A 55,640-nucleotide genomic window follows, 5' to 3' on the forward strand; every position below is an offset into this window, starting at 1 on the left:
TCGAAGGTGTCGTCCCTGTCGGTGAGGAAGGCCTGGCCGACGATTTCGACGGCCTGCCCGGCCAGGCCGTGGCGGTCGACGAAGTCCTCGCCGGCCAGCACCGCGGTGGCGGAGCCGTCCGAGGTCGGCGAAGACTGCAGCCTGGTCAGCGGTGCGACGACCGTCGGCGCTGCCAGGACCTCGTCGAGGGTGAACTCGCTCCGGAACTGCGCGTAGGGGTTGTGCACCGAGTGCCGGTGGTTCTTCACCGCGATCCTCGCGAACTGCTCGGCGGTGGTGCCGTGGCGTTCCATGTGCTCCTGGCCGGCCGCTGCGAACATCCACGGCGCCGTCGGAGTCCCCCGGCCGCGGAGCCCGGCCATGGCCTTGGTGTGCCGGCCGAGCGGGGACTCCCGGTCGCTCCAGCCCTCCCGGAGCGAACCGGGCGACATCTTCTCGAACCCGGTGGCCAGCACGCAGTCGGCGAGTCCCCCCGTGACGGCGCGCGCGGCCAGCCACAGGGCCGACGAGCCGGTGGCGCAGTTGTTGTTCACGTTGACGACCGGCACACCGGTCATCCCCAGTTCGTACACCGCGCGCTGGCCGCTGGTGGAGTCGCCGTAGACGTAGGCGGCGTACACCTCCTGCACGTCGGCGTAGGTGATCCCGGCGTCCTCGACCGCCGCCGCACCGGATTCGGCGACCATGGCCGGATAGTCCCAGCCCTCGCGCCGGCCCGGCTTCTCGAACTTCGTCATCCCGACACCGATGACGAACACCTTGCGTGGCATGTGCAGCTCCTGTTCCCGGGCGTCGGTCAGTCGGCGAACTCGGCGCGGCCACTGCTCAGGACCTGGACGCCCCGGTCGTCGACCGTGTCGAAGGAGAACGCGTTCGGTCCGGCGTGCCGCACGGTGGTGGTGATCTCCTGACCGGGCCGCGCGGGAGCGCTGAAGCGCACCGCGAGGCGACGCAGCCGGCTCGGCTCGCCGGTGGTGCGAGTGATCAGGGCGTGGGAGGCGAAGGCCATGGTGCACAGGCCGTGCACGATGATCCCCGGCAGGCCGGCGCCGCGGGCGAAGTCGTCGTCCAGGTGGACGGGCATGCGGTCTCCGGAGGCGTCCGCGTAGCGGTGGGTCTGGTCCCGGTCGATCTTCTGCACCACGTCGGCGAGGGGTTCCCCGCCGGTCCCGGCCGCGGGAACCTCCGGCGTGGTGCGCCCGGCGTCCCCCTCGTGCCGCACCCCGCGGAAGAAGCCGGTGAAGTACTGCTCGTTGACCGGTTCGCCGGCGGCGTCCTCCGTCTCGACCAGGGTGGTGACCACGACGCCGGAGCTGCGGCCGTGAACGCCGACGACCTGGGCGCGTGTGCTCAGGACGTCGCCGGGCACGATCGGCCGGGAGATGTACAGGTCGTGCCGGCCGTGCAGGATCCGGCCGGCGGCGTCTTCCGGGGCGGCCGCCAGGGTCTGCCCGGCCATGACGTCAAATCCGGGGACGACTGCGAACACCGGGGGCGCCTGGGTGCCGTCGAGGTGGGGGGCGAGGGGATCGTTGGTGGCCTCGGCGTAGGCGATCGTCCGCTCAGCCGCAACGGTGAACCTGGCCGGCTCGCTCCAGATGCCGATCCGCTGTGTGGTGAACATGCCCGGAACGCTACGGAGCTCGGGCGGGCGTGTGGAGAACCGTGGCTAGCGCATGTGATGACCCCGGCGCGCACTCGCCGCGGTTCACGTGCCGGGGCGGGGCATGGCCCTCACCGGCGGGATCGGCCCGCCTCGGCGCCCTTATGGTGTGACCGTGAGCAATGCGATGCGGTCGGGCAATGTGGCGCTGCGTCTGGCACGCGTGGCCGAACGGCAGGGCCTGGACGTGTCCTCCCTGCTGCGGCGCGCGGGCATCGCCGCCGACTCCGCGGGGCGGCCCGTCGCCGAGGTCACCGGAGAGCAGTTGTCCGAGCTGACCCACGAGATGTGGATCCTCACCGAGGACGAGCTCATGAACCTGGGCCCGCCTCTCCCCCGGGGCTCGTTCCAGCTGGTGATGCGCTCGCTGATCCATGTACCCGATCTGCGGTCGGCACTGCAGCGGCTGGTGGAGGCGAGCACCGTTCTGACGGGCATGCCGAACGTCAGTGTCATGGTCGGCGACGACCGCGTGGACCTCGGGATCGACGTCGGTGAACTCGACGATCCCGACCATCTCGGCGCCGAACTGACGGCCGCCGCGATCCACCGGACACTGGGCTGGCTCGTGGGACGGCGCCTGCCGCTGCTCGCGCTGGACCTGCCGTGGCCGCCCTCCGAGTACGCCGCGGACTACGAGATCGTCTTCGGCCGGCACCCGGACTTCGACGCACCGCGCCTGGTCATGGCCTTCGACAGCCGGCTGCTGACCGCTCCGCTGGTCCGCGACGAGCAGGATCTGACCGACTACTTGAGCGACCAGCCCAACGTCTGGTTCTCCACCCGCGACTTCGGCTCCACCACCGCCGACCAGGTGCGCATGATCCTCCAGCGAGGACTGAGCGGGCACTGGCCCACGCCCGACGACATCGCCGCCCAGCTGCGCGTCAGCACTCAGCACCTGCGGAGGCTGCTGCGGGACGAGCACACCTCGATCGGGCAGACGAAGGAGGAACTGCTGCGGGACGCCGCGATCGCCAGCCTCAGCCGGGGCGAGGAATCGGTGGAGGACCTGGCCCGACGGCTGGGCTTCTCCGAGGCCAGCGCGTTCCGCCGTGCGTTTCGCCGCTGGACCGGAAGACCGCCTGGCTCCTACCGCACACCGGAGGGGCCACGGGGCTCCGCGACAGGGGCCTGAACCCACGGCGTACCCCGTGGAACGTCCCCGCGGACCGGCCGTTGGCGGGAGTCCGCCCGGATCGAACGCCTCGTGGGCGGTTCCCTTCCCGCAGGGTCAGCCGTCCGGAAGGGACGCGTTGCGGTACAACTCCTCGATGTCTCCCGCGTACTTCTCCGTGATGCGGCGACGGCGCAGTTTGCTGGTGGGAGTGAGTTCCTCGCTGCTCGGGGCCCACACCGTCGGCAGGATGCGGAGGTACTTGATCTGCTCCACGCGTGACAGGGCCGCGTTCGCCCGTTCGACGCACGCGTCCACTTCGGCGCGGATCTCCGGGGAGCCCGCCAGCCGGGCGATGTCACCGTCGCCGGGCAGGCCGCGGGACTGCACGAAGGTCCGCGCCGCCGCGGGGTCCAGGGTGGCCAGGGCGGTCACATAGGGGCGTCGATCGCCTATCGCGACCACGGAGGAGAGGAGCGGGCATGCCGCCAGTACCGCGTTCTCGATGCCGGCCGGCGACATGTTCTTCCCGTACGCATTGATGATCAGGTCCTTCTTGCGGTCCAGGATGGTGACGTACCCGTCGGCGTCGACGTTGCCGACGTCACCCGTGCGCAGCCATCCCTCTCCGTCGAGGGCTTCCGCGGTCTGCGCTTGGTCGCCCCGGTACCCGCGCATCAGCGTCGGGCCGCGCAGCAGGAGTTCGCCGTCCTCGGCCACCCGCACCTCGACGTCGTGCATCGGCCTGCCGACCGTCCCGGGCCTGACCTCGCCCGGCCGGTTGACCGACCCGCCGGCGGCCGACTCCGACATGGCCCACCCCTCGCACAGCTGGACGCCCAGGGCCAGGAACAGGCGGACGGTGTCCGGGTTGATCGGCGCCGAGCCGGTGATGGCCGCCACTGCCCGGTCCAGGCCGATGCGGGCGCGCAGCCGGCGCAGCACGACGCGCTCGGCCACGGCATGCCGGAAGGCCAGGGCGGCAGGGACGGGGCGGCCGTCTCTGTGCCGTTCGGTGACCGCACGGCCGGTGGACACCGCCCAGGCCGCCAGTCGGCTGCGCAGACCGGACCCGTCTGACAAGGTGCCGTTGACGGCTCCCTGCAGCCGGTACCAGAACGCCGGGACGCCCAGGAACACCGTCGGCCGCAGGGCCGGCAGCACGTGTGCCATCGTCTTCGGGTCGGCGACCGTGGTGACCGACGCGCCGGTCGCCATCGCCAGGTAGTGGCCGAAGTACCGGTTGGCGACGTGCGCGTCCGGCAGGTAGGACACCAGCCGGCCGGCGCGGGAGCCGGCGGCGATGTGCTCCAGCGCCAGGCCGGCGCGCAGGCTGGCCAGGAGAGCCCGGTGCTCCAGCTCGACGCCCTTGGGCGCGCCGGTGGTGCCGGAGGTGTAGATGAGCGTGGCCAGGTCCCCGGGGCCGACCGCCCGCCATGCGGCTTCGAAGTCGAACGAGCCGGTCCCGTCCGCCTCCACGTCGTCCAGGGACAGCGTGCCCTCCACGCAGTCGTCGACGCACACCATGTGGTCCAGTGCCCCGCCCGCGGCCCTGATCACCGGCACATACTGCTTCTCCGTCACCACGATCCGGTTGCCCGCGTTGGCGAACAGGCGGCCGACCTGTCCGGCCGCGCTGGTGTTGTAGACCGAGAACGGCGTGGCGCCGAGGTGCAGGACCGCGGTGTCCACCAGGTGGAACTCGGGCCGGTTGGTCAGCATCAGCGCCACGGCGTCGCCCTGGCGTACACCCAGCCGCGCCAGACCGGCGGCGATGCGTTCGACGCGTTCGGAGTACCGGCCCCAGGTCAGCACGGGCCCGCCGTCCGAGCGTCTCAGCGCCACGCGGTCCCGGTGGCGCCGTACGGTCTGCTGGAACAGCTCCGGCAGGGACCGTGCCGTGCGAAGCGCGTCCTGGGAGTGCATCGGTCCGGCCTCCTCGTCCTCCCGGCCGTCCTGACCCGCAGCCCGGGGCGCCCGGGACCGCCTGGATGCTGGTCATCATCGAGGCGGTCGGACACCGTGTGCAGGACCGGCCCGCGCCTGTTGCGGGACCCCGCCGCGCAACCCGTACGAGCGGTGCACAAGCCGTGCTCCGCCCTGCCACGGCCCGTGCCGTGGCAGGGCAGCCTCTCCGGCGGGAACACCCTCCCCCGGCACGACACCGCACAGCCGCACCCGCAGCGGGCGCCGTCACGTGCCCGGCGCCCGCTGCCGGCCCGGCCTACGACGAGGACGTGGCCAGGTCGCCGAGGAGGGCCCACGTACGTCGCCGGTCCGCCTCTCCCGCGATCTCCGTGCCGGAGAAGACCACCTCGGTGGCCCCGGCGTCCCGGTAGCGCCGGACCTCGGCCGCGACCGTCTTCTCGTCGCCGATCACGGCCACGTCGGACGCCCTCGTGCCCCCGGAGAGCTCGACGACCCGTGCGTAGGACGGGATCTGCTCGTAGAACGCCAGTTGCCCGGTGGCCTTCTCCCGTACCGCGTCGACGTCGTCCGTGACCACGCCGTGCACCAGGGCCACGACTCTGGGCGCGGGCCGGCCGGCGGCCTGTGCCGCGGCGGTGAGGGCCGGGACGATGTGCGTCTCCAGTGCCCGGGGGCCCGCGAGGTAGGGCAGGATTCCGTCCGCCAGTTCACCGCTGGCCCGCAGCGCCTTCGGACCCATGGCCGCGACCAGCAGCGGAACGCCTGACTCCGCGCCCGGCACCCGGGCGGGAACCGGTGTGGCGGCGGTGAGGAGTTCGCCCCGGAAGTCGGCGCTGCCGTCCCGCGTCAGCTGCCGCAGCGCGGTGAGGAACTCGCGCAGGCGGGCCACGGGGCGCTCGAAGGGCAGGCCGAAGCCGCCCTCGGTGAGGAGGCGGGTCCCCAGCGCCAGTCCGAGGTGGTAGCGGCCGTGCGTGGCGGCCTGGGCGGTCTGGGCCTGGCTGGAGACGATCAGGGGGTGCCGGCCGAACACGGGGATCGCGGAGGTGCCCACGTGGATCCCGGGGACCTCGCGCCCCACGATCGCCGCGAGCTGGGGGGAGTCCGCGCCGAAGGTCTGCCCGAACCAGGCGGAGCGCAGGCCGGCGGCCGCGGCTTCCCCGGCCAGTGCCACGGAGGCGTCGACCTGGTTCGGTGCGTCGGAAGCGTTGAGTGTCACTCCAACAGTCATGCCGGTGGAAACCGCCCGTGCCCGGCGGCACATTCCGGTTCCTGTGTGACAAGTACTTGTCAGCCGTACGACGGCCGTGTGTACGGGACCTGCGGCCCGCGCGCCCGAGCCGGGTCCGGGCGGCCGTGCCGGCCCGGGGGGAACTTTTTACTCGTGGCCGATTCTTTGCGCCATCGCCCCAGCACAACGCGGCACACACCTTTCGCTCGTGCAAAGTCAGGCCGAAAACACAGGGGCGGACCGGCTCGTGGTATTACGGCCGTGTTGACCCGGCCCTCCTCGCGGAGCACCCTCGTCAAATAGATGGCATTTACATCTTGTTCGCCGGGGGGCGCTCCACGACCGCGGAGGTCCGCAGGTGAGAGCGATTGCCCTGGCGAACCGGGACGAGAGGCAACGCGATGTGCGGCATCACCGGCTGGATCTCCTTCGACCGCGACCTCGGCAAGGAGGCCGCCGCATTGGATGCAATGACCGGGACGATGGCCTGCCGCGGACCGGACGACTCCGGCACCTGGGCGCAGGGCCCGGCCGCCCTCGGGCACCGAAGGCTCGCCGTCATCGACCTGCCCGGCGGCCGGCAGCCGATGACCGCCGGGACTCCGCACGGGACAGTGGCCCTCGTGTACTCCGGCGAGGCCTACAACTTCACCGAGCTGCGGGCTGAACTGAGCGGCCGGGGACACCGGTTCACGACCGACTCCGACACCGAGGTGGTCCTGCACGGCTACCTGGAATGGGGCGACCGCGTCGCGGAGCGGCTCAACGGAATGTACGCGTTCGCCGTCTGGGACGGCCGCAGCGACCGGCTGGTGATGGTCCGGGACCGCATGGGCATCAAGCCGTTCTACTACTCCGTGACGCCCGACGGCGTCCTGTTCGGATCCGAGCCGAAGGCGATCCTCGCCAACCCGCTGGCCCGGGCCCGCGTCACGCTGGACGGGCTGCGTGAGCTGTTCACCATGGTCAAGACGCCGGGGCACGCCGTCTGGGACGGCATGGCCGAGGTCGAGCCGGGCACGGTGGTCACCGTCGACCGCTCGGGCACGCACCGCCGTGTGTACTGGGAGCTGGAGACCCGTCCCCACACCGACGACCGCGACACCACCGTCGCCACCGTCCGCTCGCTCCTCGACGACATCGTCCGCCGCCAGCTGATCGCGGACGTCCCCCGCTGCACCCTGCTCTCGGGCGGTCTCGACTCGTCCGCGATGACCGCGCTGGCCGCCCGGCAGCTCGGCGCCCACGGCGAGAAGGTGCGCAGTTTCGCGGTCGACTTCGTGGGACAGGCGGACAGCTTCGTCGCCGACGAACTCCGCGGCACCCCCGACACCCCGTTCGTGCACGACGTGGCCCGGTCCGCCGCGACCGAGCACCAGGACATCGTGCTCGACTCGCAGGCGCTCGCCGATCCCGGCGTACGGGCGAAGGTGATCCGGGCGCGGGACCTGCCGGCCGGGTTCGGGGACATGGACGCCTCCCTGTACCTGCTCTTCAAGGCGATCCGCGAGCAGTCGACCGTGGCGCTGTCCGGGGAGTCGGCCGACGAGGTCTTCGGCGGGTACCTCCAGTTCTTCGACGAGGAGGCCCGGCGGGGCGGCACCTTCCCGTGGCTGGTCCAGTTCAGCCGTCACTTCGGCCAGGACAGCGAGGTCCTGCGCCCCGAACTCGTCCAGTCGCTGGACCTGCCGGAATACGTGGCCGACGGCTACCGCACCGCCGTCGGCGCCATCGACCGCCTCGACACGGAGAGCGACTTCGAGTACCGGATGCGGCGCATGTCCCACCTGCACCTCTCCCGCTTCGTCCGGGTGCTGCTCGACCGCAAGGACCGGGCGAGCATGGCCGTCGGCCTCGAGGTCAGGGTCCCGTTCTGCGACCACCGGCTCGTCGAGTACGTGTACAACACCCCGTGGGCCCTGAAGTCCTTCGACGGCCGGGAGAAGAGCCTGCTGCGGGAGGCGACCGCGGACGTCCTTCCGAAGTCGGTGTACGACCGGGTCAAGAGCCCCTACCCGTCCACCCAGGACCCGAAGTACGCCGCGGCGCTCCAGGACCAGGCCAAGGACCTGCTCACCCGCCGCGACCACCCGGTCTTCGACCTCGTCGGCCACGACCGGCTCCACCGCCTCGCCCACCGCGACGCTCCGGTGAACAGCCAGGCCGAGCGACGCGGCCTGGAGCGCGCCCTCGACCTGGCGCAGTGGCTGGACATGTACAAGCCGGAGATCAGGCTCGCCTGAGGCGGGGGGGGGGGGGGGGGGGGGGGGGGGGGCCCCGCCCCCCGCCCCCCGGGGGCCGGGCCCCGGCGGCGGGCCCCCCCGGGCGGCCCCCCGGCGCGGGCGGGGGGCGGGCGGCCCGCGCCCCCCCCCCCCCCCCCACGGCCCTTCCTTCCGGTGCCCGGCCCCGCTCGCGCCGCGCGAGCGGCCCTCAGGCGTCCTTCAGACGGGCGAGCGCCGTGATGATGCGGTCGGCGATGTCCGGCGGCCAGCGGAAGGAGGGGCTGACGCCCCGCTGGTGGGCCAGTCCGTGCAGGCCCACCCACAGCGCCGTCGCGTCGGCGGGCACGTCGTCGCTCTCGGCGGCGCCCGCGGCGACGCACTCCCCCAGGGCCCCGGACAGCAGGTCCAGGGTCTCGGAACCGAGTGCGGCCATGTCCTCCTCGGTCAGGGAGCTGCCCTCCAGGGCCGGAACCCACACGCCTGCGAACATCGTGCGGTAGCGCTCCGGGTGGCTGCGGGCGAAGTCGAGATAGGCGTCGCACACGGCCCGCAGCCTCCGCCGCGGATCGTCGCCCGCCTGCTCGAGCGCGGAGCGCAGGAGGCCTTCCAGGGCGGCGAACTCCCGCTGCACGACGGCCAGCATGATGGCCGGCTGGTCGGGAAAGTGCGGGTAGATGGAGGGGGCGGCGATCCCGACCCGGCGGGCGACCGAACGCAGGGTCACCGCGTGCTCGTCACCGGCCTCGTCGAGCAGCTCGGCCGCCGCCGTGACGATGTCCTCGCGCAGCCGGCCCCCCTCGCCCCGCTTGTTGCGCCTGCGGGCCGGTCTCGGTGCGGGAGGCGACTGCGCCGCCGACTCGGAGTTCTTCATGCCGTTACCTTACACCGCGAAGTTTAGCCTCCGCGCGGAGCAGGCCGGGGCAGGAGCAGGGAGGAGCAGGGCAGAAGAGGGGGCTGGGTACACCGCTCTTCGGGGGCGCAGCCCTCCTGAACAGACCCGTCCGCGCCCGCAGACTCGAGTCCGTCAGCACCGGAGCGGCGGAGGAGTCTCGAAGATGGCAGAGCACACTCGACGGAGCGTTCTTCTCGGTGCCGCGGGCCTCGCCGCGGCGACCGGGCTCGCCGGGACGGCCGGCGCTCAGGCGAGGGCGGCGTCCGGGCCCGCGCCCGGGGCCGCGGGGCGCTTCCCGTTCCTGGAGGGCGCGTTCGAGCCCGTCACCGAGGAGCTGACGGCCTTCGACCTCCCCGTCACCGGACGCGTCCCGCGCGAGCTGAACGGGCGCTACCTGCGCACCGGTCCCAACGTCCTGGGGCTCGAGGACCCGCGGGCCCACCACTGGATGCTCGGCGAGGGCATGGTCCACGGCGTGCGGCTGCGGGAGGGAAAGGCCGAGTGGTACCGCAACCGCTGGGTGCGCTCCTCGCAGGTGGCACGGAAACTGGGCGAGCCGTACCCCGGCCCGGTCCCGCCGGACGACTTCCCCTGCAACACCCACGTCATCGGCCACCGGGGCCGGGTCCTCGCGCTCCAGGAGAGCGGGCCGCTGCCGTACGAACTCGACGAGGAACTGGGCACCGTGGGCACGTACGACTTCCGGGGCACCCTGGCGGGCGCCTTCACCGCGCACACCAAGTTCGACGCGGCCGCCGGGGAACTGCACGCGATCGCCTACTACCCGGCCTGGGACCACGTGCGGCACCTCGTGGTGGATCCGGCCGGCCGCGTCTCGCGCACGACGCGGATCCCCGTCGCCGACGCACCGATGATCCACGACTTCGCCCTCACCGAGCACCACGTGGTCGTCCTCGACATGCCGGTCACCTTCGACATGGCCGCCGCCGAGGGCGGGGCGCCGGTGCCGTACGTCTGGAACACCGCGCATCCGGCGCGTGTGGGCGTGCTCCCGCGCTCCGGCGGTGCCGTGCGGTGGTTCGAGGTGGACCCGGTGTACTACTCGCACACCCTCAACGCCTACGAGGAGGGGGAGCGGATCGTCGTCGACATGACGAACTTCCCCGCGCCCTTCCTCGTCGCGGGCAACGGCTCCGGCGGGCCCGCCGGGCTGGACACCGCGACCCTCGACCGGTGGACGATCGACCTGCGGCACGGGAAGGTGCGGACCAGGACGCTCGACGACCGCCCCCAGGAATTCCCCCGCGTCAACGAGTCGTTGGTCTCCCGCAGGCACCGGTACGGGTACACCGCGGCGGCGGCCGAGATGTCCGAGGCGTATCTGACCGCGGACGGCAACCCGCCCGACCGGGCCTTCAGCAACGCGCTCATCAAGCACGACCTCCTGCGCCACCGCACCGAGGTCCACCGCCTGCCCCGCGGCGCCGCCGCGAGCGAGGCGGTGTACGTGCCGCGGGTCCCGGACGGCCCGGGGGCGGCGGAGGACGACGGGTACACGGTCGCCTACGTGCACAATCCGGACCGCGGGGCCTCCGACCTGGTGATCCTCTCCGCTCAGGACTTCACCGGGGAGCCCGTGGCCCGGATCCATCTGCCCGGGCGCGTACCCCTCGGGTTCCACGGCAGCTGGATCCCGGACGCCTGACCCGGCCCGGGTTCCGTTCCGGTTCCGGCGTCGAACGCCTGGACGGCGTCCACACTCATGTCGGACCCGTGCAGCTTTGCGGCCGGGGTCATGGAACCCGGACGAGCCGCCACAACTCGCCGTGGGCCACCGGTCGACTCCGTGATAACACGAGGTGATCAACTCGAAAGGGCCTACGACTCATGGGTATCTTCAGCCGCCGCCAGACCACCGCCGTCGAGCCCTCGGCGGCCGCCGGCCCGGACCGGTCCGCCGCCGGGCCCGCCGCGCAGGGATCCGCGCCGGACCCGGCCCTTCGTGCGCTGACCGGGCAGTGGTCCATCGACCGTCCGCACAGCCGGATCGGGTTCTCGGTGCGGCATGCCATGGTCACCACCGTCCGCGGGGCCTTCACCGACTACGACAGCGCCCTCTACTTCGACGGGGCCCGCCCGTCCGAGTCCCGGGCGGAGCTGGTCATCCGCGTGGCCAGCGTCGACACCGGCGTGGAGCAGCGCGACGGGCACCTCGTCGGCAGGGACTTCTTCGACGCGCGCCGCTACCCGGAGATGACCTTCCGCTCCACGTCGACCATCCATGAGGGCGGCGAGACCTTCCGTATGACGGGTGACCTCACCATCCGCGACACGACCCGGCCCGTCGAGCTCCAGCTGGACTACCTCGGCTCGGTCGTGGACCCGTTCGGCTACGAGCGGGCCGGGTTCGACGGCACCACCACCATCGACCGCAGGGACTGGGGCCTGGTCTACAACCAGCGGCTGGAGGCGGGCGGCAGCATGGTGAGCGAGAAGGTCCGGCTGCAGTTCGACATCTCCGCGATCCGCAGCACCTGAACCGCCGTCGGCGGGTGCGGCGCCGGTCGCCGTGCCCCACCCCGGCCGCCGCCGGCCCCGGGCGGTCCGTCGAGCACGGTGGCGGCCCGCTCCGGCGGTTGCGGCCGGCCGTCGAAGGCGCGGCCGGCTCCCGGCGCGGCGCGGGTCAGCCCGTCGTCCCCGCGGTCAGGTGGTCGCCGGGGATGCCGGACTTCTCCGGCCGGTAGTAGTCCCGGATGCCGTCCGCCCAGGTGGCCACCGGGATGCGGTCGCTCCCGTCCGGCCCGAAGGCGTCGAACAGCGTCTCGATGTTGCGGCGCTCGAAACCGATGGCGATCATCAGGGCGAGGAACTCGGGACGGGCGACGAGGCCGTCCCCGTCGGGGTCCCCCATCGCGGCCAGCGCCTCGGCGAACTCGTCGGCGGCGCCGTCGAAGCGCTGCGGGTTCAGGACGACGGACGTGAACTCCTCGGGGCTGATCCGTCCGTCCCCGTTGGCGTCCAGCTCGGTCAGGAGCGTGTCCCAGTAGCGGCGGAAGGAGGCCGTGAGCCGCTCCTTCAGTGCGTCGCCCGCCGCCGGGACCGCCGCCACGACGCGGCTGCTCATCAGCTCGAAGTCGGCAAGCTCCAGGTGGCCGTTGCCGTCGGCGTCGAAGAGGGAGAAGACCAGCTGGACGCGGTCGGTCGCCTCGTTGGTGGGCGTCATGGTGCACCTCCGGCTTTCCGGGTGGGTTGCCGCATTCCTGGGCCGCCCGGGCGGCGCCCGCGCGACCCGCCCACTGTCCGCCCGTTTCGGCACCCGCGGGCGGGAAAGTCACGCTGTGCACACGAACGGGCGGAGTCCGCCCGGCCGCGCATGAAACGCCCTCGCCCTGGACACCCGCCGCGTGCACGGCGGAGGTTCAGGGCTGCGCGGACCCGCCCACCGCCGGAGCCGGCCCGGGGTCCTCCGTGCCCGGTGCGGCGGCCCCGGCGCCCCGGCCGGCCGCCCTGCGCAGGGCGTCCTCGTCGGTGCGGGCGTCGTAACTGAGCAGCTTGGGCAGCGCGGTGGCGAGCAGGCCCACCGTGGCGACGCAGGCGACGCCGCCCGTCCAGATCGCCGGACGGGCGCCGGTCCAGCCGGCCATGGCCCCCGCGCGGACCTGTCCGAGCTGGGGGCCGACGCTGTAGGAGAGGACCTCGATGCCGGCGAGGCGGCCCCGCAGCCGGTCGGGGATGGTCTGGTTCCAGAGGGTGGAGCGGCCCAGGCCGCTGAGCATGTCGCCGGCCCCGGCCAGCGCGAGGCATGCCAGTACCAGCCAGATGTTCGCGGTCCAGCCGGCCGCCGCGATGGCCACGCCCCAGCCCGCCGCGCCGAACACCACCAGCAGCCCGTGCCGGTGGGTCCGGGACACCCAGCCGCTGGTGAGACTCACGAGCAGTGATCCGACGGCTCCGGCGGAGTACATCAGCCCCAGCGCCCAGTCCGCGTCCAACTCGTCGGCCAGGAAGGGGAAGACGGTGTTCGGGAAGGCGAAGAACATCGCCGCCAGGTCGACGGCGTAGGTGCCGAGCAGCACGGGTCGCGACCAGGCGTAACGGGCGCCTTCGGCGATGCCGCGCAGGGACGGCCGGGCCGCGTGCTCGACCGGCGGCGCGGGCGACAGCCTGCGGCACATCAGCACCGACGCCGCGAAGCAGACCACCGTGGTGGTGTACGCGGGGACGTTGCCCGCGTAGGCCACGACCAGTCCGGCCAGGGCGGGGCCGCCGATCGCGCCGGCCTGCCAGCGCAGGGCGTTCAGCGCGGCCGCCGCGGCGAGCTGGTCGTGCGGGACGATGCGGGCCATCAGCGAGTCCAGGGCGGGCCGCTGGAGTCCGGCGAGCGCCGCCACCCCGGCCGCGACCACGTACAGCGGCCACAGCATGGGGCTGGGCAGGAGCGCGTTCAGCAGCAGGACGGCCGCCAGCAGTCCCAGGCCCGCCTCGGTCAGGACGATGACCCTGCGGCGGTCCACCGCGTCGGCGAGTGCGCCGCCGTAGAGGCCGAAGACCACGAGCGGTACGAGTTCCACGGCGCCCATGACGCCGACCGCGAGCGGCGATCCGGTGAGCTCCTTGATCTGGAGCGGCAGCGCGATCAGCGCCATGGCGCTGCCCAGGTAGGTGACGAGCCCCTGCACCCACAGCAGACGGAAGTCGCGGGAGGAGCGCCAGGGGGCGAGGTCGGGCAGCAGTGCCGCGAGTCTCCGGGGCACGGTCAGCGGCTTCCGGCCGGTGCCGACGGCTCGGGCCGGCCGGCGGGGGCGGCCCCGCCGTCCGCGGCCGCCGAGTGGTGGCGTCCGATCGGCAGGACGAGCGGTCTGCCGGAGACCGGGTCCTCGATGACGCGGCTGTCCATGCCGTAGACCGAGCGGACCATGTCCCGCGTCATGACGTCCTCGGTGTCTCCGGCTGCGTGCAGCCCTCCGGAGGCCAGGGCGATGAGCCGGTCCGCGTAGCGCGCGGCCAGGTTGAGGTCGTGCAGGACCATGACGATCGTGGTGCCGCGGGTGCGGTTCAGGTCGGTCAGCAGGTCGAGGACCTCGACCTGGTGGCTGATGTCGAGGAACGTGGTGGGTTCGTCGAGCAGCAGCAGGTCGGTCTGCTGCGCGAGTGCCATGGCGATCCACACGCGCTGGCGCTGGCCGCCGGAGAGTTCGTCGACCGAGCGGTCCATCAGGTCGGTGGTGTGCGTGGCCTCCAGTGCGGCGGCGACCGCCGCGTCGTCCTCGGCCGTCCAGCGGGAGAAGGCACGCTGGTGGGGGTGGCGGCCCCGGCCGACCAGGTCGAGGACCGTGATGCCCTCCGGGGTGACCGGCGACTGGGGCAGCAGGCCCAGGGTGCGGGCGAGTTCCTTGGCGGGAGTGCGGTGGACCTCGCGGCCGTCCAGGACGACCCGGCCCGCGCGCGGCGCGAGGAGCCGGGACATGGAGCGCAGCAGGGTCGACTTGCCGCACGCGTTGGCCCCGACGATCACCGTGATCCTCCCGGCGGCGAGGGTCAGGTCCAGGCCCTCGATGACGGTGCGGTCGCCGTAGCCGAGCGTGAGGTCCTCGGTCGACAGGGAGTGGGACGCGGTCACAGTGAGCCTCCGGCCCGGTTGGTGCGGACGATCAGGTAGACGAGGTAGGGGGCGCCGAGGACGCCGGTGACGACGCCCACGGGGTAGCGGGTGTCGAAGGCGTACTGGCCGGTGAAGTCGGCGACGAGCACGAGCAGGGCGCCGACCAGGCCGGCGGGGACCAGCAGGGAGCCGCCGGTGCCGACGAGGCGGGCGGCGATCGGCCCGGAGAGGAACGCGACGAAGGCGATGGGTCCGGCGGCCGCGGTGGCGAAGGCGATGAGTCCGACGGCCGCGACGATCACGACGACGCGGGTGCGTTCGACGCGCACCCCGAGCGCGGACGCCGTGTCGTCGCCGAGGCTCAGGGCACTCAGGTCGCGGGCCCGGGACAGCAGCACGGGTACGAGCACGAGCACCGCGAGGACGGCGGGCACCGTCTCCTCCCAGGTGGTGCCGTTGAGGCTGCCGGTGAGCCAGCGCATCGCCTCCTGGAGGTCCCATTCGCCGGCCTGCGACAGGACGTAGGAGGTTGCGCTGTCCAGGAGGGCGGCCATGCCGATGCCGATGAGGATGAGCCGTGTGCCGGCCACGCCGTCGCGGAACGCGAGGGTGTACACGAGCAGCGCCACCGCGAGGGCGGCGGCGATCGCGACGACGGAGACCTCGGTGCCGCTCAGCGAGAACGTCACGATGGCGACGGCCGCCGCCGCGCTCGCCCCCGCGCTGATGCCGATGATGTCGGGGCTGGCCAGCGGGTTGCGGAGCATCGTCTGGAAGGTGACGCCGGCGATGCCGAAGCTGAATCCGGCGGTCAGGGCGAGCACCGCCCGCGGCAGCCGCAGCCGGCCGACGGTGAAGGACGCGCCGGGCACGTCCTCGCCCATGACGACGCGCAGCACGTCGTGGGCCGGGTAGAAGGTGTGACCGGCCATGAGGCTGGTGGCGAACGCCGCGACGACCAGGACGAGCAGGGTCACCACGAGCAGCCGTCGCCGGCGGGAGCCGCGGACACGGCTGCGGGTGACGGTCCGCAGCGTGGGGGTGTCGCTGACGGCGGGGGCGCTCACAGGGATCTGACCTTCTGTCGGCGGACGATGTGGATGAAGAAGGGTGCCCCGATGACGGCGGTCAGGATCCCCACGTCGATCTCGGAGGGCCGGGCGACGACGCGTCCGACCACGTCCGCCGCCGTGAGGAGGGCGGCACCGCCGAGCGCGGCGAACGGCAGCAGCCAGCGGTGGTCGACTCCGACGAGGAGCCGGCAGGTGTGCGGGACGAGCAGCCCGACGAAGGCGATCGGTCCGGCGACGGCGGTGGACGCGCCGCAGAGCACGACCGCGCCGAGCGCCGAGGTGGCCCGTACGAGGGCCACCCGTTCACCGAGCCCGGCGGCCAGGTCGTCGCCCAGGGCGAGGGAGTTGAGGGCACGCGCGGAGGCGAGGCAGAGCAGGAACCCGGCGGCGAGGAACGGGACGACGCTGCCGAGCTGGGAGTAGGAGGCTCCCCCGACCCCGCCGATCTGCCACAGCCGGAAGGTGTCGGAGATGTCGTTGCGCGGCAGGACGACGGCGCTGACCAGGGAGGCGAGCGCGGCCGAGATGGCGGCACCGGCGAGGGCGAGCTTGAGCGGTGTGGCGCCGCCGCGGCCCAGCGAGCCGACGGTGTAGACGAAGGCGGCGGTCAGCGCCGCTCCGGTCATCGCCACCCAGATGTACCCGGACGCCGACGCGAGGCCGAAGTGGGCGATGGCGGTGACGACGGCCAGGGAGGCGCCCATGTTGACGCCGAGGATGCCCGGGTCGGCGAGCGGGTTGCGGGTCACCCCCTGCATGACCGTGCCGGAGACCGCGAGGGCGGCGCCCACGACGACGGCGAGGAGCGTGCGCGGTACGCGTTTGGCGACCGCGGCCTCCTCCAGGGTCTGTTCCGCTCCGCCGAGGGCGGACCACACGTCGGAGAAGGCGACGTCGCGGGAGCCGAAGGCGAGGGAGGCGGTCATGACGAGGAGCAGGACGGCCGCGAGGACGAGGAGCCAGGTCACGCGGACGCGTGCCGAACGCCGCACCGGGGCGGTGTTCGGCACGCTCACGGTTTCGGTGGCGGTCACGCGGCCTTGTCCGCGGCCTGGGCGAGCGCCTTCACGTAGTCGTCGAGGACGTACGGGATGGAGAGCGGGGTCGGGTTGGCGGCGGTGGCCAGCGGGGTGCTGCCGGGCAGCAGGTAGAGGGAGTCCTGCTTGACGGCCTTCAGCTTGGAGGTGAGCGGGTCCTTCTTGAGGGCGGCCAGCAGTTCGCCCTTGTCGTCTCCGTAGCCGGTGACGATGTCGACGTCGTTGAAGTCGTCGATGCGTTCGGCGCTCTTGGTGAGGACGAATTTCTCGGTGTCCTCGGACGGTCCGGAGACGCTGGCCGGGATCTTCATGCCGAGGTCGGTGAAGAACTGGGTGCGGGTGTCGTGGGTGGTGTAGAAGCCGACCTCACTGACGTCCTTCGAGGACACGTGGGTCAGGAACATCGCCGACTTGCCCTTGATCTGGGGGTACTTGGCGACGGTCTCGGTGATCTGCCCCTCGAGGTCGCCGATCAGCTTGTCGCCCTCGTCGGCCAGGCCGATGGCCTTGCTGTTGAGCTTGATGATGTCGCGCCACGGGGTGGCCCAGGCGGCTTCGGGGTAGGCGACGACGGGGGCGATCTGGCTGAGCGTCTCGTAGTCCTCGGCGGTCAGTCCGGAGTAGGCGGCGAGGATGACGTCCGGCTTGGTGTCGGCGACGGCCTCAAAGTCGATGCCGTCGGTCTCGTCGAACAGGACGGGCGTCTTGGCGCCGAGCTCCTTGAGCCGGTCCTCCGTCCAGGGCAGGACGCCGTTGCCGTCGTCGTCGCCGAAGTTGGCCTTGGCCATGCCGACGGGGACGACGCCGAGGGCGAGCGGCACCTCGTCGTTGGCCCAGTTGACGGTGGCGACGCGCTCGGGCTTCTCGGGGACGGTGGTGGTTCCGAGCGCGTGCTTGATCGTCACGGGGAACTGGCCGGCACCGTCTGCGCCGGCGCTCGCGGCGCTGCTGTCGTCCTTGGCGTCGTCCTGGCCGCCGCAGGCGGTGAGGCCGAACAGGAGGGCGGCCGCGAGGGCGAGCACGCGAAGGCGGGGTGTTCTCATCGACCCGGGGTTCACTCTCGGTCGGGGTGCCGGGCGCGCTCGTCCGGGGCTGTGGACGCGCGAGCCCGCACCGCAGTTGCACAGAAGGTTAGGTAAGGCTTGCCTGCATAGACTAGAGAGCTGCTGGACGCGCTTCAATCGAGACTTTGCGACAGCCCTTGTCGCGATCGGGACACGCACGTCGGCGCGGCCCGCGCAGCGACCGCCGGGTCCCCGCCGTCACCGCGGCCGGAACGTGCCCGGCGTGGTGCCGGTCGTGCGCCGGAAGGCCGCCCCGAAGGCACTCGCCGAGCGGTAGCCGACGGCGTCGGCCACGACGTCGACCTCGAGGCCGCGGGACAGCAGCCGCACCGCGTGCTGGGCCCGCACCGAGGCGACCCAGCGGGCGAAGCTCGTGCCCGTCTCCGCACGGAACGCGCGGGTCAGCGTGCGGGCGCTGCAGCCGAGGGCGGCTGCCCAGCCGGTCAGCGTCCGCTGGTCGGCGGGGTCCGCCCGGACCGCGTCCACGATCGGCCGCAGCAGCGGAGACGTGGGCAGCTGCACCAGCAGCGCCCGCGGCGACGGCCGCAGGACGTCGAGCGCCATGGCCTCGGTCACGGCCCGGGACCGCGCCGGCAGGTCCGGTTCCCCGAGCCGTTCCAGTACGAGCCGCAGCAGCGGCGTGATCTCCACGGCCACCGGGACGTCGGGCAGCACCGACACCGTGCCGTGCCGGAAGAAGTGGGCGCGGTAGGAGGTGCCCGCGACGGCGGAGGCGGAGTGCAGCTGGCCCGCGGGCATCCAGAGCCCCAGGGTCGGGGTGATGCACCACACCTGTGAGCCCACCACGGCGGTGGACGTGCCGTGCTCGTTCCAGAGCAGTTCGTGCCACGGGTGCGAATGCTCGTTCCAGGCGGTGTCGGCCGCCACGACTTCCTCGTACCCCTTGATCACGAACGACACGTCCACCTCGCCGGCGGCGAACGTCGGCAGTTCCCTGGTGACACGCATGGGTCCAGGCTAATCGGCCGTGCCGGTCGTGCCGCCCGGCTCCGGTCGTCCGCCAGGCCTGCTGCCGTCCGCCTCAGGCCGGCTTGCGCCAGACGGAGACGTGCCGGACGGAGTCCTGGGTGAACGGCGTCCCGTCCCAGTCCGCGACGCGGCGTTCGAGCTCGAGCCCGGCGATCTTCGCCATGAGGTCCAGCTCCGCCGGCCACGCGTACCGGTGGCGGGAGGCGCCGCGGCGGTAGTGGCCGGTGTCGTCGTCGCGCGTGAAGTGGTGGGAGACGAGGGTCTGTTCGACCAGGTCGAAGGTGTCCAGACCGACATGGTGCCCGGCGACCTCGAACGGCACCGCGATCTGACCGGGCGGCAGGAAGCGCAGCGGCGGCACGCCCAGTTCGATCACGAACCGGCCGCCGGGCCCCAGATGGCGTGCGGCGTTGCGGAAGCACTCGACCTGTTCGTCCTGCGTGAGCAGGTTGGAGATGGTGTTGTAGACGAGGTAGACGAGGGTGAACTCGCCGGGGACGACGGTGGTGGCCATGTCCCCGAGGACCACCGGCAGTGTGTCCTCGTCGGTCTTGCGCCGCAGTACGGCGGCCATGTGCTCGGAGAGTTCGATGCCGGTCACCGGCACGCCGCGTTCCCGCAGCGGGACGCCCACGCGTCCGGTTCCGATGGCGAACTCCAATGCCCGTCCGTCTCCCGCCAGTTCGGCGAGGAAGTCGAGGGTCGGTCCGAGGGCGGCGGCCGAGGAGTGCTCGGCCTCCTCGGTGTCGTAGCGGTCGGCGGTCTCACGGGTCCACACTTCGCTGCTCGTCACGGGCGGTCACTCTGCCGGGAGCGGACGCGACGTGTCGACTGCTTTTCTGCCGGCCTCAGCGGCCGTTGTGGAGGCGGTCCGCCAGTTCGTCGGCGCGCGCGCCGATCAGCCTGCGGACCACGGCGGCGGACCGTGACGGCTGGCTGTCGGCCCGCTGGACCAGGCTGACCTCGACCGGCTCGGCGTCCGCCAGGGGCAGCCACACCAGGCCCGCCGGGGACTGCCGGCTGTCGAAGCGCGCGAGGAGCCCGATCCCGGCGCCCTGGGAGACCATGGTCTGGACCGTGCGGGCCGACATCGCCTCGACCGTGGCCTCGGCGTCCGGAAGGCGCTCGCGCAGCCGCTGGTGCAGGACCGTTCCCGGTCGCATGGTCACGATCGGCCACCGGCCGAGTTCGCCCCAGGTGACCTCGTGCCGGTCGGCGAGCGGGTGGTCGGAACGGGTGTGGACGCCCAGCGGGGCCAGCAGGATCCGCCGCCGGACCAGCCCGCGCGGCGGTGGCCGGCCCGGTGTGGTGACGACGGCGAGGTCCAGGTCGCCGGAGGCCACCGCGCGCTCGATGTCCGCCGAGGACCCCTCGCGGACGGAGAAGCGCAGTCCCGGGTGGTCGGTGAGCAGCCGCCCCACGACCGGGGCGACGACGGTCTCGACGGTCACCGACCCGCCGCCGATGGACACCCTGCCCTGATACGTCCCGTTGGAGGCCAGGGCCGCCTCCCGCGCCGCGTCCTCGGCCGCCACGAGGCGCGCCAGCGGACCGACGAGCGCCTCGCCCGCGGGGGTCGCGCGTACGCCCTGCCTGCTCCGGGTCAGCAGCACCGCGTCCAGCTCCTCCTCCAGCAGGGTCAGCTGCTGTCCGATGGTGGGCTGGCTGACGCCGCAGGCGGCCGCCGCCGACCGGAGGGAACCGGTGCGCACCGCGGCGAGGAAGTACCGGGCCCGTTCGACTCGCATGCCGGGATGTTACAGCCGCGTCGCCGAGCAGCGCCGTTATAGGTGTTGCCTTTCACCGCCTGAAGCGTTCGACGTCTTCCCGTGGCCGTTCCCGCGCGACATCGTGACGCGGGTCACGGCAAGCCGTGATGTGGCGGTACTCGTGGAAGGGAAATCCGTGTCCGGTCCTCTCAGTGGTGTACGTGTGCTCGACCTCTCGACGGTGCTGGCCGGGCCGCTGGCCTCGTCCCTGCTCGGCGAGTTCGGCGCGGAGGTGATCAAGGTCGAACAGCCGGGCACCGGAGACCCGGCCCGCGGCTACCCGCCGTTGGCGGACGGCGAGTCCGCGGCCTGGTCGGTCGTGGGCCGGAACAAGTCGAGTGTGACCGTCGACCTGCACCACCCGGACGCCGCGGCCCTGGTCGGGCGGCTCGCCGCGACGACCGACGTGGTGGTGACCAACTTCCGGCCGGCGAACCTGAAAAGGTTCTCCGTCGACTTCGACGACCTCGTCGTCCACCGTCCCGACCTGGTGATGGTGCACGTCAGCGCCTTCGGGCGCACCGGTCCGTACGCCGACCGCCCCGGCTTCGCCCGCGTGGCGGAGGCCTTCGCCGGACTGACCCACCGCACGGGCTTCCCCGACGGCCCGCCGGTGTTCTCCGGCTATCCGGTCGCCGACGGCGTCACCGGCATCTACGCGGCCTTCGCGGCGATGCTGGCGCTGCGCCAGCGCGACCTCACCGGAGAACCCCAGCTGGCCGACATCGGCCTGTACGAACCGCTGCTGCGGATGATGGAGGACTTCGTCGCCGACTACGGCGCGACCGGCGAGAGCCACGGGCGCCGGGGCAACGAGAATCCGCACATCAGCCCCAACAACCTCTACCGGACCCGCGACGGGCGGTGGCTGGCGCTGCCGGCGTCGACCGATCAGATGTGGCGGCGGCTGGTCGGGGCGATGGAGGCACCGGACCTCGCCGTGCACGACTCCATGGCGAGCCGGATCGAGCACCGTGCGGAGATCGAGGGCCGCGTGGCCGCCTTCGTCGCCGCCCACGACCTCGCGTCCCTGACCGAGGTCCTGGACCGGGCGGGCGTCGCCCACGGGCCGGTCAACACGGCCGCCGACATCTGCGCCGACCCGCATGTCAGGGCCCGCGGCTCGGTGGTCGAGGTGAGCGGCGGCAGCGGCGGCCGGACGCGGCTGGTGCAGGGGTCCGCCGGCCGGTTCTCGGGGTTCGAGCAGACCGTCGGACACACCGCACCGGGCCTGGGCGAGCACACGTCCGCCGTACTGCGGGACCTCGGTCTCGCTCCCGCCGCCATCGACGAGCTCGCCGCACGCGGCGTCATCTGAACCGAGGAGCCGCAGATGTCCATGGCCGACGTCTCCGTCGTCGTTCTCGTCGCCCTCTTCGCGGCGACCCTCCTGCCGAGGTTCAACCTCGGTCTGGCGGCCCTGCCCGCCGCCTTCCTGGTCGGCCTCGCCGCGGACCGCACCGCCGACGAGGTCACCGCGTTCTTCCCCTCCGACTTCTTCGTCCTGATCGTCGGGATCACGGCCCTGTTCGCGGTGGCGCAGCTCAACGGCACCCTCGACTGGCTGCTGGACGGCATGCTCCGCCTGGTCGGCGGGCGCGTGCTGCTGGTCGCCCTGGTCCCGTTCCTGATCGGCGCCGTGCTGACGGCGATCGGCACACTGCCCGCCGCGGCGACCGCCATCGTCGCGCCGATCGCCCTCGGCCTCGCCGCCCGCTACGGCATTTCTCCCCTGGTCGCGGCCGTACTGGGCATCACCGGCATCATCAGCGGGCTCCTGTCGCCGCTGGCCGTCTACGGCACGAGCGCGCGCCGCCTCGGTGACACGCTGAAGATCGGGCTGCCCGACTCCGCGCCGGTCGCCTTCTTCCTCGGCGGCCTGGTCGCCGGTCTCGTGGTCGCCACCGGCTGCCTCCTGGTCGGGGTGCGCACCGGCGCCGTGCCCCGGGGCCGCGTCTCCCCCACCACGGACACCACGGACACCACGAAAGACCGCACGCTCGTGCCCCCGTCGGACACGTCGGGGACGGAACGGGCGCCGGCGGTGACCGGGACGGAGACCGCCGGACGCGCGGTGTCGCCGGCCGCCACGCGTGCCCTGACCCTCACGTGCCTGGCGGCCGTCGTGGTGCTGTCGGTCGGATTCGACGCGAACATCGGCTATCTGGGGCTCACCGCCGCGGTGGTCCAGCAGATCGTCCTGCGGCTGGAGCCGGGGGAGATCGTCTCCCGGATCCCGTGGAACGTCGTGCTGCTCATCGGAGGGCTGCTCACCTACGTCGGCCTCATGCAGGACATGGGCGCGTTCACGCGGATCAGCGACCTGCTGCGGGTCGAGGGTTCGCCGCTGCTGAGCCTGCTGGTCATCTGCTACATCGCAGGCATCACGTCCTTCGCGGCGAGTTCCATCGCCGTCTTCGCGACCACGATGCCGCTGATCCCCGCCGTCGTCGCCGAGGGTGCCTCGCCCGTCGGCGCGGTCCTCGCGGTGGCGTTGGCCTCGATCCTGGTCGACATCAATCCGCTGGGCATCACCGGCGGGCTGATCCTCGGCGCGGCGCGGCCGGACGACCGTCCGCGGCTCTTCCGCCATCTGCTGACCTACGGAGCGGTGTCGGTGGTCGTCGGCCCCGCGCTCGCCTGTGTGGCCTTCGGCTGGTGGTGACGGGCGGGTCCGGACCGGGTACTCGGCGGCGCCCACAAGGCGGGGCGGCGGAGTGCGCCGGTGTCCGCTACGGCTTGCGCGCCAGGCCGGCGGCGATGAGGCGTTCCCAGACGGTGAGTTCCCGCTCGCCGTCCCAGGGGCCGCCGGAGTCGCCGGGACGCCACCGGGAGGCCGGGACTATCCCGGGCTCCAGGATCTCCAGACCGTCCAGCAGGGCCTCGATCTCCTGGTCGGTCCGCCACCGGCCGCGGCCGAAGGTGTTCTGGAGGACCCTTTCGGCCTCCGCGGTCTCCGGGTTGTTGCCGGAGCGGAAGTGGCTGACGAAGAAGTAGCTGCCGGACGGCACGTTCTCCCGCCAGTGGCGGACGATCCCGGCGGGGTCCTCGTCGTCGTTGACGTGGTGCAGGACGGCGCTGAACACGACGGCGACGGGACGGCCGAAGTCGATCAGCTCCAGGGTCTCCGGATGGGTGCGCACCTTCTCCGGGTCGCGCACGTCGACCGGCACGACCCGCGTCCGGTCGTTCTCCTCCAGCAACGCGCGTCCGTGGACGAGCACTTGGGGATCGGTGTCGACGTACACCACCGGGGAGCCGGGATCGTACCGCTGCGCGACCTGGTGCACGTTGTCGGCGGTGGGAAGGCCGCTGCCCAGGTCGACGAACTGCCGTACGTCAGTGGTCGTCACGATCTCGGCCACCGCCCGGGTCAGGGACGCGCGGTTGGCGAAGGCGATCGCCACCGAACCGGGCAGGTCTCGCTTGAACACGTCGCCGATCTCCCGGTCGACGGCGTAGTTGTCCTTGCCGCCGAGCAGGTAGTCGTAGACGCGGGCGATGCTCGGCCTGGTGCTGTCGATCGAGGAAGTCTCTCCCGTCATGGCCCCATCCTCTCCCCCAACACCCCTCGAAGACCACCGTTTCGCAGCCCTCACCCAGGTCAGCGGTGCTCCGGCGTGCGGTGCGGCCGCCGGGTGCCGGGACCGTCCGGCTGCCAGAGCGGGTGTTCGCGCTGCGCCCACTCCCGCGCGACCGAACCGGTACGCATGCCCCGGCGTGCCTCGGGGTCGGCGACGGCCATGCCGACGTGGCCGGCGAGGACGATGCCGAGGGTGAGGGCCAGCCAGTCGTGCACGAACGTCGCGGCGGTGCGCCAGACCAGCGGGGTGAGGTGGGTGAACCACATCATCAGCCCGGTGCCGAGCATGACGAGCGTGGCACCGGCCGCCCAGGCGGCGTAGATCTTCTGCCCGGCGTTGAACTTGTGCGCCGGCCGGGCGGACGGCCGTCTGTCCCTGCGCAGGACGGCTCGCAGCCACTGGCGGTCGTGCGGGCCGAAGCGGTTGAGCAGACCGAGGTCGGTCCGCAGGGCGCGGGAGCCGAGGGCGGCCAGGACCGGGACCGGGAGGGCGGCTCCCGCCCACTGGTGCACGGTGACCACCAGGGCGCGGCGGCCGACGAGTTGGGCGAGCTGGGGGAGGTAGAGGCAGGCCGCGGTGAGGACGCAGACGCCCATGAGCAGGGCGGTCGCGCGGTGCGCCCAGCGTTCGGCCGTGCTGAAGCGCCGCAGGCGCCCGGGAAGTTGCTGCGGTCTCGCCCGTTCAGGAGGTGGCGTCGGTTCAGGTGGTGACGTCGCTCCAGGTGATGGCGCCGGTTCAGGTGATGGCGCCGGTTCAGGTGGTGGGTTCATCGTCCCGTCCGTTCGAACGTCCGACCCAGGCGTCGACGTCGTAGCCGCGCTCCTCCCAGTAGCCGGGCCGGACCTCGTCCGTGACGGTGATGCCGGAGAGCCACTTGGCGGACTTGTAGAAGTACATGGGTGCCACGTACAGACGTACGGGGCCGCCGTGGGAGTGGCCCAGGTCCTCGTCCTGCATCCGCAGGGCGACCAGGACGTCCGCGCGGCGTGCCTGTTCGAGCGTGAGGCTCTCCGAGTAGGCGCCGTCGAAACAGGTGAAGCGGACCGCGCGCGCCGAGGAGCGCACCCCCGCGGCGTCCAGCAGCTCGGACAGGCGCACTCCTTCGAACGGGGTGCCGGGCACGCGCCAGCCCGTGACGCACTGGACGTCGCGCACCGTCCGGGTCTGGGGCAGTGCCCTGAGGCCGGCCAGGGTGTACGTCGCCGGGCGCTCGACGAGGCCGTCGACGGTGAGCCGGTAGTTTCCGGCGTCCTTGTGGGGGACGGAGGAGGTGACCGAGTAGTAGCGGAAGCCGCCGCCGTTCGGGAGCAGGCCCGTCAGACCGGTGGGGTCCCGGTCGGCCGCGCCGCCGAGGAACGCTTCCGTGCCGCGCTGCAGCGTGGGCGCGGCGAGGACGCCCAGCGCGCCGAGGCCGAGTGTGCCGAGCAGGACGCGCCGCCCCACCGGAGCGCCCCGCGTCTCGGGCGGTTCAGAGTTCACCCGTTCATTGGAGCACCGCCGGGCCGGCCGGACCAGGGGCTGCCGGTCCGCGTCAGACTTCGGTAATCCTTCGGAGCGGGGCCGCTCCCTATAGTGAGGGCATGTCGCTCGCAACACCCTCCGATTCCTCCGCCGTTGACCCGGCGGAGCTGGTCAAGGACCCGTACGCCGTGTACGCACGCCTGCGCGAACAGGGACCGGTGCACGCCGTCATGGGGACGGACGGCCTGCCGGCCTGGCTGATCACCCGGTACGAGGACGTCCGCCACGCGCTGGCCGATCCCCGGTTCTCCCTGGACAAGCGCAACGCCGCGCCGGGCGGCTACCGGGGCATGGCCCTTCCTCCGGCGCTCGACGCGAACCTGCTCAACATGGACCCGCCCGACCACACCCGCATCCGCCGTCTGGTCTCCCGCGCGTTCGGTCCCCACCAGGTGACGAGGCTCCACGAGCCCATTCGCCGCACGGCCGCCCGGCTGCTGGACGCCATGGCGCCGGCCGGGCGGGCGGACCTGATCAGCGCCTACGCCGCCCCGCTCCCGGTCACGGTCATCTGTGACCTGCTGGGCGTCCCGGAGGAGGCCCGCGTCGACTTCGGGGCGTGGACCGAGGCGCTCGTCTCGCCCGACCCGGAACGTCCCGAGCGGGCCCGGGACGCGGTGAAGGGCCTGCTCGGGTTCTTCACCGGGCTGATCGCCGACAAGCGCGCCCGCCCGGCCGACGACCTCATGTCCGCGCTGGTCGACCTGCGTGACGAGGAGGACCGGCTGTCCGAGGACGAGTTGACCTCGCTGGCCTTCCTGCTGCTGGTCGCCGGATACGAGAACACCGTCCACCTGCTCGGCAACGCGACGCTGGCGCTGCTCGAACGGCCCGACCAGCTGGCGGCCGTACGGGCCGACCCCGGGCTGCTGGCGAACGCCGTGGAGGAACTGGCCCGGTTCGACGGGCCGGCTCCGCTGGCCATCCGCCGTTTCGCCACCGAGGACGTGCCGGTCGGCGGTGTCACCGTGCCGGCCGGCAGTACGGTCCTGCTGTCCCTGGCGGCGGCACACCGCGACCCCCGCCGTTTCACGGACCCCGACACACTCGACGTCACCCGGGACGTGACCGGGCACCTCGCCCTCGGCCACGGCATCCACTACTGCCTGGGTGCGCCGCTGGCCCGCGCCGAGACACGGATCGCCCTTTCCGCCCTGTTCGAACGGTTCCCGGATCTCGCACTTGCCGTGGACCCCGCCGAGATCCCGCGACGGCCCTCCATGCGCTCCCGGGGGCTCCTCGCCCTGCCGGTGCGCTACTGAGCGCGGCCTCTCAGAGCGGGACGGTCCGGGGAGCGCGCCGCGGGACTCACGCGTCCCGGCGGAGCAGGGGCAGTTCGGCGAGGCGCCGCCAGCCCGTGGGCCCGAGGGCCACCACGTGCAGCGCGGCGATCTCCACGGTGACCGGCAGCCGGGTGGCGACCCGCCGGGCGATGCCAGCGGCGGCCTCGGGAGCGGCGCCGAGGGCAACGGTGACGTGCACCGGCGGATCGGTGCCGAACCGGCCGCCGTAGGGGACCTGCTCGGGGAAGGCGGCGCGCACGGCCGTGGCCACCGGCCCCAGCCCGGGCAGCGGGACACCCACGAAGCCGCCCTTGTGCTCGACCGCCGTCAGCCCTGCCCGGACCCGGCCGGGCGGCAGCGCCTCCCGCAGTCGCCGCAGCGCCGGCTCGTCGACCCGGTCGGCGGCCAGCCAGGGGTAGAGCAGGGCCGCGTGCGCGGGCACGCCCGGCCGCACGGCCCGCGCGTCCACCCCGGCGGCCAGCTCCAGCAGTGGGTCGGCCTCGGGCAGGAGCGCGAGCACCGCCGTCGTCCCCGTTCCTGGCATCGTCTCCCCTCCCGGTACGCAGCATGTCATGCCGGGGAGCGGTACGGTCCGGACCGGTCAGGAGGCGTCCGCCGGCCGGGGCGTCGCGCGCAGGGTCGCCCACGCCGCCGTCACCAGCAGCGCGGGGAGCAGCGGGGCGGCTTCGTGCAGCAGGCGGTCGAGGAGCGTGGCGGCGGCCGCCCCGAGGATCAGGAGAGCCGTGGTGAGCAGGGCCCGCCACTGGACGCGCCGGGCCGTCACCGCCTCGGCGACCGCTCCCGTGAGCAGGCCGGTCAGGTAGGCGGTCGGCACCTGGGAGCCCAGCGCGACGCGGACACCGGCGTTCTGGCAGCCCATGGCCGCGGCCAGCATGCCCAGCACCGCCGTGCGCTCCGCGCCGCCCGGGCCGCCGTCCACGGCGAGCCACCATCCCGCGACGGCCCACAGCAGCAGGGCCTCGAGCAGCAGGAAGTCCGCCCGGCGGGGACACCCGCCGCGGTGGGCGGGTGCGGCCGCCCGGCTGCCCGCCGCCGCACCGAGCACATAGCAGAGCAACGCGACGGCGGCCCGGATGCCGAGCGCCGGCTCCGCGCCGCCCAGGGCGACCCCGGTCAGCGCCGAGTTGGCGGTGACCACGCTCGTGAAGACCTCGCCGAGGGCGAGGAAGCCCAGGGCGTTGACCGCGCCCGCGGAGAACGTCAGCAGCCGCGCCGTCCAGGCGTCCGCGCGCTGTCGCGAGCGAACCGTCGTGACCCGCCCGACCGTCATGTCTGCCTCCCGATGACGGCATCCTTGCCGACCGCCGCGGCGGCGCGGGCGGCGACATGCCGGGGAGCGGCCGTGCCCCGACGCCCGCCGGCGGCAATTTCCTCGCCGGCCGTTCTGGGGAAATCCTTCACGCCCCGTCCGGCCCCGCGTCCGCGCCGGATCTGGGCCTTTTCCGTCACGCACGGCGTCCGGTGCGGGATGACGCCCCTCTGACCAGCAGGGATGCTGGATTCCGCCATTGACTGGCGAAAACTCGCCGGTTAGCTTCATCGGCATGACCCAGGAAGCCCTCGCGGACACCATCGACGACCTGGACCGCCGCGTCGTCGCGGCGCTCCAGCTCAACGGGCGTGCTCCGTGGAGCGCGGTGGCACGCTGGGTGGGCGCCAGTGAGACGACCGCCCAGCGCCGCTACGCGGCGATGCGGGAGCGTGGGCTGCTGAGGGTCACCGGCACGCTGGAGCTGGACCGGACCCGGGAGGGTTCCTCCATGCTGGTCCGGGTGCAGGCCCGTCCCGGGCGCGGGCTGGAGGTCGCGGACGCGTTCGCCGCGAGCCCCGACGTCCGCTTCGTGGCCGTCGTCACGGGATCGGCGGACCTCGTCGTCGACTTCGTCGCCCGTGACAACGAGGAGATGATGCGGATGCTCTTCGCCGACCTGCCCGCGGCGGACCTCATCACGAGCACCGAGGCGGTGCCCGTCATCCGGGCGTTCACCTCGGCCGCGATGTGGGACACCCGGCTGCTTCCGCCGGAGGCGGCGGCCGACCTGCGGCCGGACACGTTCTCCTCCTCGTGCGACCGCACCGACTGGGGCCGGGCGCCACAAGCGCTGACCCCGCTGGAGCAGGAGATCACCGCGGCCCTGAGGGAGGACGGCCGTACGCAGGTGAGCGTGCTCGCCCGGCGCCTGGACCGCGCCGAGTCCAGTGTCGCCCGTGCCCTGGACCGGCTCATCTCCCGCGGCGTCCTCCAGTTCCGCACCCTCGTCGAACCGGCACTCCTCGGTTTCGACGCGGAGTTCATGGTGTGGCTCTCCATCGAGCCGGGCCGGCTGGACGTCGCCGGCCGGCAGCTGGCCCGGCATCCCGGGACGAAGTTCCTCAGCGCGGCGACCGGGCGTTTCAATCTCGTCGGGCACATGGTGCTGCCCCGGCGGGCCGACCTCTTCCGCTACACGAGCGACGTGATCGGGTCACTGCCCGGACTCCTCTCCTCCGACGTGACGCTGCACCTCGTCACCACGAAGTACTCCTGGCACCGGATGGTCCGCCCGGCCTGAGCCGCCGGCCCACCGGTCTCACCGGTCTCACCGGTCTCACCGGTCTCACCGGCACGACACAGCACAGCGCGGCCGCTGCGCGGCCCTTCACACCGCTCACTCCCCAGCCCCGTACACCCCCGTGGAGTCACCATGTCCTCAGAAGGCTTCGGCCTGCCCAAGGAGACCTGGCGCTGGCCCGAGTCCGCCTGGCGCACTCACGTCGACGCCGTCCGCGCCGGGCGGCGCCTTCTCCCCGACCGCTGGCCCGGCGGCGCCCGCGTCGCGGTCGCCCTGTCCTTCGACTCCGACCACGAGACGATCCCGCTGCGCGACGGCGAGACGAGCCCCGGCCGCCTGGCCCAGGGCGAGTACGGCGCGCGGGCCGGCGCCCCGCGGATCCTGCGGCTCCTGGAGCGCTACGGCGTTCCCGCCACCTTCTTCATGCCGGCCGTCTCCGCGCTGCTCCACCCGGAGGAGGCCCGCGCCTGCGCCCGGGACGGGCACGAGCTGGCCGTGCACGGCTGGATCCACGAACGGAACATGCTGCTGGACCGCGAGGAGGAGCGGGAGCTGACCGCGCGGGCCCTGGACACCCTGACGACCCTCACCGGGCAGCGGCCGGTCGGCATCCGGACCCCGTCCTGGGACTTCTCCGACTCCACCCTCGACATCATGCTGGAGCTCGGTTTCGCGTACGACTCCTCCCTGATGGCCGACGACGAGCCGTACGAGATCGTCGCCGGCGGGCGCTCCACCGGCCTCGTCGAGATCCCGGTGGACTGGATCCGCGACGACGCCCCGTACTTCACGATGGACCGCTACGGCGCCGTCCGCCCCCACAGCCGCCCCCGCGACGTCGGCGAGATCTGGCGGGACGAGTTCGACGCGGCGTACCGGGACGGGGGCGTCTTCCAGCTCACGCTGCACCCGCACGTCATCGGTCACCGCTCGCGGCTGGTGGTGCTGCGGGAACTGCTCGACCACATCGCCTCGCACCAGGACGTCTGGTTCGCCACCCACGCCCAGCTGGCCGACGCCGCGCGCAGCATGCTGCCCGGCTCCGGTCCCGCCCGTCCCTGACGCCACGGAGCGCACTGCCATGAACACCGGATCTGTCACGCCCGCCGGCCCCCGCAAGGGCCCCGGCGGTGCAGCCCCGCCGGGGAAACTGAGCGGCGCCCAGCGCAAGGCCATCGTCGCGGGCACCATCGGCAACACCGTCGAGTGGGTGGACTGGGCGCTGTACTCGATCTTCGCGAAGATCATCGCCGACGAGTTCTTCCCCAAGGGGGACGGCGCGGTCGCCCTGCTGTCGACCCTCGCGGTCTTCGCGGTCGGGTTCGTCATGCGCCCGGTCGGCGCGGCGGTCCTCGGCGCCTACGCGGACCGGCGGGGCCGCAAGAAGGGCATGACGCTCACCGTGGCGCTGATGGCGGGCGCCGGCTTCGCCATCGCCGTCACCCCCTCCTACGAGTCCATCGGCGTCGTCTCGCCGCTGCTGCTCCTGGTCGCCCGGCTCGTGCAGGGCTTCTCCGCCGGTGGCGAGTTCGGGTCGTCCTCCGCCTTCCTCGTCGAGTCCGCGGCCCGGGGCCGGCGCGCGTTCGCCGGGTCCTGGCAGCAGGTGTCGGTCGCGGGCGGCGTCCTCGTCGCCTCGCTCCTCGGCACCCTCACCACGTCGGCGCTGAGCGACGACGCGCTGCACTCCTGGGGCTGGCGCATGGCGTTCGTCCTCGGCGGGCTGCTCGGCCTGGTGGGCCTGTGGCTGCGGGTCTCGGTCGAGGACACCGAGTCCTTCACCGAGGCCCGGGGCAGCGGCCGTACCCGGACCAACCCCGTCAGGGCGATGTTCGTCGAGCACCCGGCGGCGACGCTGCGGGTCGCCGGCATCACGGTCGCGGGCACCCTCACGTACTACATCTGGGTCAACTACCTGCCCACCTACGCGAATCTGACCACCGGCATCCCGCTGGAGACGGCGCTGCTCTCGCAGACCCTGTGTCTGATCGTCTTCGTGATCGCGCTCCCGTTCGCGGGACTGCTCTCGGACCGGCTCGGACGCAAGCCGACGATGGCCGGTTTCGCCGGCGGCTTCGTGGTCCTCGCCTGGCCGCTGCTGCACCTGCTGGGCGACAGCTTCCTCAGCCTGTTCCTGGTCCAGCTCGTGGGCATGCTGCTGATCCTCGGCTACTCCGCGAACTGCGCCGTCATCATGGCCGAGCAGTTCCCGCCGGAGGTGCGCGCCACCGGGATCGCGCTGCCCTACGCGCTCGCCGTCGCCGTCTTCGGCGGCACGGCCCCGTACGTCACCACGTGGCTGCACGAGAGCGGTCACAGCGACCTGCTGTGGGTCTACGTGAGTGCCTCCGCGCTGGTCTCCCTGGCCGTCTACCTCACGATGCCCGAGACCAAGGACAAGGAGTTCGAGTGACCCCGCACATTCTCGTCACCGGCGCCGCGGGCGGCATCGGCGGTGCGATCGCCGACGCATTCGCCGCCCGGGGGGCGTTCCTGACGCTCGCCGACCTCGACCGTGCCGCGCTGGAGGCCACGGCGTCCCGTTTCGGCGCGGGCGCGGCCGTCCACGCCGTGGACCTGACCGGTCCGGACGCCCCCGCCGCGCTGGTCGAGCAGGCCTGGTCGGCGCACGGGCCCGTCGACGTCCTGGTCAACGCGGCGGGCGTCTATCCCTCGCTGGACATGGCCGGGGTCGACGCGCGGGCCTGGGACCGGCTGTTCGCGGTCAACCTGCGCGCCCCGGTCCTGGCGACCGCCGCCTTCGCCCGGCTCGCCGGCGCGGCGGGCCGACCCGGCTGCGTCGTCAACATCTCCTCCGGTTCGGCCCTGCGCTCCCGCCCGGGCGGCGGACCGTACGCCAGCTCGAAGGCGGCCCTGGAGATGGCCACCCGAGCCGCCGCCCTGGAACTGGGCGCCCAGGGCCTGCGCGTCAACGCGGTCAGCCCCGGCTTCGTCCTGGTCGACAGCGACTGCAACCCCGTCTCCGCCGAGTACGCGGAGGCCATCGGCGCCAATCCGCTGGGCCGTCCCGGCACGCCCGAGGACGTGGCCCGGGCCGTCTGCTGGCTCGCGGGGCCCGACGCCTCCTGGGTCACCGGAGAGGTTCTGCGGGTCGACGGCGGATCCAGCACCGGAGCCCTTCACCTGCCCCGCATATGGCAGTCCCACGACACCCGCGCCACCGCCGTCCCCACGGCCACGGAGGAACCCGCCCGATGAGCGACACCCGCCCCAAGAGCGACACCTGCCCGACGAGCGACACCCGTCCGACGAGCGACGTCACCCCGCAGCGAGCCGCCTACACGGTCGTGGGCGCGGGAGCGATCGGCGGAACCCTGGCGTTCGCCCTCGCCCGCGCCGGCCACCCCGTCACCGTCGTCGACACGGACCGGGCGCACGTCGACGCCATCCGGGCCGACGGTCTCGTCGTCGCCCGGGGCGGCAGCCGCACGAGCGTCCCCGTGCGGGCCGTCACCCCGGACGAGTTCACCGGCACCCTCGGCCGGGTCCTGCTCTCGGTGAAGGCACAGGCCACCAGGGCCGCCGTCGACTGGATCGTCCCGCGGCTGGACGCGGACGGCTGGGTCGTCTCCGTGCAGAACGGCTTCAACGAGGACCTGATCGCCCAGGGGGTCGGCGCGCACCGCACCGTCGCGGCCTTCGTCAACATCTTCGCCGACGTCGTCGAGCCGGGTGTCGTCCAGGACGGCGGCGCCGGGGCCCTGGTCGTCGGCGAGCCGCACGGCGCCGCCGTCAGCGACCGCGTCCGCGGCCTGGTCGCCGACCTGCAGAGCTGGGGCCCGGCACGGGCCAGCGACAACGTCGAGGGCTACCTGTGGGCCAAGGCCGGTTTCGGTGCCATGCTCGCCGCCACCGCTCTGGCCGACGCGCCCATGGCCGACCTCATCGACCGGCACCGCGTCGCCATGGCCGGGCTGACGGGCGAGATCTTCGCGGTGGCGGACCGGCGCGGCGTCACGCTGGAGGCGTTCGACGCCTTCGACCCGCACCCGTTCCGGCGGGGAGCCGACCCCGCCGCGCGCGAGGCCGCCTTCGACCGCCTCACCGCCTGGCTGCGCACCCAGAGCAAGGACCGCAGCGGCATCTGGCGCGACCTGGCCGTGCGCCACCGGCCCGTGGAGGTCACCACCCACTACGCGGACGTCGTCGAGGAGGCCGCCCGCGCGGGACTGCCGACGCCCCTCGTGCAGGCCGTCCTGGACGGTCTGCGCGAACTGGAGGGCGCACCGCGGAAGATGTCCGAGTCCCGCCTGGCCGGACTCGACCGGCTCGCCCGGCGGTCCGCGCCCGGCCGCGAGGGGGAGGGCGAGCGGGCCCGGGCGGTCCAGGACTGGCTGGAACGCCACCGCGAGGACATGGTGGCCGATCTGGCCGCCTGTACCGCGCAGGGCAGCGCCAGCGACGACCCCGACGCCCTCGACACCTGCCTCGCCTGGCTGCGCGACTGGCTGGACCGCCGGCTGGGGGCGCCGGACACGGAGGAGGTGCTCCCCCGCGAGGAGACCGGCGACATCCTGGTACGCCGCTACCCGGCCCGCGGCACGTGCGACGACCGGCCGGTGGTGCTGGTCGGCCACTACGACACCGTGTGGCCGACGGGCACCCTGGACACCTGGCCCTTCCACCGGGACGGCGACCTCGTCACCGGACCCGGCGTGTTCGACATGAAGGGCGGGCTCGTCCAGGCGGTGTGGGCGCTCGACGCCCTCGGTCTGCCGCGCCCCGCCTGCACGGTCCTGCTCAACGGCGACGAGGAGACCGGCAGCCTCGCCTCCCACGAGGCGATCGTCGCCGAGGCGCGCGGTGCGCGGTGCGCCATGGTCTTCGAGGGCGCGGCCGACGGTGCCGTCAAGACCGCCCGCAAGGGGGTCGGTCTGTTCACCCTGACGGTCACCGGCACCGAGGCCCACGCCGGTCTCGACCCCACCGCGGGAGCCAGCGCCGTGCACGAACTCGCGGCCCAGGTACTGCACTTGACGCGGCTGGCCGATCTGGACGCGGGGACCTCCGTCAACGTGGGGGTCGTCGAGGGCGGCACCCGCAGCAACGTCACGGCCGGCCGGGCCACGGCGCGTCTGGACGTCCGTGTGGCGTCGGCCGCCGAGCAGGAGCGCATCACGCGGGCCCTCGCCGCCCTCGAACCCGTCGACGCCCGCACCGGGCTGCGCGTCACCGGCGACTGGAACCGCCCGGTCTTCGAACGCAGCGCGGAGGTCGCCGCCCTCGCCGGGCTGGCGAAGTCCTGCGCGCGGCTGCTCGGCCAGGACCTCGCCGAGGCGTCGGTCGGCGGGGCGAGCGACGGCAACTTCCTCGCCGCGGCCGGGGTACCGGTACTGGACGGCATCGGCGCGGTCGGCCACGGCGCCCACGCCCGTTCGGAGCGGGTCTCGGTGTCCGGCATGGTCGGTCGCGCGGCCCTGGCCGCCACCGTCCTCACCGCGCTCGCGGAGCAGTGAGGCCGGCCGCGGCTCACGGGTAGAAGTCCGCGTCGACGAAGTCCGGGTCCGCCTCGAAGTGGAGCTTCGGATCCCTCCAGGTGAGGGAGAAGGAAGGGCAGTCGCCGTCCCCGCCGTTCCACCACGCCTCGAGGGTGACCGTCGCGGGACGCAGTCCGTGCGGTCGCGGCCGGGGGTCAGTGTCGTACCGGCGCAGCCACTGGGTGCTGCCCCGGCCGATGCGGTGCTCGCCGTCGGCGGTAAGCCGCCAGTGGACGGTACGGTCGGCACAGCCCTTCGGCACGGAGATCCGCAGACGGCCGGAGAGGAGGTTCGCGTCGCCGGTGCCGAAGCCGTCCGGGACGGAGAAGGTGCTGTCCATGCTCCGGCGGACGTCCCAGACGTAGGCGTACACCGGGTCGGCGAACTTGCCGCCGTAGGAGAGGGTCTGTTTCACGGGCCGGTCACCGCTGTCGTAGGCGAGTTGGCGGCCGGTCGCGCTGCAGCCCGCCGCGAAGGCGGTGAGGACGCCGAGGGTGACCAGGAGGCCCGCGGTGCCGCCGAACCAGACTCCCGCGCCGTCGCTCACCGCCCTCCTCCCCTCGTCACCACGGGACCAGGTCGAAGTCGTCGGCCAGGCGGGGGTCCTCCCAGACCACGCCGAAGCTCTCGCAGCTGCCGGTGCCCCCGTCCCACGAGGCGGCGACGGTGACCCGTTCCGGGGAGCGGTCCAGCGGCAGATCGAGGGCGACCGTGTGCTCCACCTCGCCGGTCAGGGAGCCGTGCACCAGGCGCCGGCCGTCGGCGGAGATCTCCCATTCGACGGTCCGGTCCGCGCACCCGCCCGGTACGGAGACCGTGAGACCGCCCTCCAGCCGGTCGACCGCGTCGTCCTCCTCCGGGCGGAACGTGCTCTCCAGGTCCGTCTCCGTGTCCCAGACGTAGCGCGGGCCGTCCCCGTACCCCAGGTCGGGCGCGGATCCCGTCGACGCGGGCTTCCGGCCCGACGCGTACGTCAGCGCGACCGTGTCGAGGGTGAGGGCCCAGGCGGTGACGACGTAGAGGACGGCGAGGACGGCCAGCACCCGGGAGGTCCGTGCGGCCACGGAGGCGGGCGGGCGGGCTGCCGGGGCCCCGCCCGGACCCGACGGGGCCCGGGAAGCCGGTGTCTTCGCCTGCCCGGCACCGCGTCCCCGCACCGCCTCGGGCGCGGAGACGGCGGCGTCCACGAGGTCCTCGGACCCGGTCTGCCGCTCCTTCTCCTCCAGCAGGGTGCGGACCTGTCGGCGCAGTACGCCGATCTCCACGTCGAGCAGCTCCACCCGCCGCTTCGCCTGGGTCAGTTCGTCCTCGATGCCGCGGCTGTAGTCCCCGGCGTGGGCGAGCCGCCGGGTGAGGACCTCCACCTCCTCCTGCCAGTAGAGGAGCCGGGTCGCGGGGTCGGCGGCGGCGCGCTGGGCCGCTCTTCGCAGGGTGTGCAGACGGCCGAGCTCTGCCTCGGAGCGGTGGTCGGCCAGGGAGTCGACGAAGGCGCGCGGGGCGATGCCCTCCCCCCGCAGGAGGCGTGCGGTGTCGGTGTCCGCGGTGCGGGCACCTTCCGGGGCCGCCCTGCGCAGGGCCGCCGCGTACTTCTTCGCCTCGGGTCCCGGCGCGGGGTTCCAGCGGTTGCGGGCGAGGGCGATCCGGTGGCCGCCGTTGCGGGCGCGCTGCTGGGGCAGCGGCCGGTTCCGCGCCCGCAGCTCCTTCCACACGTGCCGGTGGACGGACTCCGTGTCGAGCACCTCGGGGCCGTGGGGCACCCCTTCGGTGAGCGTCTTCAGCAGGGCGCCCGAGAAGGCGGTGTGGCGCTCGCCCCTGGGCGCCATGGCCCGCTTCGTCTCGGCGGACGCGGTCAGGACGTACGTACCGTCGATCGCGCCGTCGTCGGCGGGCCCGGACCCGGTGCCCATGTAGCCGTGCAGCGCGCGGCCGCTGTAGCAGCAGTCGAGGACGACGACGCGGCTGAGCGCCGAGCACTCCTCCGCCACCAGGAAGCGCAGCTGGTCGTAGTCCACCGCGCGGAAGAGGCGGCCCTGTGTCGAGTCCGGGAGGGCGAGGTAGAGGTCGCCGGCCGGGGACAGCAGGCCGTGGCCGGCGAAGTAGACGAACAGGGCGTCGGTCGCCTCGGTGGCAGCGGCGTGCACGGCGTCGAGGACCTGCGTGGCGGAGCCGGGGTTGCGCAGGACGGTGCAGTGCTCGGGCGGCAGGTGCCACGAGTCGGGGCCGGTGAGCACTTCCCGGAACCCGACCAGGTTGGCGGCGACGGCGGGCAGCGGCTCCAGGGGCCTGGTGTACGTGTCGACCCCGACGAGCACGGCACGGGAGGCCGCGGGGTCGGGCAGGGTCGTCACCCGGGGCCCGGGGTGCCGTCGCCGTGCGGCCGCGGGCCGCCCGGGTCGCGCGGGCCGTCCGCCGGCGGCGTCTGCGTTCCGTCCGTGCGGGGTTCGCCGAGCAGCTCCACGATCTGCCGCAGGGTCTCCTGCGAGGCGCCCTCGACCGTGAGGGACCTGCCGTCGACGGTGAGGGTGACGGCGGGGGCCGCCGGACGTGCCTGGCGCCAGCTCGCGTAGGCCAGGGCGAGGTTGAGGGCGGCGAAGGTCTGTCCCACCACCAGGTTGACGACCTCCGCCGCGCCCATGGTCTCGCCGCCCGGCTCCGACGGCCCGATGCCGACCTCGGCGTGGGCACGGACGTCCGGGTCTCCCCGGAGCCAGGCGTACAGGTCGAGCGCGGTCCGTACGTCGTCGTCCGGCTCGGCCCTCAACTGAACCAGCATCGCCGTCCCTTCACGGTTGCGGGAGACCAGCGTAGGAGGCGTCCGCCGCCGCCCGGGGGCATTCCCGGGCTTCCACCGGAAGGAGTGACGGCGGCTGCCGTCACCGTTTGATGCCGACCCCCGCCCACAGGCTGACCTGTGCGTCCGTCGGTGCCTCGGAGTCCAGGGGCCGGGCCGGCCGCCAGCGGTGGCCGACGGTGACGCCCGGGTCGAGGAGGTCGAGCCCCTCGAAGAAGCGGGAGACGTCGTGCTGCGAGCGGAACTGCACCGGTGTGCCCGCCCGGGTGTAGATGTCCGTCACCTTCTCCCAGGTGGACGGGTCGAAGTCGGGCGTGCAGTGGCTCAGCGCGAGAGCGCTGCCCGCGGGCAGGGCCGCCATGACGCGGGCGACGATGCCGTACGGGTCGCCGGCGTCGGTGATGAAGTGCATCAGCGCGTTGAGGGACAGGGCGACGGGCCGGGACAGGTCGAGCACCTCGGCCAGCTCCGGCGCGCCGAGCAGCGCGTCGGGGTCGTTGACGTCGGCCTCTATGTAGGTGGTGCGTCCCTGCGGGCTGCTGCGCATGAGACGCTCGGCGTACTTCAGGACCAGCGGGTCGTTGTCGGCGTAGACCACGCGCGCCTCGGGGACCACGGACTGCGCCACCTGGTGCACGTTCGGCTCAGTGGGTATGCCGGTGCCGATGTCGAGCCACTGCCGGATGCCGTGTTCCTCCGCCAGGACCCGGGTGGCGCGGTGCATGAAGGCGCGGTTCTCGCGGGCGCAGGTGAAGATCCCCGGGTAGGCCTCGGCAACCGCTTGCGCGGCCTGCTTGTCGACCGCGAAGTGGTCCTTGCCGCCGAGGTAGTAGTCGTACATGCGCGCCGAGTGGGGCCTGCTGGTGTCGAGGTCCCGCGGGGCGTGGGTGTTGCTCATCCTGTTCCCTTCAGAAGGTGTGCTGCGGTGTCAGGTGGTCGGCCATGCCCTGCTTGACCCCTCGGACGAAGGCGCCGATCTCCTCGGGCGTGTAGATGAGCGCCGGACCGGCGGGATCGGTCGACTGGCGCAGGGCGACGCGGCCGTCCGCGAGTTGCTTGGTCTCGACGCACTGGCCTCCGTTGGGCCCGCTCCACGGGCGCTCCCAGCCCTGTTCGCCGAGGTCGCAGGCCGGCATGCCGTTGTAGACGGTGTCGTCGGTGGTGGTCATGAGTACTCCTTGCGCATGCGGTTCAGGAGTGCCTTGGCGGCCCGGGACGAGGTCATCAGGGACATCCTGTTGTGGGCCTCCAGGTGGGCGACGACGTCGTCGCGCTGGTCCAGGTAGACCGAGGCCGAGAGGATCTCGCTGTACACGATGTCCGGCAGCTCGGGCTCCTCGAACCGGAAGTAGGTGAAGGGGGCGCAGGCGCCGACGTGGGCGCCGACCTCGAAGGGCAGGATGTCGATGCTGACGTGGTCCAGTTCCGACACCTCCAGGAGCCGGTCTATCTGTTCGCGCATGACGTCGGGACCGCCTACGACCCGGTGCAGGACGGCCTCCTCCATGACCACCCAGAGCGTGGGCGCGTTCTCGCGGTCGAGCAGGCTCTGCCGGCGCAGCCGCAGGTGGACGCGGCGGTCCAGCTCGTCCTCCGCGTCGCCCGGGAAGCCGCCCCGGAGGACGCCGCGGGCGTAGGCGGGGGTCTGCAGGAGCCCCGTGACGTAGTGGGGTTCGTAGGTGCGCAGCGTGCTCGCGCCCGTTTCCAGGCTCACGTACGCGGTGAACCAGCTGGGCAGCACGTCGCGGTACGCGTGCCACCAGCCGGGCTTGTTGGCCTGCTCGGCCAGCGTGACGAACTCGTCCGTCTCCTGCTGCCCGGCGCCGTAGGTCTGCAGGAGCTTTTCGACGTAGAGGGGTTTGAGGGCGACTTCGGCCTTCTCCAGGCGGCGGATGGTCAGGGGCGTCACCCGCAGGGCCCCCGCGGCGTCGGCCAGTGACGCACCGGCGGCCTGCCGCATGTCCTGGAGCCGCCTGCCGAGGATCATGCGCAGTACCGTCGGGGCGCTCGTACCGGTGCTGGATCGGGCTTCACTCACGCCCTACCTCCTGATGGGCTGTCACTGTTCGATTCTGACAGCGACTTGATGACGACACCACCCTGATCACGTCTCGCTGAAATTATCAGGGAAGCGGTTGCAGCATGAAGTGCGCTGCGAGCATAGTTGCCTCGTGAGCGAGCCCTCCCGACCGGCCGGGGCGCCGTCAACTCCTGCGCGTGTGTGTGGACTTACATTCCTGCGCACGGACAGCAGACTGTCCCCTCTCCCCCTCCCCCTCTCCCTGCGCCCCGGACCAGGCCCGCTCCCTTGCGCCGCGCCCGTCCGCATTGGAAGGCGATCAACGTGACCCCCCACACGGCCTCCTCGCCCGATCTCTTAGCCACCACACCGGCGGACCGGGAGCACTGGTTCGACCTCCCCTCGATCCGGGCGAGCGTGCGAACGGCCCGCGACACGGCACGCCGGCAGCTGCGCACCTGGCGGCTGCCCGGCGACGTGTGCACCGACGCCGTACTGCTCGTCTCCGAACTGGCCACGAACGCCGTCGTCCACTCCGCGAGCACCGGCATGCTGTGCGGGCTGTCGCTGACACCGGGCGAGCGGTTGCGGGTCGAGGTGCACGACGACGGGCGCACCGAGGCGCACCCCTCCGGCGCCCGGCCGCCCGGCCCCGACGACGAGAGCGGTCGCGGCCTGCTGATCGTGCAGCAGCTCGCGGACTCCTGGGGCGCCGTCCGCTCGGCGCGCACCGGGGGGACCGCGGTGTGGGCCGTCCTGCGAGTGGAGCCCTGAGCCCCCGGGTCCTGCCCCCGGCCGGTGGTCGATCGCGGGCGGCCCCACGGCGGTGCCGCACGGGGCCGCCCCGTTCCTGCGGTGCGCGTCCTGCGGTGTGTGCAGCGTCACCCGACGGGACGGCGGCCCGAGTTGTGTGGCTCACAGCGTAAATGTCCTTTTGGCGTGCATGCTGGGTAGTGGATGCCGTCGTGCCGCCAAGTGGCGTGCACCGGCCCCGACTTGATCGCGGTGTGCTGGACCGGAGTGGTGGAGTGAGCCATGCCACAGCGCCCGTGACGTACCCCTCCGTCACCGCAGAAAGGTGCGCATCGTGGCCGCATACCTGTGCCCTCCCTCCGTCATCCACGGCGAGCACGCCGTCGGCACCGGCCAGATCGTGGAGGAGGTGCGCGGCCGGCACCCGCATGCCGCGTGGGCGCCGCGGATCGACGGCATCGCGGCGAGTACGGGCATCGACACCCGGGGCTGGATGCTCCCGCTCGAGACCGCCGTCGCCCCCGGCCGCGAGGGCGCCCTGCCGGCCGCCGCGGCCGGTCCGGCGCGGGAGGCGCTGGCCCTCGACGGGTTCTCGGCCGAGGACGTGGACCGCGCGATCGCCGCGCTCGAGGCGATACCGGCGCCGCAGACCGTACAGGAGCGCACGGCCCCTGCCTGGGACGCCGTGCAGGCGTACGGCGAGCGTGCGGCGCGCGGGGCGCTGCAGAGCGCGGGTCTGGACCCCTCCGACGTCGACTGCCTGATCACCAGCAACTCGACGACCCCCGCGCTGCCGGGGCTGGACGTCTCGCTGGCCAACAGTCTCCCCCTCCGGGGCGACGTGACGCTGCTGCCGGCCGCCCAGTGGGCCTGCGTCGCGGGGACCCGGTCCCTGGCGCTGGCGGCCGATCTCGTGGCGGCGGATCCCGACCGGGTGGTCCTGGTGGTGATCTCCGAGGCGCTCAGTACGACCTACCAGCCGGCGGACGACACCCTGGAGTCCCTGATCGTCCGGCTGCTGTTCGCCGACACCGCGGTCGCCGCGGTGGTCACGGGGCGCCCGCGGCCCGAGTCGGTGCTGCGGCTGGACGCCGCCTGGCACCACACCCTGCCGGACACCCGGGACCTGCACCGCCTGGAGACGCGGGAGGACGGCACCCACTTCGTGATGGACCGGCGCGGGCCGCGGGCCGTGCAGCAGACGGTCACGGCGATGTGGGAGTGGCTGCGGACCCGTTACCAGGACCACCCCACGTCCTGGCACCCCGACGTCCTGCTCGCGCACCCCGGCGGGACCCGGGTCCTCGAGTACATGGAGCAGACGATGCCCGCCGAGTGGCCGTCGGGCCTGCTGGACCACAGCCGCGCGAGCTACACCAGCGGCAATCGCGGTGGCGCGGCCGTCTTCGACATCATGCGCAGGGCCCACGACGCCGGTCAGGAGCCGGGTACGCGCGCCGTCCTGTACGCGGCGGCTCCCGGACTCACGGCCACCGCCCTCGAAGGGGAATGGCTCTAGCCAAGGACCTGTGAGGCCATTTCCGTCCGCCTGGCGTCCGCGGGTGCCCCCCGCGGACGTCTCACCTGGCGACCTCCGCCCAGACCACCTTGCCGGTGTCCGTCCACCGCACTCCCCACCGGGTGGTGAGGCGGTGCACGATGTGCAGGCCGCGGCCGCCGTCGTCGAGGAGCGCGTTGCGGCCCAGCCGCGGCCTGCCGTTGCCTGCGTCCCCCACCTCGCACAGCAGACCGTGGCCGACCCTGATCAACCGCACCGTGATGGGCCCGCCGGCGTACCGGACCGCGTTGGTGACCAGCTCGCTGACCAGCAGTACCACGCTGTCGCGGAGGTCGCTCCTGGTGCCCCACCGCTCCAGCAGCGCGTGGACCAGCGTGCGGGCCCGGGCGGCCGCGTCGTCGCGGGCGGGCAGCCGCCAGGTCGCGGTGTCGCCCTTGCGGTAGCCGATCGTGCGGGCCAGCAGCAGGGTCACGTCGTCGCGGCGGCGGGCCGGCGCGAGCGAGGCGACCACGTGCCGTGCCGCCTGCGGCAGCGCGTCCCAGGGGTGCACCCGGGACACCGCGTCCGCGAGCCGGTCGATGCCCTCGTCGATCGACAGTGCGGGGTCCTCCACCAGGCCGTCGGTGTAGAGGGCGAGCAGGGAGCCCGGAGGTGCGGAGAAGGTGTGCACCTCGAACGGCTCCCGCAGCGCGAACTCGGCGCCCAGACCCGGGTGGGGACGGACCGCGAGCGGGGCCGCGGGCCCTTCCGGGGGCACCAGGACGGGGGGCAGGTGACCCGCGCTGGACAGCGCCACCCGGTGGCTGACCGGGTCGTACACGGCGATGCAGCAGGTCGACCCGAGGGCGCTGTAGCCTGCGGCCAGCCCCGACTCCGCGTCGTCCAGCTGTGTCACGGTCTCGTCCAGGTGTTCCAGCACCTCGTCCGGCGCCAGGCCCGCGGAGAGCAGGGCACGGGCCTCCATGCTCAGCTGGCCCATGGTCGCCGCGGCGCCCAGACCGTGCCCGACGACGTCGCCCACCACCAGCGCGGTACGGCCGTCCGGCAGCGGGAAGCTGTTGACCCAGTCGCCGCCGACGCCCGCGCTGTCGGGGGTGGCGGGCTGGTAGACGCTGGCCGTCTCGACGGTGTCGCCGCCGACGCGGGGCAGCAGACGGCGCTGCAGTGCCAGCACCTGTGTGTGCTCGCGCTGGTGCCGGCGGGCCAGGTCGACGTGGTGGGAGGTACGGGCCACCAGTTCCTGGAGGTCGAACAGCTCGCCGTCGTCGAAGGGGCGGTCCGCCCGCCGCCAGACCTCCACCACGCCCAGCACGACGGGCGGCGTGTCGTCCAGGACGAGCGGGACGCACACCACGCCCGCCGACCTGTCGCCGGGCACCAGGGCGCGTACCAGCTGCGGGTTGCCGAGCACCCGTTCGATCGCTCGCCGGTGCGGGATGACGAGGGCCTGCGGGGCGTCGTCCCGCCGGATCGCCTGGGCGAGCAGACGGCTCGCGTCCAGGGGGAGGTCCTGGCCCACCGTGACGTACCCCTCGGGCCACGCCCGGTCCGGCACCAGGGCCGCCCGCCGCAGCCGGATGCGCCCGTGCGGGTGCTCGGTGACCCCCTCGCCCGTCCAGACCGCCAGGTCGAGGTCGACGGCTGCCACGTCTCCCCAGGCCAGCAGGGACTCCGCGAGCGACTGCGCCGTCTCGCCGATGTCCAGGGAGGTGCCGATCGCGGTCTCGGCGGCGTACAGGTGCAGCCGTCTGGCCATGGCGATCAGGGAGACGGTCAGTCCTTCCTGGGGCGCCGCCGCGGCCAGGATGCTCATCGAGACCACCAGCTCCGACCCGTCGGAGCGCCGCAGGCGCTGGACCCTGGCCACATGTGCCTCGCCCGTCTCGAGGACGTGCCGCAGCCTGCGGGTGACCGTCGGCACGTCCCAGGGCGGCAGGAGATCGGTGAAGGGGCTCCCGGTCACGGCCTCCAGGCCCGCGAAGACGGGGGCACCCAGATTGCTGCGGGTGATTCTCAGCTCCCGGTCCAGGTTGACCGCGCCGAGGATCTGCTCCCGCCCCTCGGCCGCCCCGTCCACGGATCCGCCCGGGTCGGACGCCCGGTCCCCCTGGGCATCCGCGGCACCGGCCGCCGCTGCCGCCGCCGTGCCGCGCGGGATGTACTGGCCCAGGGCGCTGCTGACGAGGTCGAACGGCGACGACGAGGACGACGGGGAGGGTGTGGAGTCCATACGGCTCTCCCAGTTCGCTCGCCAACCCCGGCACAGCCCCGGGCCGTGCCCGGACCCGTCCGGCAGGGCCCGGAGCACCGTCGGGCCCCGGAGCCCCGTGCCGCACACACCTCATTCAATAACACCCGGGGCCACGGCGCCCACACCAACGGAGCGACAGGTTCCGGTCAGCGTGAGGCGGGGGTACCCGTCAGGGGCGGGCGTGAACACCCATTCCGCCGGACACCGCCAGATTCTCGCCGGTGATGTAGCCGGCCGCGTCGGAGGCGAGGAAGGCAACGGCCTCGGCCACTTCGGCGGGGGTCCCGGCCCGGCCGAGCGGGACGCCCTCGCCCCAGGAGGCGACCGTCTCCGGGGAGATGCCCAGCGCGCTGTAGGCCGGAGTGTCGATCAGCCCCGGGCTGACGGCGTTGACCCGGATGCGGCGCGGGGCGAGTTCGAGCGCGAGGGACCGCACGAGAGGCAGCAGGGCACCCTTGGCGGCCGTCACGGCGGCTCCGAGGCCTTCGCCCGCGCCCACGGTGACGACCACGGACGAACCCTCGCGCAGGAGCGGGAGCGCCTTCTGCAAGGTGAAGAAGTTGCCCTTCACATTGGTGTCGAACAGATCATCGAATGCCGCTTCGTCGGTCGACTCGACGGCGCCCGGACGGGAGACGCCCGCGTTGAGGAAGAGCAGGTCGAGCGCGCCGAACCGCCGTCGCGCCAGGTCCATCGCGAGGTCGATGTCCGGCAGGGACCGTGCGTCGGCGCGGACGGTCACGACGTCGTCGGGAAGCCCCGCGCCGGTGTGGCCGCCGGCTCCGGTGACCAGGACGCGGTAGCCGCGGGAGTGGAGCAGTTCGGCGGTGGCCCTGCCGATCCCGCTCGTCCCCCCGGTGATCAGAGCTGCAGGTGCGGGCATGGCGTGTTCCTTCCTCTTCGCTGACGGACGTGCACCGCCGACGGCGGCACCCCTGTCCTGACAGCCTACGCCCCCCTGGCAGTCACTGCCAGACTAACTGTGACTGCCACCCTGGCAGTGCTGGGTTAATCTGGGCGCATGAAACAGGAAGCCAAGGCGGCTGCGGGCGGACCGGCCACGCTCTGGGACCGGACGCGGCAGCTGGCCTCCCGGGAGATCCTCGACACGGCTCTGCGCCTGTTCACCGAGCAGGGGTACGACGAGACGACCATCGCCCAGATCGCCCGGGAGGCCGGAGTCTCCCAGCGCACCCTCTTCCGCTACTTCGGAACCAAGGAGGAGCTGCTCGGCGGCGATCAGGAGCGGTTCGGCCGGGTCCTGACGGAAACGGTGGGCGGTCAGCCGACGGGGACCGGCGCCTGGGAGGCGCTGCGCGCGGGGGTGGCCGCCGTGCTGGCCCTGCACGAGAGCCGCGAGGACGCCCTGGAGCGGTTCCGCCTGCTGCACCGCACCGCCTCGCTGCGGGCCGGCTGGCTGGAGAAGCGGCTGCGCTTCCAGGAGGACCTGCTGCCGCTCGTCGAGGCCCGGATGGACGGTGTCCGCGACAGCTCCGACCCGGGTGCCCGGGCGGTGGTCGCGGCGGCTTTCGCATGCCTGGACGCCGCGACGACGACCTGGGTCGCGGGCGACGGCGAGGGGGACCTCATGGACCTGTACGACCGGTCCGTGGCGGCAGTGCGCGGGAGGCCCTGACCCGGCTCTCGCGCGCGCCACGGACACGGGAGCGGGGGAGGGACGGGGGTGCCGGACGGGCGCGCGTGCCGGATGGCGCGGGACCCGATGGACACGAGAGCCGGCGAGGGCGCGGGAGCCCGAGAGGACGCGGGAGCCAGCAAGGACACGGAAGCCCGAGAGCGAGACACGGCCGCGCCGGTCGGAGTGCTCCCGCGCTCACCGGTCGAGCCGATGCCCGCGCGGCCGACCGGGCGGCGTTCCGGTGAGCGGCGCGCCGGTCACCGGAACCCTCGTGCGCGCCCGCGAGGCACACGGCCACGGTCCGGCGGTCGCCGCCTCAGTGGCCGCCGCGGTCGGATCCCGGGCGCTCGGTCAGTCGTCGATCCAGCCGTGGGTCCTGCCGAGGCGCAGCATCTCCTTGCGCACCTCGAGAATCTGGGCGCCCGTCAGGCCGGGAACCGCCTGCAGGAGAAGCTCAGTGAGCTCCGCTCCGTACTCACTCGCCGTGAGGATGTCGCACTCCGGCTCCTCGCCGTCGGCCGTGCGCCTCGGAGCCGCGGCCGGCGAGGGCGCTGCGACGGCGCCCTTCGCGAGGCCGACCGTGGACGCCTTCGGGCCCCGGTCTCCCTCTTCGACCTCGAACTCGACCACCACGCCCGGGCGGATGACCGACTCCGGCACGACCAGGTCGTTCACGTGGAGGAAGACGTCCTCGCCGCCGTGCTCGGGGGCGATGAACCCGTAACCCCGGACCCCGTCGAACCGCACCACTCGTCCAACAACCATGTCAACCCATACCCCTGCAACAACGGGCCCCTTGCCCGTACCCGCGTCCCATACTAACCACGGGCGGTCAGGCGGTGCGCAGATCGGTGTGGAGCAGGTGGTGGTCCGAGTACGGGGTGGGCCGGACCCGGTGCGCCTGCGGGACCAGGCCCCGCAGGAAGACGTAGTCGAACTTGCTGTGCCAGTCCGTGGTCACCTCGCACGCGCCGGCCCCTCCCGGGCGGCACCCGGGGTCCGTGTCCGCGGCCACCGCCCAGAGGGGGGCGAGTTCGGGTGCGTCCGGCACGGCGTTGAAGTCGCCCAGGACCAGGGCACGTTCGTGCGGGGCGACGGCGCGGGCGAGTACGTCGGCCTGCTCCGCACGGACCGCCTCCTGGCGTCGTTGTGCGAGGTGGGTGTTGAAGACCCGGACGGTCCGTCCGCCGATCCGCGTGGTGACTGCCGTGTACCCGCGGCCCTCGGACCCGCCGTCGGGGTACTCGACGGTGACGGGGTCGGTCATCGGTGCCGCCGACAGAATCGCCTGACCGAAGCCCCCGGGGTTCCACGGCGCTCCCCCGCAGCGTCCCCAGTGCTGGAGCACCGCCCCGTACTCGACGTGGTAGACCAGCCCGTACAGGCGTTCCAGGTGGTCGCGGATCCTTCTGACGTCCCCCTCGCACGCCTCCTGGAGGCCGACGACCTGGGGCGCGTAGGTGGCGATCTCCGCCGCCCGGTCGACGTTGCTCTCCTCGCAGGGGTTGCACAGGTTCCACGTCATGACCCGGTTCGGTACGACCTCGGTGACGGCGTACGCGGGCAGCGCCCTGGCGAACGGGGCCCCGCCGCCGGGCGCGCTGGGGCCGACCAGTGCCAGGCAGGCCACCGCCAGCGCGCCCGCGAGCAGCCCCATGCGTCTTCCGAGCACCCCGCCTCCCCTACGAAGACCTACGAAGACCTACGAAGATGCCTGCTCCTTGCAACAAGTCACACTTTCACACACTGCGTTGGGTCCCGTGAAGCCGGTGATCGGCCGCCCTGGACGGGTCAGGGGGCGTCGAGCCCCCGCGCACCGCCCGGCGGGCCGGTGAGGTAGCGGTGGAGCATGGCGACCAGTTCGTCCTCGAACCGGCCGAGGTCCACCGGCTCCGGCTCCGCGCTGACCTTGTGGACCACCAGTTCGATGGTGAGCACGACGAGTCGCGCGGCCATCTCGGCGTCGGCCACCCGGGCCTCCGGGTGACGCTCCAGCAGGTCCCGGGTGTGGGCGAGGCGTTCGGCCTCGTAGTCCGCCACCTTCGCGAGCAGCTCGGGCGAGCGGGGGCCCTGTTCGGCCATGACGCGCAGCAGTCGCGGAGCGTCGAGGTGGTTGTCGACGGCGGCCCGGACGAAGAGGCGCAGCACCTCCTCCAGGGAGCCGGAGAGCTCACGCTCCTGTTGGCGGACGACGGCTGCGCGCCCCGAGTCGAGGTGCCGGGTCACCAACTCGGCAAGGATCGCGTCCTTGTTCGGGTAGTACTGGTACAGCGAACCGATCGAGACCCGTGCCTGCTCGGCGATCCGGTTGGTGGTCCCCGCGGCATAGCCGTACTCGCCGAAAACGTGAGCAGCCGCGTCGAGGATGCGCTCGCGGGTCAGCTCGGCCCGGACCTGCCGGGGCTGCTTACGTGGGGCGAGGCCCCGTCGGTCGGACGTCATGCCACCTCCTGGTCGGCGCCGTGAAAGCGAGTAGCCAACAAGCTGAGTAATTGCTCAGAATAGTGCCATGAACTGCGGCGGAGCCCGTCGGGGTGCAACTCCCCCTGCCGACGCACCGTCCGCCGGTACCTGCCGGTGTGCCGGTCTCCCGCCGGTCTTTCGGTATCAGCCGCCACTCACGGAAGGACCCCTTCATGACGCATACCGCCACCCGGATCCGGTCGGTGGGCCCGCAGGAGGTCAGGGCCCGGCTCGGCCTGCCCGACGCCATGGTCGCGTCGAAGAAGACCGACCGCCTGGACGACCACTTCAGGCGCTTCATCGCCCACTCGCCGTTCCTGACGATGGCCACCGCGGACGCGGAGGGACGTGCCGACTGCTCGCCCCGGGGCGACTACCCGGGCTTCGTCAAGGTTCTCGACGACCGCACCCTCGCCGTCCCCGACCGCCCGGGCAACAAGATCGCCGACTCCTTCGGGAACCTCGCCGAGAACGACGGCGTCGGACTGCTCTTCCTGGTCCCCGGAATGCGCGAGACCCTGCGCGTCAACGGGCGGGCCCACGTCACCGACGAGCCCGACGTCCTCGCCCGCATGGAGGCGGAGGGCAGGCGGCCGGTGCTGGCCGTCGTCGTCGAGGTGGCCGAGGTGTACTTCCACTGCGGCCGCGCCCTCATCCGGTCCCGGCTGTGGGACCCGGCGAGCCGGGCGCTCGCCGACGAGATGCCGTCGGTCGGCGAGGTGTTCACCGAGCAGTACGGCCTGGACGTCCCGCCGGAAGTGATCGAGCGCAAGCTCGAGGACGGCTACCGCAAGCTCTACTGAACGCCGGAGGACGACCGCAGATGACCCCGCCGACGGCCACACCGGCCACCGCACCGACCACCGCACCGACGCAGGCGACCGTCGTCGACCGCATCGACCGTGTCGCCGGCGACGTCGTCGCCGTGACCCTGCGCGGCACCGAGGGCCCGCTCGCAACGTGGGAGCCGGGCGCCCACATCGACCTCCGGCTGCCCAACTGGCTCACCCGGCAGTACTCCCTGTGCGGGGACCCTGCCGACCGGGACACCTACCGGGTAGCCGTGCGCCACGACCGCCTCAGCAGGGGCGGCTCCGAGTACGTCCACCGCTTCCTGCGCCCGGGCCGGCCGCTGCCGGTGTCGCTGCCGCGCAACCACTTCCCGCTGCTGCCCGCGCCCCGGTACCTGTTCGTCGCCGGCGGGATCGGCATCACCCCCGTGCTGCCCATGCTGCGGGCCGCGGTCCGCGCGGGCGTGCCGGCCGGCCTGCTGTACGTGGGGCCGTCGCCCGACGTGATGCCCTTCGCCGCCGAACTGTGCGCCGAGTACGGGACCGTGGTGCGGGTCGTCGCCACCCGGCAGGAGGGCAGGCCCGACCTGGGCGCCCTGGCCGCCGGACTGGACGAGGACACCCTGGTGTACTGCTGCGGCCCGGCGCCCCTGCTGGCCGCCGCGGCGGGGGCCTTCCCCGCACGGCGGCTCTACACGGAGCGCTTCCGCCCGTCGGCGAGGACGTTCGGCCCGGACACCGCGTTCGAGGTCGTGTGCCGCGGGTCGGGCCGCACGGTGCCGGTTGCCGCCGACGAGTCGATGCTCGACGCCCTGACGCACGCCGGGCACCCGCTGCCCGCGGGATGCCGCGAGGGCGTCTGCGGCAGCTGCGAACTCGCCGTCGCCCGGGGTGAGATCGAGCACCGGGACGACATCGGCGCACCGGCGGGCCGGATGTACCCGTGCGTGTCCCGGGCCCGGTCCCCGCGCCTCGTCGTGGATCTGTGAGCGGGCGGCTACTTCGGTGGGTGCAGCTTCCGGTAGTACGTCCAGCTGGTCTCGTTCGGCTCGCTCCACTCCTCGGGGGCGTGGGCGAACTCGGGGTGGTGGTCGGCGATGTACGCGCGCGTGCGTCCGGGGACCTCGGCGTACGAGCCGAGCTTGCGGCCCCGGCAGTGGAAGGTGAGGCCGCCCGGCCGCTGTCCGCGTGCCATCCACGGCAGCCACGGGGACATCCGCGTCCACGACATGGTGGCCGGGACACCGGGCGCGGGCCCCGCGAGGTCGGCGTGGCGGGCGAAGAACTGGAAGCACTCCAGCGCCTTGTAGGTGTCGCCTGCCGAGTGGACGGGATACTCGGCGACCGGCAGCGGCGAGGGGTAGGCGAGCGGAATCTCCAGGCTGAAGCAGATCTGGTCGCCGAGGTCGGTCGCCGGGACCGGGAACGGGCGCCACTTCTGGTGGGCCGGGTCGTTCCAGACGTGCACCACCGGCAGGTCCCGCCAGGTCTCCAGGATCTCGCGGGTGCCCGGGTCGAGGTAGAAGGCCGCCTCGCGGGTGAGCAGGCGGTAGGCGTCCGGGCCGTCCTCGGGGTCCTGGACGAGGCGGGCCACGTTGACCCCCTCGAAGCCGAAGAGGCGCTCGTAGGGTGCGTCCGGGGCCCAGGAGTACACGTCGCCGGTCCACCAGTACGTGACTTCCTCCCCGTCGAGGGAGGCCCGGGTGCGGGCGAGGGAGCGGAGCAGCTCTGCGGGTGTTGTCATGGGACGTACTCTGTCAGTACGCGTCGCGTCCGAGCGGCGGGTTCGCGTGGAGCGCCCCGGCCTGCTTCACCCAGGTCGGGGCGCTCGCCCTGCGGTTCCGCCTCAGCGTTCGCCGGCGAACCAGTCCTTCTGAGGGGTCGCGGCCGCGAGCCTGCCGCAGTTGGAACCGTAGTTCCAGGCCTGCTGGTTGCCGATGACGCCGCCCCACTCCACGCAGGCGCCGCGCGCCGCCACGTACACGGGTCCCGCGTACGAGCGGTACTCGCCCTCGTCGTACTGGTCCTCGTCGGTGTCGACGTTGCGCACGTAGGCCACCATGTACGTCGGCGAGCCGGTGCTGTTGCGGATCGTCACCGTGCAGTTCTTGCCGTTCGACGAGTTGTAGGTGAGGTAGACCGTGCCGGTGCTGCCGACCGGCATGGAGTTCACCACGTTGTAGCCGGAGCCGCAGACCCCGTTGTACGACGCCGTCGCGGCGGCGGTGGCCGCGCCGGCGGCGGGAGCCGTGACCAGCATCCCCGCTCCGACGGCCCCTGCCGCGATCAACGACGCTCCCACGGTCTTCATGGAACGCTTCATGGCACCTCGATCCGTGACTGGACTGGCTTCTCCACACTGTTGCCGAAGCCACCCATTGAGACCTTTGCGCCGGTTCGGTGGTTGCACGCCATTGGCGGCTGTTTACAGCCATTCGCGTGCAGGCGCACGGCATCGAACGGCGGTTCGTGTCGCTTTCCGTGCGGATCGGTGGCGCCGAGGGCCGCGACGGCCTGGTCGCAGTCGCCGCATCTCTCCCCGGAGCACCGGTACTTCACCCGCTCGACCTGGAACTCCTCGGCATCGGGCCGCGTCCCGGTCAGCTCGACGACTTCGACGACCTCGACGACGAACACGGTGGGCGGCACGGCGTACTCGTCGAACGCGGCGATGAGCCGGATCGGCCCCCAGCACGCTGGTCACGACGTGTCGGCCCCCGCAACCTGGCCGAATTCCTGCACAACCGTCGGGCCCGGCGCGGAAGACTAGGAGGCGGCCGCGGGGTCGAAGGCCAGGCAGAACTCGTTGCCCTCGGGGTCGGCCAGCACCACGTGGTCCGGGTGGGAACTCCTCACGGCCGCGCCAAGAGCGGTCAGGCGCCGGACCTCCGCGTGGAGGTCCGCGGTGAACAGGTCCGGGTGCACGCGGTTCTTCCCGGTCTTCGCCTCCGGCACGAGCTGGAACCACAGGCGCGGACCCGCGCCCGCCGGTTCGACGAGCACGGTGGGGTCGTCCTCGGTACTGGTGATGCCGAGCGAGCGCAGCCGGGCGAGCTCCGCCTCGTCGTAGGGGGCGACGGCGTAGCCGTCCAGTGCCGCGGCCCAGAAGCGGGCCGTGGCCGCGGGGCGGGCGCAGTCGAAGACGATGTCGCCGAGTCGTGCCATCCGCCCATGCTCTCCCCGCCGGGCGGACGGTGTCACGCGTGCGCCGGACCGTGCGAAACCGCTTCGCCCGTGCGGGCCCGGTCGGGCAGTCTGCGTCCATGAGCACACCGTCGTTCGTTCCGGGTCTGGAACTGTCCCGCCGTTTCTACCGCGAAGCCGTCCGGCCCCTCCTGGACGCGCAGGCTCCCGGCATCGCGCACTCGGCCGCCCGCCTCGGCGGCGGCTCGGAGGTGCTGGGGTTCGACACCGCCCGCTCCGCCGACCACGAGTGGGGCCCCCGGCTCCAGCTGTTCCTGCGGCCGCAGGACGCCGAACGGGGTGCGGAGATCCGGCAGCTGCTCGCGGAGCGCCTGCCGAAGACGTTCCTCGGCCTGCCGACCCACTTCGCCGAGACCGCCGACCCGGGGGTCCGTGTCATGCGGGTGACCGACGGGCCGGTCCATCACCGTGTCGAGATCACGGACACGGCCGGATGGTTCACCCGGCAGCTGGGCTTCGACCCCGGCCGCGGTGTCACCGTGGCGGACTGGCTGGCCACTCCCGCCCAGCGGCTCGCCGAGGTCACCGCCGGAGCCGTCTTCCACGACGGGCTCGGGCGTCTCGTTCCCGCTCGGGCGAGCCTCGACTGGTATCCCCACGACGTCTGGCTCCACCTGCTCGCCTGCCAGTGGCGCCGCATCTCGCAGGAGGAGGCCTTCGTCGGCCGCTGCGGGGAGGTGGGCGACGAACTCGGCTCCGCCGTCGTGGCCGGGCGGCTGGTCCGGGATCTGATGCGGCTGTGCCTGCTGATGGACCGCCGCTACCCTCCGTACAGCAAGTGGCTGGGCAGTGCGTTCGCCCATACACCGCAGGCGGCCGTCCTCACGCCGCTCCTCACCGCCGCCCTCGCCGCGACGGACGTCCGCACCCGCGAGGAGTGTCTGGCCGGCGCCTACGAGGCCGTCGCGGCAGCCCACAACCGGTTGGGGCTCACCGAACCGGTCGACCCCACGACCCGCCCGTACCACGCGAGGCCGTTCCGGGTGCTGCACGCCGAGCGCTTCGCCGCGGCGCTGGGCGCACGCATCACCGAGCCGTCCGTCCGCGCCCTGCCGCCGACCGGCACGGTCGACCAGTTCACGGACAGTACCGATCTGGTCGCCGACCCTCGGCGGGCCCGCGCGGTGACCGGCGCGGTGGCGGAGGCCCCGTGAGCGGGCCGGGTCAGGCGGCGGCCCCGGCGCCGACCGTCACCCGTTCGCCCGGTGCACATCGCAGGAGGCGCGCGTCGTGGCCCCTGCGGCCGGCCTCCGCCAGGAAGTCCTCCAGCGGAGAACGGAAGACCGTGTAGTCGTCGTAGTGCACGGGCAGTGCCCGTCGTGGGCGCAGCAGGTCGAGGAGGCCGGCCCCCTGTTCCGCGTCCATGGTGACGACGAGTCCGCCGGGCAGCGTCGTACCGCCCAGGTGCAGGACCGCCAGGTGGATGTCCGGGAACCGCTCGGCGATCGCACGCAGTCCGTCGTACATCAGGGTGTCGCCGGAGAGGTAGACGACCAGGCGGGTCTCTCCCGAGCGGTCGCCGAACTCCAGCAGGCTGCCCATGACCGGGGGCAGCAGGAAGCGTGCCGGGCCGGGTGCGTGGCGGCCGGGCAGCGAGGTGACGCGCACCGACGAGTCCCCGCGCCGCAGGGTGCGGCTCTGCCAGGTGCGCAGGCCGGTGGCGCGGCGGAAGCCGTACAGGCCGCGCAGGAGGCGGGAGCCGTGCGGGGTGGTCACGAACGGCAGGCCCCGGTCCAGGCCCCGCCGCGCCACCCGGTCGAAGTGGTCCCCGTGCAGGTGGGAGAGTACGACGGCGTCCAGGTCCGCGTGCGGCAGGTCGGCGACGTCCAGGGCGGGTTCCGTCACCCGGCGCGAGACCAGCCCGTACCCGAGGTGGGCCGCCTGACCGCGGTGCAGGAAGTTGGGGTCGGTGAGGAGCGTCAGATCCTGGTAGCGGATGAGCAGGGTGGCGTTGCCGATGAAGAGGATCTCGGCCGCGCCGTCCGGCGGGGTGTCTTCCACGGCGCACTCACCTTCGCCTTCGTCGCTCGTGAATCTCCCTCGCCGGGTACGGGTGATCCGGGCGCCCGGCTCTACACCTCCGGGACGGGGGACACCGGCCGGGCGCCGCAGGGGCTCACCCTCCCCCGAGCACCGCAGGGACTGCCCCTCCCCCGCCGGGCCGCCGCTGCCGGTTCGGACGGTGCCGGTTCGGACGGTGCCGGTGCTGCCGCCGGGGCCGGCCTCCTGCGCGTCGAGCGCCGGTGGGGCGCCTTCCAGGCCGGCTACCGGCCCACGATGCCTTCGACCATGCTCATCAGACGCTCTCCCGCCCGGTCGATGCTGCCGTTCTGCGTACTGACCTGTGCGCCCTCCAGGACGAACGTGATCTGTGCCGCGGCCTGTTCGGGGTCGGGCAGTGCGGCCCGTACGCACATGCCGGTCAGCCTGCGGGTCTGCCGGGCCTTGTGCTCCTCGATCACCTGCCGGGCGGGGTGGGAGCGGTCGGGCAGTTCGGCCAGCGAGTTGATGAAGGGGCAGCCGCGGTGCGAGATCGCCGGCAGCCCTTCGGCGATGAAGCGCGCCAGGCCGAGGATCTGCTCCCGGGGGCGGTCCGGGAAGTCGGCCTCGACACGGTCGAAGGCGGCCTGGTAGTCGGCGGCGACGATCCGCAGCCACTCGGCGACGAGGGCGTCCTTGGTCCCGAAGTGCCGGTAGATCGCCATTTTCGTGGTCCCGGCCCGCTCGGCGATCGCCTGGACGCCCACCCGCCGGATCCCCTCGGTCTGGAAGAGCTCTTCGGCCGCGTCGAGGACGCGCTCGCGGGGCGGCAGCTTGGCCACCCTGCTCGGCCTTCTGGCGGGCGCTGTCATGACTCCTCCGTGACGTGCCGATCCGCGGCGTCCGGTGGACCGGGGCGCCTGCACTGCTGCTACGGTACCAGTCCGTCCCAGACGATACCGTCCGGTATCACATGGGACCTTAAGGTATCCCCCAGTGATGCCGTTGTCCCCGTTCCTGAGGAGTGACAGTGGATCTGACCGAGTACGTACGCCACGACGGAGTCGGCCTGGCCCGGCTGATGGCCGACGGCGAGGTGACCCCGGCGGAGGTGGAGGCGGCCGCGCGCGAGGCCGCGGAGGAGGTCGGCGGGCGGGTCGGCGCCGTCGTGGAGACCTGGCCGGCCGACGACGTGCCCGTGCCCGGCAGCTCGCCACTGGCCGGGG

General features: G+C 73.1%; 55 protein-coding genes (2 of these 55 running past the window's edge). 19 read left to right on the plus strand and 36 right to left on the minus strand.

Going from position 1 to position 55,640, the window contains the following annotated elements; genetic code table 11:
- Together HZS56_RS04745 and HZS56_RS04750 are read right to left on the minus strand one after the other, a co-directional pair.
- A protein-coding gene (locus HZS56_RS04745) for a lipid-transfer protein (protein ID WP_216719401.1) crosses the window boundary here: on the minus strand, positions 1-770 show its 5' portion. It extends 436 nt beyond the left edge of the window; the window shows 770 of its 1,206 coding nt (coding positions 1-770); it begins with the start codon at positions 768-770; the stop codon falls past the left edge of the window.
- A gap of 26 nt (positions 771-796) precedes the next feature.
- On the minus strand, positions 797-1,624 hold the full coding sequence (locus HZS56_RS04750) for a MaoC/PaaZ C-terminal domain-containing protein (RefSeq protein ID WP_216719402.1): 828 nt from the start codon (positions 1,622-1,624) through the stop codon (positions 797-799).
- A 154-nt stretch (positions 1,625-1,778) separates the two neighbouring features.
- On the opposite strand from HZS56_RS04750, the gene HZS56_RS04755 reads away from it, so the two are divergent.
- A complete protein-coding gene (locus HZS56_RS04755) occupies positions 1,779-2,801 on the plus strand; it encodes an AraC family transcriptional regulator (RefSeq protein WP_216719403.1) in 1,023 nt (340 codons plus the stop codon).
- A gap of 96 nt (positions 2,802-2,897) precedes the next feature.
- On the opposite strand, the gene HZS56_RS04760 is transcribed toward HZS56_RS04755, so the two are convergent.
- Entirely contained in the window at positions 2,898-4,706 is a 1,809-nt protein-coding gene (locus HZS56_RS04760; protein WP_216719404.1) for an AMP-dependent synthetase/ligase, read from the minus strand.
- 298 nt (positions 4,707-5,004) lie between these two features.
- Positions 5,005-5,937 carry an LLM class F420-dependent oxidoreductase gene (locus HZS56_RS04765; protein ID WP_216719405.1) on the minus strand — a complete coding sequence of 311 codons (933 nt, stop codon included), beginning with the start codon at positions 5,935-5,937 and terminating at the stop codon, positions 5,005-5,007.
- A 401-nt stretch (positions 5,938-6,338) separates the two neighbouring features.
- Between HZS56_RS04765 and asnB the strand changes: the two genes are divergently transcribed.
- Positions 6,339-8,180: an asparagine synthase (glutamine-hydrolyzing) gene (asnB, locus tag HZS56_RS04770; protein WP_216719406.1), complete on the plus strand. Its 1,842-nt coding sequence runs from the start codon at positions 6,339-6,341 to the stop codon at positions 8,178-8,180.
- Between the two features lie 187 nt (positions 8,181-8,367).
- On the opposite strand, the gene HZS56_RS04775 is transcribed toward asnB, so the two are convergent.
- Complete coding sequence (locus tag HZS56_RS04775; protein ID WP_216719407.1) at positions 8,368-9,030, minus strand: TetR/AcrR family transcriptional regulator; 663 nt, start codon at positions 9,028-9,030, stop codon at positions 8,368-8,370.
- Positions 9,031-9,214: 184 nt separating this feature from the next.
- On the opposite strand from HZS56_RS04775, the gene HZS56_RS04780 reads away from it, so the two are divergent.
- Together HZS56_RS04780 and HZS56_RS04785 are read left to right on the plus strand one after the other, a co-directional pair.
- Positions 9,215-10,717, plus strand: coding sequence for a carotenoid oxygenase family protein (locus tag HZS56_RS04780; RefSeq protein WP_216719408.1), 1,503 nt, complete (start codon positions 9,215-9,217; stop codon positions 10,715-10,717).
- 182 nt (positions 10,718-10,899) lie between these two features.
- Entirely contained in the window at positions 10,900-11,550 is a 651-nt protein-coding gene (locus HZS56_RS04785; RefSeq protein ID WP_216719409.1) for a YceI family protein, read from the plus strand.
- A 145-nt stretch (positions 11,551-11,695) separates the two neighbouring features.
- Here the strand turns inward: HZS56_RS04785 and HZS56_RS04790 are convergent, their stop codons facing one another.
- The 9 genes from HZS56_RS04790 to HZS56_RS04830 form a co-directional block, all read right to left on the minus strand.
- Positions 11,696-12,235 (minus strand): EF-hand domain-containing protein, encoded by a 540-nt coding sequence (locus HZS56_RS04790; protein WP_216719410.1) that lies wholly within the window; start codon positions 12,233-12,235, stop codon positions 11,696-11,698.
- A 196-nt stretch (positions 12,236-12,431) separates the two neighbouring features.
- Positions 12,432-13,766, minus strand: a complete 1,335-nt coding sequence (locus HZS56_RS04795) for an MFS transporter (RefSeq protein ID WP_216719411.1) — start codon at positions 13,764-13,766, stop codon at positions 12,432-12,434.
- A gap of 2 nt (positions 13,767-13,768) precedes the next feature.
- Positions 13,769-14,632 (minus strand): ABC transporter ATP-binding protein, encoded by an 864-nt coding sequence (locus HZS56_RS04800; protein WP_216719412.1) that lies wholly within the window; start codon positions 14,630-14,632, stop codon positions 13,769-13,771.
- Complete coding sequence (locus HZS56_RS04805; RefSeq protein WP_216719413.1) at positions 14,629-15,681, minus strand: FecCD family ABC transporter permease; 1,053 nt, start codon at positions 15,679-15,681, stop codon at positions 14,629-14,631. Before HZS56_RS04805 ends, HZS56_RS04800 begins: the two co-directional genes overlap by 4 nt.
- Entirely contained in the window at positions 15,678-16,721 is a 1,044-nt protein-coding gene (locus HZS56_RS04810) for a FecCD family ABC transporter permease (RefSeq protein WP_308407998.1), read from the minus strand. The genes HZS56_RS04805 and HZS56_RS04810 overlap by 4 nt, the downstream gene beginning before the upstream one ends.
- A complete protein-coding gene (locus HZS56_RS04815; protein ID WP_216719414.1) occupies positions 16,718-17,767 on the minus strand; it encodes an iron-siderophore ABC transporter substrate-binding protein in 1,050 nt (349 codons plus the stop codon). The genes HZS56_RS04810 and HZS56_RS04815 overlap by 4 nt, the downstream gene beginning before the upstream one ends.
- 219 nt (positions 17,768-17,986) lie before the next feature.
- The gene (locus HZS56_RS04820) at positions 17,987-18,757 is read right to left on the minus strand and encodes an AraC family transcriptional regulator (protein WP_216719415.1); all 771 of its coding nucleotides are present in this window, start codon (positions 18,755-18,757) and stop codon (positions 17,987-17,989) included.
- Between the two features lie 73 nt (positions 18,758-18,830).
- Positions 18,831-19,571 (minus strand): class I SAM-dependent DNA methyltransferase, encoded by a 741-nt coding sequence (locus HZS56_RS04825; protein WP_216719416.1) that lies wholly within the window; start codon positions 19,569-19,571, stop codon positions 18,831-18,833.
- 55 nt (positions 19,572-19,626) lie between these two features.
- Positions 19,627-20,526: a LysR family transcriptional regulator gene (locus HZS56_RS04830; RefSeq protein WP_216719417.1), complete on the minus strand. Its 900-nt coding sequence runs from the start codon at positions 20,524-20,526 to the stop codon at positions 19,627-19,629.
- On the opposite strand from HZS56_RS04830, the gene HZS56_RS04835 reads away from it, so the two are divergent.
- Together HZS56_RS04835 and HZS56_RS04840 are read left to right on the plus strand one after the other, a co-directional pair.
- The gene (locus HZS56_RS04835; protein ID WP_253913735.1) at positions 20,525-21,865 is read left to right on the plus strand and encodes a CaiB/BaiF CoA transferase family protein; all 1,341 of its coding nucleotides are present in this window, start codon (positions 20,525-20,527) and stop codon (positions 21,863-21,865) included. The genes HZS56_RS04830 and HZS56_RS04835 overlap by 2 nt on opposite strands.
- Positions 21,866-21,880: 15 nt before the next feature.
- Positions 21,881-23,212 (plus strand): SLC13 family permease, encoded by a 1,332-nt coding sequence (locus HZS56_RS04840; RefSeq protein ID WP_216719419.1) that lies wholly within the window; start codon positions 21,881-21,883, stop codon positions 23,210-23,212.
- Between the two features lie 67 nt (positions 23,213-23,279).
- Here the strand turns inward: HZS56_RS04840 and HZS56_RS04845 are convergent, their stop codons facing one another.
- From HZS56_RS04845 to HZS56_RS04855, 3 genes are read right to left on the minus strand one after another with little or no spacing between them, the layout of a single operon-like run.
- On the minus strand, positions 23,280-24,092 hold the full coding sequence (locus tag HZS56_RS04845) for an SAM-dependent methyltransferase (RefSeq protein ID WP_216719420.1): 813 nt from the start codon (positions 24,090-24,092) through the stop codon (positions 23,280-23,282).
- Positions 24,093-24,151: 59 nt separating this feature from the next.
- Positions 24,152-24,901, minus strand: a complete 750-nt coding sequence (locus tag HZS56_RS04850) for a cytochrome b/b6 domain-containing protein (RefSeq protein ID WP_216719421.1) — start codon at positions 24,899-24,901, stop codon at positions 24,152-24,154.
- Positions 24,885-25,610 carry a molybdopterin-dependent oxidoreductase gene (locus tag HZS56_RS04855; RefSeq protein ID WP_216719422.1) on the minus strand — a complete coding sequence of 242 codons (726 nt, stop codon included), beginning with the start codon at positions 25,608-25,610 and terminating at the stop codon, positions 24,885-24,887. Before HZS56_RS04855 ends, HZS56_RS04850 begins: the two co-directional genes overlap by 17 nt.
- 101 nt (positions 25,611-25,711) lie before the next feature.
- Between HZS56_RS04855 and HZS56_RS04860 the strand changes: the two genes are divergently transcribed.
- On the plus strand, positions 25,712-26,914 hold the full coding sequence (locus HZS56_RS04860) for a cytochrome P450 family protein (RefSeq protein ID WP_216719423.1): 1,203 nt from the start codon (positions 25,712-25,714) through the stop codon (positions 26,912-26,914).
- Positions 26,915-26,960: 46 nt separating this feature from the next.
- Here the strand turns inward: HZS56_RS04860 and HZS56_RS04865 are convergent, their stop codons facing one another.
- Positions 26,961-27,479, minus strand: a complete 519-nt coding sequence (locus tag HZS56_RS04865) for a 2'-5' RNA ligase family protein (RefSeq protein WP_216719424.1) — start codon at positions 27,477-27,479, stop codon at positions 26,961-26,963.
- A 57-nt stretch (positions 27,480-27,536) separates the two neighbouring features.
- Positions 27,537-28,226, minus strand: coding sequence for a YoaK family protein (locus HZS56_RS04870; protein WP_216719425.1), 690 nt, complete (start codon positions 28,224-28,226; stop codon positions 27,537-27,539).
- Positions 28,227-28,500: 274 nt separating this feature from the next.
- On the opposite strand from HZS56_RS04870, the gene HZS56_RS04875 reads away from it, so the two are divergent.
- The 5 genes from HZS56_RS04875 to HZS56_RS04895 all read left to right on the plus strand — a co-directional run bounded on the left by HZS56_RS04875 (position 28,501) and on the right by HZS56_RS04895 (position 34,982).
- Entirely contained in the window at positions 28,501-29,508 is a 1,008-nt protein-coding gene (locus tag HZS56_RS04875) for an Lrp/AsnC family transcriptional regulator (RefSeq protein WP_216719426.1), read from the plus strand.
- Between the two features lie 132 nt (positions 29,509-29,640).
- Positions 29,641-30,570, plus strand: a complete 930-nt coding sequence (locus HZS56_RS04880; RefSeq protein ID WP_216719427.1) for a polysaccharide deacetylase family protein — start codon at positions 29,641-29,643, stop codon at positions 30,568-30,570.
- Positions 30,571-30,589: 19 nt separating this feature from the next.
- Positions 30,590-31,918, plus strand: a complete 1,329-nt coding sequence (locus HZS56_RS04885) for an MFS transporter (protein WP_253913736.1) — start codon at positions 30,590-30,592, stop codon at positions 31,916-31,918.
- A complete protein-coding gene (locus tag HZS56_RS04890) occupies positions 31,915-32,724 on the plus strand; it encodes an SDR family NAD(P)-dependent oxidoreductase (protein ID WP_216719428.1) in 810 nt (269 codons plus the stop codon). The genes HZS56_RS04885 and HZS56_RS04890 overlap by 4 nt, the downstream gene beginning before the upstream one ends.
- Positions 32,721-34,982, plus strand: coding sequence for a 2-dehydropantoate 2-reductase (locus tag HZS56_RS04895; protein WP_216719429.1), 2,262 nt, complete (start codon positions 32,721-32,723; stop codon positions 34,980-34,982). The genes HZS56_RS04890 and HZS56_RS04895 overlap by 4 nt, the downstream gene beginning before the upstream one ends.
- A gap of 13 nt (positions 34,983-34,995) precedes the next feature.
- On the opposite strand, the gene HZS56_RS04900 is transcribed toward HZS56_RS04895, so the two are convergent.
- The 6 genes from HZS56_RS04900 to HZS56_RS04925 all read right to left on the minus strand — a co-directional run bounded on the left by HZS56_RS04900 (position 34,996) and on the right by HZS56_RS04925 (position 39,832).
- The gene (locus HZS56_RS04900; RefSeq protein WP_216719430.1) at positions 34,996-35,550 is read right to left on the minus strand and encodes a hypothetical protein; all 555 of its coding nucleotides are present in this window, start codon (positions 35,548-35,550) and stop codon (positions 34,996-34,998) included.
- 16 nt (positions 35,551-35,566) lie between these two features.
- Complete coding sequence (locus tag HZS56_RS04905; RefSeq protein ID WP_216719431.1) at positions 35,567-37,351, minus strand: caspase family protein; 1,785 nt, start codon at positions 37,349-37,351, stop codon at positions 35,567-35,569.
- Positions 37,348-37,776, minus strand: coding sequence for an effector-associated constant component EACC1 (locus HZS56_RS04910; protein WP_216719432.1), 429 nt, complete (start codon positions 37,774-37,776; stop codon positions 37,348-37,350). Before HZS56_RS04910 ends, HZS56_RS04905 begins: the two co-directional genes overlap by 4 nt.
- Positions 37,777-37,876: 100 nt before the next feature.
- Positions 37,877-38,692, minus strand: coding sequence for an SAM-dependent methyltransferase (locus HZS56_RS04915; RefSeq protein ID WP_216719433.1), 816 nt, complete (start codon positions 38,690-38,692; stop codon positions 37,877-37,879).
- 10 nt (positions 38,693-38,702) lie between these two features.
- Positions 38,703-38,963, minus strand: coding sequence for a DUF397 domain-containing protein (locus tag HZS56_RS04920; protein ID WP_216719434.1), 261 nt, complete (start codon positions 38,961-38,963; stop codon positions 38,703-38,705).
- A complete protein-coding gene (locus tag HZS56_RS04925) occupies positions 38,960-39,832 on the minus strand; it encodes a Sco1979 family transcriptional regulator (RefSeq protein WP_216719435.1) in 873 nt (290 codons plus the stop codon). Before HZS56_RS04925 ends, HZS56_RS04920 begins: the two co-directional genes overlap by 4 nt.
- A gap of 306 nt (positions 39,833-40,138) precedes the next feature.
- Here HZS56_RS04925 and HZS56_RS04930 point away from each other — a divergent pair, with 306 nt between their 5' ends.
- Together HZS56_RS04930 and HZS56_RS04935 are read left to right on the plus strand one after the other, a co-directional pair.
- On the plus strand, positions 40,139-40,588 hold the full coding sequence (locus HZS56_RS04930; protein WP_216719436.1) for an ATP-binding protein: 450 nt from the start codon (positions 40,139-40,141) through the stop codon (positions 40,586-40,588).
- Between the two features lie 313 nt (positions 40,589-40,901).
- Positions 40,902-42,086 carry a beta-ketoacyl-[acyl-carrier-protein] synthase family protein gene (locus HZS56_RS04935; RefSeq protein ID WP_216719437.1) on the plus strand — a complete coding sequence of 395 codons (1,185 nt, stop codon included), beginning with the start codon at positions 40,902-40,904 and terminating at the stop codon, positions 42,084-42,086.
- A 61-nt stretch (positions 42,087-42,147) separates the two neighbouring features.
- Here HZS56_RS04935 and HZS56_RS04940 read toward each other — a convergent pair whose 3' ends face one another.
- Both HZS56_RS04940 and HZS56_RS04945 read right to left on the minus strand, forming a co-directional pair.
- Positions 42,148-44,316, minus strand: a complete 2,169-nt coding sequence (locus HZS56_RS04940; protein WP_216719438.1) for an ATP-binding SpoIIE family protein phosphatase — start codon at positions 44,314-44,316, stop codon at positions 42,148-42,150.
- A 190-nt stretch (positions 44,317-44,506) separates the two neighbouring features.
- Positions 44,507-45,220 (minus strand): SDR family NAD(P)-dependent oxidoreductase, encoded by a 714-nt coding sequence (locus tag HZS56_RS04945; protein ID WP_216719439.1) that lies wholly within the window; start codon positions 45,218-45,220, stop codon positions 44,507-44,509.
- Between the two features lie 138 nt (positions 45,221-45,358).
- Here HZS56_RS04945 and HZS56_RS04950 point away from each other — a divergent pair, with 138 nt between their 5' ends.
- Positions 45,359-45,973 carry a TetR/AcrR family transcriptional regulator gene (locus HZS56_RS04950; protein ID WP_216719440.1) on the plus strand — a complete coding sequence of 205 codons (615 nt, stop codon included), beginning with the start codon at positions 45,359-45,361 and terminating at the stop codon, positions 45,971-45,973.
- A gap of 354 nt (positions 45,974-46,327) precedes the next feature.
- On the opposite strand, the gene HZS56_RS04955 is transcribed toward HZS56_RS04950, so the two are convergent.
- From HZS56_RS04955 to HZS56_RS04965, 3 genes are all read right to left on the minus strand, one after another.
- Complete coding sequence (locus HZS56_RS04955; protein WP_216719441.1) at positions 46,328-46,741, minus strand: cold-shock protein; 414 nt, start codon at positions 46,739-46,741, stop codon at positions 46,328-46,330.
- Positions 46,742-46,808: 67 nt separating this feature from the next.
- Positions 46,809-47,633 carry an endonuclease/exonuclease/phosphatase family protein gene (locus HZS56_RS04960; protein ID WP_216719469.1) on the minus strand — a complete coding sequence of 275 codons (825 nt, stop codon included), beginning with the start codon at positions 47,631-47,633 and terminating at the stop codon, positions 46,809-46,811.
- Between the two features lie 134 nt (positions 47,634-47,767).
- The gene (locus HZS56_RS04965; RefSeq protein WP_216719442.1) at positions 47,768-48,418 is read right to left on the minus strand and encodes a TetR/AcrR family transcriptional regulator; all 651 of its coding nucleotides are present in this window, start codon (positions 48,416-48,418) and stop codon (positions 47,768-47,770) included.
- A 194-nt stretch (positions 48,419-48,612) separates the two neighbouring features.
- Here HZS56_RS04965 and HZS56_RS04970 point away from each other — a divergent pair, with 194 nt between their 5' ends.
- Positions 48,613-49,242 carry an MSMEG_1061 family FMN-dependent PPOX-type flavoprotein gene (locus tag HZS56_RS04970; protein ID WP_216719443.1) on the plus strand — a complete coding sequence of 210 codons (630 nt, stop codon included), beginning with the start codon at positions 48,613-48,615 and terminating at the stop codon, positions 49,240-49,242.
- A 20-nt stretch (positions 49,243-49,262) separates the two neighbouring features.
- On the plus strand, positions 49,263-50,219 hold the full coding sequence (locus HZS56_RS04975; RefSeq protein ID WP_216719444.1) for a PDR/VanB family oxidoreductase: 957 nt from the start codon (positions 49,263-49,265) through the stop codon (positions 50,217-50,219).
- Between the two features lie 8 nt (positions 50,220-50,227).
- Here HZS56_RS04975 and HZS56_RS04980 read toward each other — a convergent pair whose 3' ends face one another.
- From HZS56_RS04980 to HZS56_RS04995, 4 genes are all read right to left on the minus strand, one after another.
- Positions 50,228-50,974 carry a DUF1838 family protein gene (locus HZS56_RS04980; protein WP_216719445.1) on the minus strand — a complete coding sequence of 249 codons (747 nt, stop codon included), beginning with the start codon at positions 50,972-50,974 and terminating at the stop codon, positions 50,228-50,230.
- A gap of 102 nt (positions 50,975-51,076) precedes the next feature.
- The gene (locus tag HZS56_RS04985; RefSeq protein ID WP_216719470.1) at positions 51,077-51,541 is read right to left on the minus strand and encodes a spore-associated protein A; all 465 of its coding nucleotides are present in this window, start codon (positions 51,539-51,541) and stop codon (positions 51,077-51,079) included.
- Positions 51,542-51,549: 8 nt separating this feature from the next.
- A complete protein-coding gene (locus tag HZS56_RS04990) occupies positions 51,550-51,879 on the minus strand; it encodes a hypothetical protein (protein WP_216719446.1) in 330 nt (109 codons plus the stop codon).
- Positions 51,880-51,996: 117 nt separating this feature from the next.
- Entirely contained in the window at positions 51,997-52,395 is a 399-nt protein-coding gene (locus tag HZS56_RS04995; RefSeq protein ID WP_216719447.1) for a VOC family protein, read from the minus strand.
- Between the two features lie 98 nt (positions 52,396-52,493).
- On the opposite strand from HZS56_RS04995, the gene HZS56_RS05000 reads away from it, so the two are divergent.
- A complete protein-coding gene (locus HZS56_RS05000) occupies positions 52,494-53,588 on the plus strand; it encodes a DUF4037 domain-containing protein (RefSeq protein ID WP_216719448.1) in 1,095 nt (364 codons plus the stop codon).
- Positions 53,589-53,598: 10 nt separating this feature from the next.
- On the opposite strand, the gene HZS56_RS05005 is transcribed toward HZS56_RS05000, so the two are convergent.
- Both HZS56_RS05005 and HZS56_RS05010 read right to left on the minus strand, forming a co-directional pair.
- On the minus strand, positions 53,599-54,435 hold the full coding sequence (locus tag HZS56_RS05005) for an MBL fold metallo-hydrolase (RefSeq protein ID WP_216719449.1): 837 nt from the start codon (positions 54,433-54,435) through the stop codon (positions 53,599-53,601).
- Between the two features lie 263 nt (positions 54,436-54,698).
- A complete protein-coding gene (locus HZS56_RS05010; RefSeq protein WP_216719450.1) occupies positions 54,699-55,286 on the minus strand; it encodes a TetR/AcrR family transcriptional regulator in 588 nt (195 codons plus the stop codon).
- A gap of 158 nt (positions 55,287-55,444) precedes the next feature.
- On the opposite strand from HZS56_RS05010, the gene HZS56_RS05015 reads away from it, so the two are divergent.
- Positions 55,445-55,640: the 5' portion of an amidase gene (locus HZS56_RS05015; RefSeq protein ID WP_308407999.1), read on the plus strand. Its footprint extends 1,256 nt past the window's final position; the window shows 196 of its 1,452 coding nt (coding positions 1-196); the start codon lies at positions 55,445-55,447; its stop codon lies off the right edge, out of view.

Source organism: Streptomyces mayonensis (assembly GCF_018982965.1).
Lineage (GTDB): Bacteria > Actinomycetota > Actinomycetes > Streptomycetales > Streptomycetaceae > Streptomyces > Streptomyces mayonensis.

Bases quoted from the DNA above. Each gene is read 5' to 3' on its own strand.
- HZS56_RS04750 (WP_216719402.1), bottom strand. From the start codon at position 1,624: ATGTTCACCACACAGCGGATCGGCATCTGGAGCGAGCCGGCCAGGTTC.
- HZS56_RS04760 (WP_216719404.1), bottom strand. From the start codon at position 4,706: ATGCACTCCCAGGACGCGCTTCGCACGGCACGGTCCCTGCCGGAGCTG.
- HZS56_RS04765 (WP_216719405.1), bottom strand. From the start codon at position 5,937: ATGACTGTTGGAGTGACACTCAACGCTTCCGACGCACCGAACCAGGTC.
- asnB (WP_216719406.1), top strand. From the start codon at position 6,339: ATGTGCGGCATCACCGGCTGGATCTCCTTCGACCGCGACCTCGGCAAG.
- HZS56_RS04775 (WP_216719407.1), bottom strand. From the start codon at position 9,030: ATGAAGAACTCCGAGTCGGCGGCGCAGTCGCCTCCCGCACCGAGACCG.
- HZS56_RS04780 (WP_216719408.1), top strand. From the start codon at position 9,215: ATGGCAGAGCACACTCGACGGAGCGTTCTTCTCGGTGCCGCGGGCCTC.
- HZS56_RS04785 (WP_216719409.1), top strand. From the start codon at position 10,900: ATGGGTATCTTCAGCCGCCGCCAGACCACCGCCGTCGAGCCCTCGGCG.
- HZS56_RS04790 (WP_216719410.1), bottom strand. From the start codon at position 12,235: ATGACGCCCACCAACGAGGCGACCGACCGCGTCCAGCTGGTCTTCTCC.
- HZS56_RS04815 (WP_216719414.1), bottom strand. From the start codon at position 17,767: ATGAGAACACCCCGCCTTCGCGTGCTCGCCCTCGCGGCCGCCCTCCTG.
- HZS56_RS04820 (WP_216719415.1), bottom strand. From the start codon at position 18,757: ATGCGTGTCACCAGGGAACTGCCGACGTTCGCCGCCGGCGAGGTGGAC.
- HZS56_RS04835 (WP_253913735.1), top strand. From the start codon at position 20,525: ATGCCGGGATGTTACAGCCGCGTCGCCGAGCAGCGCCGTTATAGGTGT.
- HZS56_RS04830 (WP_216719417.1), bottom strand. From the start codon at position 20,526: ATGCGAGTCGAACGGGCCCGGTACTTCCTCGCCGCGGTGCGCACCGGT.
- HZS56_RS04840 (WP_216719419.1), top strand. From the start codon at position 21,881: ATGTCCATGGCCGACGTCTCCGTCGTCGTTCTCGTCGCCCTCTTCGCG.
- HZS56_RS04845 (WP_216719420.1), bottom strand. From the start codon at position 24,092: ATGACGGGAGAGACTTCCTCGATCGACAGCACCAGGCCGAGCATCGCC.
- HZS56_RS04850 (WP_216719421.1), bottom strand. From the start codon at position 24,901: ATGAACCCACCACCTGAACCGGCGCCATCACCTGAACCGGCGCCATCA.
- HZS56_RS04860 (WP_216719423.1), top strand. From the start codon at position 25,712: ATGTCGCTCGCAACACCCTCCGATTCCTCCGCCGTTGACCCGGCGGAG.
- HZS56_RS04865 (WP_216719424.1), bottom strand. From the start codon at position 27,479: ATGCCAGGAACGGGGACGACGGCGGTGCTCGCGCTCCTGCCCGAGGCC.
- HZS56_RS04870 (WP_216719425.1), bottom strand. From the start codon at position 28,226: ATGACGGTCGGGCGGGTCACGACGGTTCGCTCGCGACAGCGCGCGGAC.
- HZS56_RS04875 (WP_216719426.1), top strand. From the start codon at position 28,501: ATGACCCAGGAAGCCCTCGCGGACACCATCGACGACCTGGACCGCCGC.
- HZS56_RS04880 (WP_216719427.1), top strand. From the start codon at position 29,641: ATGTCCTCAGAAGGCTTCGGCCTGCCCAAGGAGACCTGGCGCTGGCCC.
- HZS56_RS04885 (WP_253913736.1), top strand. From the start codon at position 30,590: ATGAACACCGGATCTGTCACGCCCGCCGGCCCCCGCAAGGGCCCCGGC.
- HZS56_RS04895 (WP_216719429.1), top strand. From the start codon at position 32,721: ATGAGCGACACCCGCCCCAAGAGCGACACCTGCCCGACGAGCGACACC.
- HZS56_RS04910 (WP_216719432.1), bottom strand. From the start codon at position 37,776: ATGCTGGTTCAGTTGAGGGCCGAGCCGGACGACGACGTACGGACCGCG.
- HZS56_RS04915 (WP_216719433.1), bottom strand. From the start codon at position 38,692: ATGAGCAACACCCACGCCCCGCGGGACCTCGACACCAGCAGGCCCCAC.
- HZS56_RS04920 (WP_216719434.1), bottom strand. From the start codon at position 38,963: ATGACCACCACCGACGACACCGTCTACAACGGCATGCCGGCCTGCGAC.
- HZS56_RS04940 (WP_216719438.1), bottom strand. From the start codon at position 44,316: ATGGACTCCACACCCTCCCCGTCGTCCTCGTCGTCGCCGTTCGACCTC.
- HZS56_RS04945 (WP_216719439.1), bottom strand. From the start codon at position 45,220: ATGCCCGCACCTGCAGCTCTGATCACCGGGGGGACGAGCGGGATCGGC.
- HZS56_RS04950 (WP_216719440.1), top strand. From the start codon at position 45,359: ATGAAACAGGAAGCCAAGGCGGCTGCGGGCGGACCGGCCACGCTCTGG.
- HZS56_RS04955 (WP_216719441.1), bottom strand. From the start codon at position 46,741: ATGGTTGTTGGACGAGTGGTGCGGTTCGACGGGGTCCGGGGTTACGGG.
- HZS56_RS04960 (WP_216719469.1), bottom strand. From the start codon at position 47,633: ATGGGGCTGCTCGCGGGCGCGCTGGCGGTGGCCTGCCTGGCACTGGTC.
- HZS56_RS04965 (WP_216719442.1), bottom strand. From the start codon at position 48,418: ATGACGTCCGACCGACGGGGCCTCGCCCCACGTAAGCAGCCCCGGCAG.
- HZS56_RS04970 (WP_216719443.1), top strand. From the start codon at position 48,613: ATGACGCATACCGCCACCCGGATCCGGTCGGTGGGCCCGCAGGAGGTC.
- HZS56_RS04975 (WP_216719444.1), top strand. From the start codon at position 49,263: ATGACCCCGCCGACGGCCACACCGGCCACCGCACCGACCACCGCACCG.
- HZS56_RS04980 (WP_216719445.1), bottom strand. From the start codon at position 50,974: ATGACAACACCCGCAGAGCTGCTCCGCTCCCTCGCCCGCACCCGGGCC.
- HZS56_RS04985 (WP_216719470.1), bottom strand. From the start codon at position 51,541: ATGAAGACCGTGGGAGCGTCGTTGATCGCGGCAGGGGCCGTCGGAGCG.
- HZS56_RS04995 (WP_216719447.1), bottom strand. From the start codon at position 52,395: ATGGCACGACTCGGCGACATCGTCTTCGACTGCGCCCGCCCCGCGGCC.
- HZS56_RS05000 (WP_216719448.1), top strand. From the start codon at position 52,494: ATGAGCACACCGTCGTTCGTTCCGGGTCTGGAACTGTCCCGCCGTTTC.
- HZS56_RS05010 (WP_216719450.1), bottom strand. From the start codon at position 55,286: ATGACAGCGCCCGCCAGAAGGCCGAGCAGGGTGGCCAAGCTGCCGCCC.